Here is a 56,639-nt window from a genome sequence, read left to right as displayed (position 1 = left end):
CGAACCCACGCCCGGCATCGCCGCCGCACGCAACAGGGCGCTCGAGGAGGCCCGCGGAGCGAACCTCCTCGTGTTCATCGACGACGACGAGCGCCCCACCGAACACTGGCTCCGCTCTCTGCTCGACGTTCAGGAGCGAACGGGGGCCGCCGCCGTGGCGGGGCCCGTGGTCTCGGACTACGAGGTCGAACCCGGCCCCTGGGTCGTGGCCGGCCGGTACTTCGAACGCCGGCGCCTGGCCGACGGGACGCCCATCACCGTGGCCGCCACGAACAACCTCCTGCTCGACCTGGCCTTCACCGATTCGCTCGGTCTGCGCTTCGACACCACCCTCGGGGTGATCGGCGGGGAGGACACCCTGTTCACCCGCCAGATCGTCGCGGGCGGCGGGCGCATGTTCTGGGCGGCGGGGGCCGGAGTCGTCGATGTGGTGCCACGCAACAGGGTGACGAAGAAGTGGGTGGTGCTGCGTGCCTTCTCGAGCGGGAACAGCTGGAGCGTCACGACCCTGATGCTGCTTCAGCGACGCAGCCCGAAGAGGCTCGCGGCTCAGGTCGAACTGACGCTGAGGGGTGCCCTGCGGGCCGCCGCGGGTACCGGCCAGATCGTGGCCGGCATCCTGCTCGGCTCGCTCGCGCACCGAGCCCGGGGAACGCGCACCCTGGCCCGGGGAGCAGGGATGATCGGCGGCGCCTGGGGCTATTCCTACGAGGAGTACCGCCGGGCCTGACCGGGGGTCGGCGCGGGAACCACCTGAGCGGGCCATCCGTCAGCCCCCCGCGTGTTCGAGTTGGCGACGGGTGACGGCCTGGCTGGCGGCCAGGTACGCGGAGTAGTGCCGGAGACCCGCGTCACGCCAGTCGCGAGCACCGAGCCGGGGTGGTTCGACAGGGCGGTGGTTCTCGACCTGGCGAAGCGTCTCGGCCAGAACCGTTGCCGTGAGTTCCCCGGTGTACTGGTGGACCCAGCCGAAGCCGACCTCCGCGGCGAGGCGTTGGTTCACCGGGTTGGCCGGCAGGAGCACCGGCCGGTTCAGCGAGAGAGCGGTCAGGGCCCCGCCGGAGTTGTGCATCTCGGTGTAGGGAAGCACGACGAGACTCGCGCGGCTGACCGTCTGCACCAACTCGGCATCGTCGAGGAACTGGAGCGTGAGACCGATCCGCTCGTCACCGGCAGCGCGTCTGCGGAGGTCGTCGGCGAGTTCCGGCGTCGAGGGCCGGCCGGACACCTGGAGTGTGACGTCGCCCGGCAGCGCCCGGAAGGCGTCGATGAGCGCATCGACGCCCTTGTACCGACGGATCAGGCCGAAGTAGGCTATGCGGCCGGGTTCGGGTTCGGCCACGGGGTAGTGCTCGAACCAGTCCCGGTAGTGGCCGTGCGGGATGAGGGCGTACTCCGGGTCATCCCGCACCGGAGTCTCGGGGTTCAGCCGGATCCACAGTGTCGTCTGGCGTTCGAACTGGCGAAGGAGCGCCCGCTCACGCCGCGAGATGCCGGAGGGCAGTTCGAGGTTGTGCAGCGTACGCACGATGGGCGTTCGCGTCATCCGGAGTCTCAGCAGCAGCAGGGCGGTGAGGCCCTGGCGCGCCAGGGCCTTCAGCGGACTGTGGCCGGAGACCAGGATCTCCGGCCAGTGCACGTGGAACACGTCGTACCGGCCGAACAGCGCCCCCCGCCACGAGAAGTTCCGAACGCTGACTCCTGCGATGGAGTCGATGCTCTGGGCGAGCATCACCAGGTACGGATTCGTGGTCGGGCGGGGGACGGGGAACGACTGCTGCACGATGAAACTGTTCTTCATATGGCGCGCCTCACGGTTTGAAGGCACTCAGCTCCTGCACGGTGACCTGTTGCGGTGCGTTGGTCGCCGTGCCGGAGACGTAGCTCAGCAGGCCGATGCCACCCGGAGCCTGGAGCCCGGCAAAGCTGTCGGTCGCCTGTACGGTCCAGGCCGTCGGTTCGGTCGTGCCGGCCGGCCAGACCTTCGCCTTGATGGTGGTCGGGCTCGTACCGGTCACCTGCAGGCGGAGGCTCAGCTTGGTGCCGGCCACGATGCTGCCGGGCACGACCACCTCACTGGCCAGCGTGGTCGCCGTGGCGGAACCCTGGAGTGCTGTCAGCGAGACGGCAGCCGTGCCATTGTTCTTCAGGCGGATCGCCGCGCGGTACTCGTTGTTCGTCGCGGTCTTGCGACCCACGGCGTACAGGTAGGTACCGCCGCCGGTGGCGATCTTGTCCAGACTGAACTGCACTCTCAGGTCGGTGTCGGCCTGCGAGACGCTGTTCAGGTAGGCACCTGTCTGCGAGCCGGCCGCTCCGAGCCGGAACACCGCACTGCCGTTGTTCACGGCGAGGTCGGATGCTGTACCGAACTTGGTCCAGGCGCCCCCCACATCGGCCGTTCCGAACCCGTTCGCCACAGTGCGGGTGAAGGAGTCGAGCGCGAACGGCATCGCCGGCGGGTTCGTGACCGTCACGGACTGCGTGGCGGTCGACGTTGCACCGGAGTTGTCGGTCACGACCAGCGTCGCAGTGTAGGTGCCCGCCGTGCCGTAGCCGTGCGACACCGTCTTGCCCGAGCCGGTCTGGCCGTCTCCGAAGGTCCAGGCGTACGACGAGATGGTGCCGTCGGAGTCGGTGGATGCCGCACCGCTGAAGTTCGCGGTGAGATTCGAGACCGTGGAGTCGATCGCGGCGACCGGCGGAACGTTGGCGGGCGGCGGAGCCGTGACCATCACGGAACCGGTGGAGACGCCCGTCGCGCCCTTGTTGTCGGTGACCGTGAGCTTCACCGAGTACGTGCCCGCCGAGGCGTACACGTGCGTCGGGGTCGGGCCGGTTGCGGTCTGGCCGTCTCCGAAGCTCCACGCATACGATGCAATGGTGCCGTCACTGTCTGCCGAGCCGGAGGCGTCGAAGGCAACACTCAGGTCCGTCGGCGTTGCGGCGAACGAGGCGGTCGGCGGAACGTTCGGCGGCGGGGCAGCGACAGCGGTCACCGTGGTCTGCGAGACCCCGGTCGCGCCGTCGTTGTCGGTCACCGTGAGCTTCACCGTGTACGTTCCGGCGGCGGCGTAGGTGTGCACGGGCGGGTTCGCACCCGTGGCCGTGGATCCGTCGCCGAACGCCCAGGCGTACGAGGTGAGTGTTCCGTCGGTGTCAGCCGATCCCGTTCCGTCGACCGTGAGGGCGAGGTTCGTGACCGAGCTGGTGAACGACGCCGTCGGGGCCACGTTCACCCGTGGGGCTGTCACCGTCACGGCGTTGGTGAAGACACCGGTCGCACCCTTGTTGTCGGTGACCGTGAGGGACACCGTGTAGGTGCCGGCCGCAGCGTAGGTGTGCGAGGTTGTCGCACCGGTTGCACTCTGGCTGTCGCCGAAGTCCCAGGCGTAGGAGGCGACCGTTCCGTCGGGATCGGCCGATCCGGTCCCGTCGAAGGTGGCGGCAAGGTCTGCCGTCGCCTGGCTGAACGATGCCGTCGGTGCCTGGTTCACGGCGCCGGTGGTGCCGAGCGAGTAGTGCTGGGCGACCGTCGCCGCGCTGAGCGCGTTGTCGTACACCGCGGCCTCGTCGATCCGGCCGTTCAGGAACGCACTCGAGGAGCCCCAGGTGTTGTCACCACCGATCCGCCAGTAGCCGTCGTAGGGCTGTGCCTGCGTCTGCGGGTTGGTTCCGATCAGCTGGCCGTCGACGTAGAGCTTCAGGCCGTCGCTCGACTGCGAGGCCGTCACCAGGTGCCAGATGCCGTCGTTGTAGGAACCCGGTGTTGTGATGGTGTTCAACTGGCCCGTGTAGGTGCCGAACACCAGCTGCCCGTTGTCCTGCAGGTAGACGTGCCTGTCGTAGCTGCCGGAGGTTCCTGTCTGGTTGCTGCCGAAGCCGATGATCTTGCCGCCCACGGTCGTGGTGGTGTTGAACCACGCCTCGATCGAGTAGGTCTGCGGGTTGGCGATGCGCGCCGAGGTGGCCACCATTCCGCTCTGGCCGTCGAACGAGAACGCCTTGTCGGGGTTGCCTGCAAGGGCTCCCGCCGCGCCGGTCGTCACGCCGCCCGAGATCACGCCGGGGTCAAGACCCTGGCTGGCATCGGCCGCAACCGTGCCACTCGCGTCGTTCAGACGCCAGTACACACTCGGTGCGTCGTTGTAGACGCGGTTGCCGTAGTTGTCAGCCGGGGGCTGGGGAAGCCGCGAGGTGCGACCGGAGGCCACGAAGTGCGCGTCGACCTGCTGCTTGTTCAGCACCTGGTTGTAGACCGCCACATCGTCGATGTCGCCGGCGAAGAAGTTCGAGCCGCTCCAGGAGGAGTCGCCGCCGATCCGCCAGAAGCCGTCGTACGGCTGCGCCGACGTGGTGTCGCTGCGTGTTCCGACGCGAACGCCGTCTACGAACAGCTGCATCCCCGTGGAGCTCAGCGTGCCGACCACCTGGTGCCACTGGCCGTCGTTCAACGCTCCGGCCGACTGCAGCACCTGGGTGTTGCCGTTGTAGACGCCGAAGTTGATCCTGCCGTCGGTGGTCATGTAGATGTGGCGGTCGTAACTCGACGACGTTCCCGTGCTTGAGTTACCGAAGCCGACGATCTTGCCGCCTGCGGTCGTGGTCGTCTTGAACCACGTCTCGAGCGAGAACGTCTGCGGTCCAGCGACGGGCGTCTGGGTCGACGAGAAGCCGGTGCCGTCACCTGAGAAGGTCGACGCCGTGTTCGAGTCGCCTCCGATCGCGCCGGCTGCCCCGCGGGTCACGCCCGGGCCGGCGACCTGGTCGTTGAATCCGACCCAGTCGTAGACACTCGTACCACTGGCCTCGCCGAGCCTCCAGAAGCTCGCCGGAGTGTCGTTCTGCACCGCCGAGGTGTAGGGGCTCGGGCTCGCGGCCGTCACAGTGACGCTCACGCTGTCGCCGATCACGGTGTTGCCGAGCGGATCCGTCGCCCTCACGCGGTAGCTGTAGGAGGCGCCCGGTGTCAGACCGGTGTCGACGAAGCCGAGGTTCGGCATCTTCCAGACCGAGGATGCCGCCGTCGTCGTGTAGACCGGAGTGTTCAGGTTGCCGTTGCGGTAGACCGCGTAGGTCAGGTTCTCATTGTCACGGTCGGCGTTCGCTGTGAAACTGACGCGTGCGGTGCCTGCGGCGAGGGAGACGACAGAGGGCTTGAACGCGGAACCGGAGTTCAGCGGTCCCTGGGTGTTCGGGGCGATGGAACGCACCGCGAACCGGGTGAGGCCCTGCTGGCGCTTGCCGTTCACCTGGGTGAACTCGCCGCCGTAGACCACGTACTGGCTGTTCGCCGCGACGCTCCACGGTCCCTGGCTCTGCCCGGTGAAGGTGCCGGTGTTGAAGTCGGGGTACCAGTTCAGCAGGGTGGGCGCGGGGTTGCCCGCGAAGTTGTAGTAGCCGAGCGGGTCGCTCGTGATGGTCTGCGTGGCCGACTTGCTGAACGCGAGCGCGCGGTGGAAGACCCACGGCTGCGGCGTCTGCTGGAACCCGGCGATGTTTCCGCAGTAATGCGGGTGCCCGGCGATGTAGAGCGCTGTGCCCGTGGAGGCTGCCGAGTAGGTGTCACCGTGGCAGTCCTCCATCCAGACCATGTTGCCCGTGGCCCAGTCGGCCCGGAACGATCCCTCGAGGTTTCCGCCCTGGCCGAACACGTAGCCCGAACCGTAGAAGCTGTCGCTGTCGGAGGTGAGACTGGTGATGGATGCCTGCGAACCACCGTTCCGAATGACGTTGTTCACCGTGAACGCGCCGATGATCTGGCCCGTGACCGCGTCTGTGGACGCGAGGCCGTAACCGGGGTTCGTGGATCCGCCGAGGGAGGTGAAGCTGCCGCCGACGACGACCTTCGTGCGGTCGGGGGAGATGGTGAGAGCCGTGACGTCGCCGCCGGCGGCATTCGGGTCCCACGCCAGGTTGGTGCCGTTCGAGGCCGTCACGGCACCGACCTTGTTGCGCACATCCTTGCCGATGCTCGAGAACGTTCCACCGAGGTAGACAGCGGTCGGGGTGGCCACGATCGCGCTGACGGTGGAGTTCGTGCCGGGAGCCCAGGACGTGACCACAGCACCAGTCGACGGATCCAGGGCCGTCACGCGGTAGCGGTTCACTCCGTTGACGGTGGTGAAGGCACCTCCGACGTACAGGCGTGTGCCGTCAGGCGAACCGGTGACGGCCTTTACCTGCCCATTCAGCACGGGCGCGAACCCGGTGTTCAGCACGCCGGTCGTCAGGTTGTACGACAGCAGGTAGGTGCGGGAGACGGTGTTCACCCCCGCTGCAGCCCCGGCCGGCTGCGCCGTGGTGAAGTTGCCCCCCACGAAGACGGTGTTGCCGATGATGGTCTGCGACCACACCACCCCGTTGATCTGGGGGGTGGGTAGAGCATCCGCCGACACCGTGGGCGGCGAAGTCGCCGCTGTCGGGTCGGTGGGGGCAGTGTCCGCCTGCGCGGACTGCGCGGCGGTCAGGGAAGTCAGTGCAACGGCAACGACGGTCGCTAGGACGACCATCGACCGGCGCAGGGGCGCCAACGGCATAGGAGTGCCTCATTCGATAGTGCGCGAAAATTCGGTTTCGCGGATGATTCGAATGTAGGGCAGGCGGGAACCTTTAATCTCCCCCCAGAACGGGACTATCTCGGGGCAGCGCCCTCGAACACCGCGACGGGGCTTCCGGCCCGGTAGCCGAGGGTGATCCGTACCGCGTCGCGCTCCTCGGCGGGTACGACGAAGACGTAGCTGCCGGTGACCGCCTGGCCCGCGCCAACCTCGGCGGGGAGCGGGACGCTCGCGCTCACCAGCTCGTTCGAGGGTGTCTGGTTCGCGCCGTACGTCAGGTCGACGACGGCGGTCTGGAGCGACACAGCAGCCGTGCCCGAGTTCGTGGCCGTCACCGTGAACTTCAGCGACGGTCCGCCGATCTCGCCCACACCGTTCGCCACGCCGTCGACCGAGGTGATCTCCGAGATGCTCACCGTGAGTCCGTCGGCGACTGCAGCGGGGGAGTCGAGGGGAACGGGAGCCTGTTCGACGGGTTGCGCCGGGTCTTGGGGGTCGGTGGTGGGGCCCGCCACTGAGGGAGCACCTGCGCCGTCCACGGGCAGCGGTGTGCCGCCCGCATCCACGCCCTGGGAGTTGGCGTCGGGCGCGCTGCCCGACGACGACGCGGACGAACCGAGGCTCGCCACCACCACGGCGATGACGATCACGACAGCCACGACGATGGCGATCACGATCCCGATGACCAGCGACCGGCTCGGCTTCTGCCTCGTCGGTTCCGGTGAGGCCGACGTGCCGGGTGTGGGGGATGAGTCAGCGGGCACGGGAGCCTCTCGGGGGACGGGTATCGGGGATGGCGACCGGCACCGGCGCCCGGGGCGGGGCAACGGACACCGCCCGGCGGAGGGCAGTTCGCCGGGCGTCCCCCGTGGGGCGGGCTGTGAGGGGGATGGCGAGCATCCCGAGCATCAGCACGAACAAGGGCTCCGCGCTGTAGAACGGGCTGAATCCCACACCCCACAGGCTCGTGGCCGTCGCGAACACGATCACACCCGTGGCGGTGCGGTCCGCGATCCTGATGGCAATGCCCCACACGGCGACGATCACGACCACCACGAGGAACAGCAGCCCGGGCAGGCCGAAGTGCGCGAAGAAGTCACCCGCGATGGAGTGCAGTTCGTAGTGCCCGCCGAAGAGGTACACCTCGACATAGCCGTTGTCGGGCGCATAGTTGATGGCGGCCATGCCGGTCTTGGCCGCGGTGATGTCGGTGACACTCGGCACGGTGCCCGAACCGAACCCCCACCACTGGTGCCGGAACAGCGCCCAGGTGGCTGCCAGCTCCGGGCGACCGCCGAGGATCAGCGACCCCGACGTCTCGACCTGTTGCAGGGTTCGTGCCTGGGTGGATGCACCCAGGTAGCCGTCGAGGATCAGCGCCTGCCCGAGGTTGTAGACCACCGCTGTGAGTCCGCCGAGCCCGAGCACCATCCGCACCGCCGAGAGCGACCTGTTCTTGCCCTTCGGAATGACTTGGAAGGCGACGATGATCGCGGCGAGCAGCAGGATCGCGAAGGCAGACCGCGAATCGTTCAGGCCCGACGCCACCGTCAGGGCTCCGAGAACGAGCAGCTGCAGCCAGCGCCTCCCCGACTTGTGGGCCAGAGACAGGGCGATGATCGCCACGGGCACGGCGAATCCGAACTTCCAGGGATTCGAGGGATACAGCGGGCTGCCCGGGTTGACGGCCAGCAGGAGCCCGACGCCGAACCAGAGCGTGACGCTCGATTCGGGGAGCACGCGCCTGGCCCAGAGCACCACGCCGATGGCGAGCAGGGCTCCGACGAGGAGCACGGTCGTGCTGGTCAACAGCGATCCGTCTGTGCTGTGGTCGCCGGCGTTGAAGAAGGTCAGCCAGATCCCCGACAGAGCGGCCAGCACACCGGTGCCGAACAGAGCCCACCCCCACCGGTAGCGGCGCACCACGGGCAACCAGACCGGCAGGAGCACGAGCGCGGCGACGTGACCGACTTCGATGCCCTGAGGCAGGGAGATACGGGCCCCGATCAGCACCAGAGCGCCGATCGCGAGGAACCTCACCCAACGCCTGGGGTCGCGCGAAGACGCCGCTGGAGGCACCGGATGCCCGGTTGCACCTTCAGCGCGCAGGGCACTCTCGAGACGCAACGGCATGCGAACACCCTAAACCGCAAGCGGCGGTAATAGCGCAACCGGGCCGCCCCCAAAGCAGGTGTACCCCGAACGGGTGATAGGGTTCTGGCTCAGCCGAGCCCCCCTCTGTCGACACTCGAACCTCCTGGGAGTGCCATATGCCTCAGCCCCACCGTCTCGAGCCCCTCCGTCTCGTCGCCCCGGATCCCGGCCGTCGGCCGCGCGTCCTCTTCCTCTTCTCGCTTCTCTCCGCCCTTCTCCTGACCGTGGGGCTGCTGGCCGGTTCCCCCGTCAGCGCACAGGCGGCGACATCCGCCGCGGGCGCCGCACCCCTCGGTTCCCTGAGCTACCCCGTGCCCTCGGGTGCCCTGTTCGTCTCGGTCTCCTCCGGCCAGGATTCGAACGCCGGAACGAGTTCCGCGCCGCTGAAGACCGTGGCTGCCGCCATCGGCCGGGCGAAGAGCGGGGGGACGATCGTGCTCCGGGCGGGGGTCTACCACGAGGCGGTGGTCATCCCGACGAACAAACCCCTCACCATCCAGCCCTACCTGCAAGACGTCGTGTGGTTCGACGGGTCGTCGGCACTGTCGGGATTCGCCGCCTCGGGCACGACCTGGACGGTGTCGAACTGGACCTTCGCCCCGACGAGTGTGATGAACGGCGTGGCAGACAACCCCGGGTTCGTGGATCCGGCCCACCCGATGGCGGCCCGCCCCGACCAGGTCTTCTACGACGGCGTCGCGATGAGGCAGGTCGGCTCGGCGTCCCAGGTCACCGCCGGTACGTTCTCCGTCGACAGATCGGCCAGAACGCTGACCATCGGCAGCAGTCCCTCCGGCCACAAGGTGACCGGGAGCACGCTCGGGCAGGCGATCTACGTCATGGCCCCCGGGAGCGTGCTGCAGGGATTCGGTGTTCGCCGGTACGCCACGGACTACGCCAACCGGAGCGCGCTGCGGCTGGCCAACATCAACATCTCCGCGCGCCAGCTGATCGTCGAGGACAGCGCGATGATCGGCATCAACGTCGAGAACAACAACGTCGTTCTCGATCACGTCACCGTCACCCGGAGCGGTCTGCTCGGTATCGGTGCGAACGCCTCGTACGGTCTGGTCATCAAGAACTCGTCGGTCACAGGCAACAACTCCGAGCAGTTCAAACCGGCCCCCGTCTCCGGTGGAATCAAGATCACCCGCACCCGGGGCATCACGATCACCGGTAACAACACCAGCGACAACTTCGGTTCCGGCATCTGGCTCGATGAATCCTGTTACAACGCCACGGTGACGAACAACGTCTCGTCGGGCAACCAGTACACGGGCATCCAGATGGAGATCTCGAGCAACGCGATCATCGCGAACAACGACGTCTCGAACCAGCAGTTCGGCATGCAGCTCTTCGATGCGAGCAACGTGAAGATCTACAACAACACCATCGGCAACAATTCGAAATTCGGCATCCGGATCTACCAGGACCAGCGGCGACAGGCCACCGCGTCGTTCGCCGGGCACGACCCCCGCCAGGCGATCCCCGACCCGACAGTGCCCTGGATCACGAAGAACATCACCATCGCGAACAATGTCTTCGGGGCCGGCGGGTTCTTCCAGATCTGGGCGCTCGACGGAGTCACCCACATCCCCGCGGACTCGATGGCGATCACGGTGGCGGGCAACCTCTTCAACCACCGCACGACGATGGCGCAGTCGACGCTGCTGGCGTGGGGTGGGAGCGACAATTCGACGATCAAGCGCTACGACACGGCAGCCAGCATGCTGGCGAAGAGTTCGGCCTTCAAGAATTCGGAGACGACGTCGAGCAAATCGCTGTCGCAGATGTCGGCTGACATCGCCGCAGCCGGTGCCGGAGCCGTCGCTCTGCCGACGGACGTCGCCTCTGCCGTCGGTACGTCTGCGGGAACAAAGAGGGTGGGCCGCTTCTGAGAATGCCCACGAACGGGGGCTTCGCACGCCCCCTTTCGTGGGCCTAGGCTCGGAAGGATCAGTTGCGGCGTGACGCTTTCCTAGGGCGGCACGGCGGAATCGCCTCGAGCTTCGCCCCTTTGGCGCGTTGTCGACTAACCCGAAGTAGTCACTCAATGACCCGACGAATCGGCTATGCAGCCGGCGCCTACGACTTGTTCCACGTAGGCCACCTCAACCTCCTCAAGCATGCCAAGGACCGTTGCGACTATCTGATCGCCGGCGTCGTCTCCGACGAGATGCTCGAGCTCAACAAGGGCATCAGGCCGGTCGTTCCGCTGGCCGAGCGCTTGGAGATCGTGAACCACATCGACTACGTCGACGAGGCGCGCGCCGAGGTGCGGAGCAACAAGCTCGACACGTGGCGGGATGTCGGCTTCGACATCTTCTTCAAGGGAGACGACTGGCGCGGCACCGACAAGGGGGGGCGTCTGGAAAGGGAGTTCGCCCTGGTCGGAGTCGAAGTCGTGTACTTCCCGTACACAATGCACACCTCCAGCACGCGGCTCCGCCAGGCACTCGACGTGCTCTCCGGGCTGCCCGAATCCTGGGTCGTGCCCGAGATCAAAACGGCCGAGTCGAAGTGACGGGCCTCATCCTCACGGGATCCTGACTCCGAACCCGCCGCCGGAGCACTCCGGCCCGTCGATCAGACCGCGGCTGCCGAAGCGGGCGAATCCACCCCAGCCTCACGGCGCTGCTGCAGCGTGATCGGAGCGGGCGCCTCGGTCAGTGGATCGACGCCACCACCCGACTTCGGGAACGCGATCACCTCGCGGATCGACGACGCGCCCGACAGCAGGGCGCAGATGCGGTCCCAGCCGAACGCCATCCCTCCGTGCGGCGGAGCCCCGAACTCGAAGGCGTCGAGCAGGAACCCGAACTTCGCCTCCGCATCCTCCGTGCTCAGGCCCATCACGGCGAAGACCCGCTCCTGGATGTCGCGGCGGTGGATGCGGATCGAGCCGCCGCCGATCTCGTTGCCGTTGCAGACCAGGTCGTAGGCGTAGGCGAGCGCCTCGCCCGGATCGGTGTCGAAGGTGTCGATCGACTCCGGCTTCGGTGAGGTGAAGGCGTGGTGCACGGCAGTCCATGCGCCGGCGCCGACCGCGACGTCGCCCGCCGCGACAGCGTCACCCGCGGGCTCGAAGAGCGGAGCATCCACCACCCAGAGGAACGACCAGGCCGACTCGTCGATGAGCCCGGCGCGGTGGCCGATCTCGAGTCGGGTCGCGCCGAGGAGGCTCTGGCCGGCCTTCCGTGTGCCGGCAGCGAAGAAGATGCAGTCGCCGGGCTGTGCGCCGACCATGGCCGCCAGGCCCGAACGCTCCGTCTCCGACAGGTTCTTGACGACCGGGCCGCCGAGCTCCCCGTCTTCGCCGACCAGCACATAGGCGAGCCCCTTGTGGCCGCGCTGCTTGGCGAACTCCTGCCAGTCATCGAGCGTGCGGCGCGACTGGGCGGCGCCACCCGGCATGACGACGGCGCCCACGTAGGGGGCCTGGAACACGCGGAAGGCGGTGCCTTCGAAGTAGTCGGTGAGCTCGGTGAGCGGTGTGTCGAAGCGGAGATCCGGCTTGTCGGAACCGTATCGGTCCATCGCCTCGCGATAGGTGATCCGAGGGAAGGGTGCGGATGTCTCGTGCCCGACCAGTGCCCAGATACGGTGTGCGAGCTCCTCGGCCAGTTCGATCACGTCGTCCTGGTCGACGAAGCTCATCTCGAGGTCGAGCTGGGTGAACTCCGGCTGCCGGTCGGCCCGGAAGTCCTCGTCGCGGTAGCAGCGTGCGATCTGGAAGTACTTCTCCATACCGGCCACCATCAACAGCTGTTTGAACAACTGGGGGCTCTGTGGCAGGGCGTACCAGCTGCCCGGTCGGAGCCTGGCCGGCACCAGGAAGTCACGCGCGCCCTCCGGCGTCGAGCGGGTGAGAGTCGGCGTCTCGATCTCGACGAAGCCGCGGTCGCCGAGCACGGTGCGGGCAACGCGGTTGACGTCGGAACGCAGGCGGAGGGCCGCTGCTGGCGCGGGGCGGCGGAGGTCGAGGTACCGGTACTTCAGACGGGTCTCCTCGCCGACGCTCACCCGGTCGTCGATCGGGAAGGGCAGCGGGGCCGAGGTGTTGAGGATCTCGATGCCGGCCACAGAGACCTCGACCTCACCTGTCGGCAGCTCCGGATTGGTGTTGCCCGAGGGGCGGACCTGCACCTGGCCGTCGATGCGGATGCAGTACTCATCGCGGAGATCGTGCGCGCCGGATGCCTCCAGGACCTCATCGCGCACGACGACCTGCACGATGCCGGAAGCGTCACGCAGGTCGAGGAAGGCGACACCGCCGTGATCCCGGCGCCTGGCCACCCAGCCGGCGAGGGCTACGGTCTGGCCGGCATGTTCGGCGCGCAGGGTGCCGGCTTCGTGGGTGCGGATCACAGGGAACGTCCTTCGGGTCGAGAGAATCTGGTGCCCTCCCATCGTAGAGCCGGGCGCCGACCGCAGGTTTCGGGCTGCGTCGCCCGGCCCCCTCCGCCTCGGCCGTAGCCCGGCAGACGTCCCAGATCGGTCTCGGCTCGCGGATCCATGCCGCGTTCGCCCACGCTGGCACAGGAGACGAATTCATCGCCCCGCGCCTCCCCGACGAGACGCGTCAGGGAGTATTTGAGGAATGATCATCCTCGGCACCAATGTGGTCTCGGAATTGATGAGAAGAGACGCCGAACCGGCGGTGATCTCCTGGGTCGACCAGCATTCCTTCGCAGAACTCTGCATCCGCTGGCTCACCTTTTGGAGGAGGAATTCGCCGGCCACATCCTCCGGTTCGATGAGTCTGCAGCCGTGGCGTTCGCCGCCCTGGCCGCGAGGCGGGTGCGGGTGGGACGGCGGGTAGGCAGGGGCGGGCGGGAGGAGGCGCCGGAAAGGAGGGCGGCACGCGCGCCGGGGGGTGGCTAGAGTCAGCAGGGGAAGGGTTCAACGATGACCGAAGGCACATCCGGCGAACCGTGGCAGCTGACGACGGCGCCCGGCTCCTCCAGCTACACGATGCACATCGAGGGCAATGAGCTCATCTGCCAGGACGGATCCACCCAGTTGACGTACCGGGCCAGGGCCATCACGGACCTGCACGCATGGCTTCTCGAGCAGGGCGACTGGGTACCACTCGGCGCGGCCGACGAATCGAAGGACGCCGCCGCGGGCAGTATCGAGGCATGGGGCCGGTCGGACACCAACCCGGTGGGCGGCTGGTACGGCCTCCGCAAGGGCTACCGGGGGCGGTTCGGCATGTATCTCCCGCCGCTGCTCGAGAAGCTCGGGCTCGTCGAGCTGACTCACACGCCGAGGAACAACACCGCCCGCGCCCTCTGACCCTCCGTTGCCCGAGCCGTCAGGCAGGCGGCCGGAAGGCCGACTTCGGGGCGCCCGGCCCGAGCCCCTGCGTCTCGAACTCGTCGAGCACGGCGCCGGAGGTGTCGAAGTGCCAGCCGAGCACCCGCCAGCCCTGGATGCTGCCGGTGATCTCGATGCCCTCCACCCGAGCGCTGCTCGGAACGTCGAGCGGGCCCTCGAAGAACCAGTACTCGGCCGCGGCGAGTTCTTCGGGAGTCTCGATGATGTGGCGGTCCGTCGTGGTGTAGACGAAGGAGTCCGCGGGGTGGTCGTCGAACACAGCGAGCTTGCCGCCGGCGAGGAGCGCCCGGAAGGGGGCGAGTTCGTCGGCCTCCGCCTCCGTGGACGAAGAGATACGCGCCTCGGCCGCGGGGAAGAGAGCGGCGATGCGCTTACGGAGATCACCCAGCTCGATCGTTTCACCGGCCAGCAGCACCCGGTGCGAATCGTCGACCCCGGAGACCGCCGCCGCCAGCTCGTCGCAGCCTGCCCGCTCGCGCCCGACCGCCTCAGCCGCGAGCATCTGGCCGAAGTCGTAGGGCGGGGGAGCGGCGAGCTCCACCTCCCAGGTCTGCAGCAGCCGCTCGGCTCGGTCGACAAAGGCCCCGAGCCGCGCCTCGGTCTCGTCGTCGAGCACCATCGCGCCCTGCGCGCTGGCACCCTCCGCGCTGGCACCCTCCGCGCCGACTCCGGCAGCACGTCGCCCCGGCTCGACACGGCACGCGTAGGCGTCGTCGATGCTCGCCGTCGCCGAGGCGGTCACGGCGTCGCCGTAACACTCGACAGCGGCGTCGCCGTAACACTCGCCGGCGCTGTCTCCGGCGCCGTCTCCGGCGCTGGCTCCTTCTCCGACGACGATCGCCACGCCGAAGCCGACGTCGGGTTCGACCCGGCCGGGGGCCACGATCCGGCCATTCCTCACCTCGAAGCCGATCTCACCGGCCACTGCGGAGCGCGACCCGGCGGAGCCCGACACGAGCATCACCCGGTACCGGCCGTCGTGCTGGTCAAGCAGGTGCCAGTCGCCGCCCCAGCCTGACGCCGAGAGGTTGTTCCAGCCCCGCACGCCGTCGAAGGTGATCGCGATCGTCTGGCCCATGATCTGGCCGTCATTTGCCGTGGCGGTGTCGGCCGTCTCGACGGATCCTGTGCCCAGACGCACCCCGTCGAGGAGGCAGTGCGCCTCGAGCCGCCACACCTCGACGTCGCCGGCCACGAACATCCGCACACCGAGCCGTGGCGCGTCGGGTTCGTCGGCCGTGTCGAGGGCGACGAGCCCGAGACCCGGCGCCCGGGCGTTGTCGACCGCGTAGCGGTGCTCCCCGGGCAGCGCCAGCACGGTCAGCCGCCCGTCGTGCAACAGTTCGTCGGCCCCGTCGAACACCGAGACGAGCCGCAGGGTGAACTCCACCGTGCCCGCCTCGTCGAGGTCGCCGCCCTCCTGCCAGCGCTCCAGCTCAACGGTGGTGTGCTCTCGATCATCCAGAACCGGAGCGGGCACGCGGTGCTCGAACCAGGGCGAACCGTCTGGCCGGGCGACGGTCCACACCAGTTCGCGGCCGGGGGAGGACGGCCCGAGCAGGGTGAGGCTCAGCTTCGGGTGCCACCCCGCCGGGTGGTAACTCCCGAAGGAACCCGCCACGGCGCGGAGGGAGTGTTTGATCACGGACGTCATTGAGAAATCATCACGTATCGACGCTCCGGTCGCAACGGTGAACCTCAGGCTGAACGTCACCACGGCGCACCCGCATTAGAGTTGCGAGGTGAGAATCGTGCTGCTGGGTGGCCTGCGGGTCGACCATGAGGGTCGGGCCGTCACGGTGTCCGGAACCATGCAGCTCGCGGTGCTCTTCCGGCTGGCCGTGGATGCCGGAGTCTCCGTCAGCTACCGGGCCATCGCTGAAGACGTGTGGGGGCTCGATACTCCCGAGAACTCGAAGGCGGCCCTGCAGTCCATCGTGTCGAGGCTTCGCGCGCAGCTTCCGGACGGGGCGATCGAGTCGACCGCGGGCGGGTACCGACTGAGCGTTCTGCGCCACGACGTCGACGCGCTGGCCTTCACCGACCTGGTCGACGAGGCGTCGGCCGCAGCACAGTCGGCAGGCACGGGCACGGGCACCGGCTCGGCTGCGGGCACCGCCGCGGGCACGCACGAAGAACCAGCCACCCTCGCCCTCCGCGCCCTCGCCCTCTGGTCGGGCGAGCCGTGGATCCCGTCGCCGAACTTCGACTGGTTCGTACGCGACCTCGCCCGCGACCACAGCCGGGCCGTCGAGCTGCGTGGAACCCGCCGGAGCGGAGGCGCGCGCACCCCGGAGCGCCGGGATGCCGCCCTGCCCGCCCAACTCACGAGCCTGGTCGGACGCGAGCGCGAACTCGCCATGATCGCCGAACAGCTGCAGGGCAACCGCCTGGTGACCATCATCGGAACCGGTGGCGCCGGCAAGACCCGACTCGCCCTCGAGACCGCCACTCGCCGCGAGAACGCCCTGCTCGTCGAACTCGCCCCGGTCGGTCCGAGCGAGGTGACCGCTGCCGTTCTGACCGCCACCGGCCGGGAGCTCCGCACGGCCGAGACGACCGGCGAATCGAGTCGCACGCGCATCCTGGAGTCCCTGTCCGGGCGGGACGTGCTGCTGGTGCTCGACAACTGCGAGCACGTGATCGACACGGCGGCGGCGCTGTCGCAGGATCTGCTGTCGGCCCTCCCGCGCCTTCGCATCCTCGCCACCAGCCGGGAACCGCTCGGAGTCCCGGGGGAGGCCTTCGTGGCGCTCGGCTCCCTGTCGCACCCGGCCGACGGGGAGATCGGATCGTCGACCACCGCTGATCTCGCCTCCTTCGCCGCCGTGCAACTGTTCGGCCAACGCGCGCTCTCCGCCCGGGGGCGGATGCTCGAGGGCGACGAAGTGGTTCTCGCCGCGAGGATCTGCTCGCGCCTGGATGGGCTTCCGCTGGCGATCGAGCTGGCCGCCGCAAAGCTCCGCACAATGGAGCCGGGCGAGATCCTGACCGGGCTCGACGACCGGTTCACCCTGCTCACGGGCGGCTACCGCACGGGCATCCCGCGCCACCAGACCCTCAAGGCGATGATCGATTGGAGCTGGAGCCTGCTCGGCGACGACGAGCGGCGGGCGCTGCTCGGGTTGTCGGTGTACCCGGCGGGGGTGGGTGTCGGCGAGGCCCGATCCCTCGCCGCCGCCCTCGGGCTCCCGGATGTCTCGGCCTTCGATTCGCTGGTTGACCGTTCGCTCCTGCAGCGCTCGCGCGGACGCTACCGGGAGCTCGAGACCATCCGCGAATACGGCATCGAACGGGCGATGGCCGACGGGAGCGTGGCCGGAGCGCGTTCCGCCCAGGCCCACTACATGATGCACCGCGCCGGGGAGTTCGACCGGATGCTCCGGGGCCCTGGCATCCTGGAGGCCGTCTCGTGGTTCGACGACGAGGAGGACAACCTGGCCAGCGCCCTCCGCCACGCCGTCGCCCTGCCTCTGCCCGACGTTCTGGTGCGCCTGACGATTGTGAGCCTCTGGTACTGGGTGCTGCGCGACCGGAACGAAGAGGCCGCGACGTGGCTCCGCACGGCGTCGGAGGCGGCCGCGACGGTGGAGGGGGACGAGGCCAGGATCCTCTCGCTCATGTCTCCCTTGCTGCAGAACTTCACCGGCAACGAGAACGACGACTTCGACACGGCCCGGATGATCGGTCGCCTGCACGAACTGCTCGAGCCCCTGCGGGCTGTCGAACTGGGGGCCGGCAGCCACGAACTGATGCAGTTGATCGGGCCGAGCCTCCTGGCGTTCGCGGAAGTGGCCGAAGACCCCGATTGGATCGCCGCCGTTCGGCTGCCACGGGGCGAGGATCTCGGTCTCGACACCTGGCCGACCGCGATGCTGCACGTCATGCGTGCCGGGGCCGCCCAGAACCGGGGTGCTGTCGACGAGCTCGGTGTCGAATCGGAGACCGCCCTGCGCCTGCTCGCGGAGGTCGGTGACCGCTGGGGGAGCGCCCTGGCCGAACGGATGCGCGCCGAATGGCTGACGCTGAAGGGCCGGCTCGCGGAGGCGCTCGAACTCGCAGACTCCTCCGCCGCGACGATGCGGACCATCGCCTCGGCTACCGACTTCGCGCGCGAGCAGGGGCTGAGCATCCAGTTGCTCTGGCGGCTCGGTCGTGTCGACGAGGCCCGTGCGCGGGTGGACCGGAGTGTCGCCGAGACCGACGCGGGCGGGGACCCCCGGGCCATTCTGCAGGCGCAGCTGAACGCCCTGGTGCTCGATGTGTCGCTCCGTGACGCCTCGTCGGCGGGCATCCGGGTCACGAAGATCGACGAACTGGTCGCACACTCTCGGCTGCCCCGGCAGATCTCCGCCATTCTCGAGACGGCCAAGGCGGCGCTGGCGCGGGAGCTCGGAGATTTCGAGGCAGCCGAGCGGCATCTCCGCTCGGCTGCGGAGAGCTCGCTCTCCAGCCGGGACCAGCCCATCATCGGCAGCGTCGCCATCGGTGCCGGCATGCTCGCCCTGGCCCGGGGCGACGTGGCGACAGCCGTGCGGGCGGCGGATTTCGCAACCTCTGTGATCGGCGCCTTCGACGCGACGCACCCCGACCTGATCGCGATCGGGGAGGCGGCGGAGCACGCCGGAATCGGGCGCCCGCGCACCGGAGTGCCCGAACGCCCGAACGCGGTCGATTTGCTGGGAAGCCTGCTGGGGCCCGCCTAGATCTTTCTGCGGTACGCCCACGTCGCGGGCGGGAAGAACACTCCGACGAGCACGACGCAGGAAGCGATCACCCAGAGGATCTGGCCCGTCGTCGTGTCGCCGGCCACACTGGTCGAGCCGGTGAGCAGGCCCCGCATCGACTCGATCACATGTGTCACGGGGTTGATCGCGACCCAGCCCTGCAGCCAGGTCGGCAGGGTGGAGGCCGGTACGAACGTCGACGAGCCGAAGGTCAGCGGGAAGACGATCAGGAACGACAGACCCTGCACAGCGCCCGCGCTCCGGGCGAGCATCCCGATCAGCACAGAGACCCAACACAGGCTCACGGCGAACGTGATGATCAGCAGGATCGCGATCGCCACGTGCCACCAGGGCGTCTGGAACTGGAAACCGATGATGGCCCCGAACACGAGGGTGACGGTGATGGCGATCGAGTGGCGCACGATGTCGCCGAGCACCGCGCCGAAGAGGGGAGCGGAGCGGGCGATCGGCAGGGAGCGGAAGCGGTCGAAGATGCCCTTCTGGATGTCGGTGTTGAGGTTCACGCCGATGGTGAGAGAGGTGAACATGATGGTCTGCACGATGATGCCGGGCAGGGCGAATTCGACGTAGGCACCCGTGGAGCCGGCGATCGCTCCACCGAAGATGAAGACGAACACGACGGTGAGGATGATCGGCTGGAGGGTGACGTCGATGAACTGTTCGGGGTTCCGCGTCATCTTGACGACGGAACGTCTGGCGAGAATGAGGGAGTCGCGGAGCATCAGGCGGCCGCTCCTTTCGTGGTCGTGGCGTCGGCTGCGGTTCTGTTCTGTCCGGTGAGCGAGTAGAAGACCTCATCGAGGCTCGGCAGGCGGAGCGACAGCTCCGACACGGAGATGTTCTCGGCCGAGAGGGCCGCGACCACCTGCGTCAGCGCCGACTCGTCGGTCACCGGCACCGACAGCAGATCCGGTGCCGGTTGTTCGGGCTCGCGGGTGCCGAAACGGATCATCAGTTCCCGCACCCGGGGGAGGGAGGCGACATCCGTCGGCCGCACCTCCAGCGTCTGGCCGCCGACCTGGCGCTTCAGGCCCTGGGGGGTGTCGTGCGCGATGATCGAGCCGTGGTCGATGACGGTGATCTCGTTCGCGAGCGCGTCGGCCTCCTCGAGGTACTGTGTCGTCAGCAGGATGGTCGTGCCCTGTTTCACGAGCGCGCGGATCATGTCCCAGACGTCGTCGCGCTTCGCCGGATCCAGCCCCGTCGTCGGTTCGTCGAGGAAGACGACGGCGGGCCGCCCGATGAGGGACGCCGACAGGTCGAGCCGGCGCCGCATGCCGCCCGAGTAGGTCTTCGCGAGGCGCCCGGCGGCATCGGTCAGGTCGAACTCTGCGAGGAGTTCGGATGCCCGGATCTTCGCCTGCCGGGTCGTCAGGTCGAGCAGCTGGCCGACCATCACGAGGTTCTGCATACCCGTGAGGTCTTCGTCCACGCTGGCGAACTGGCCGGTCAGGCCGATCTTCCGTCGCACGGCCGTGGCCTGGTGCACGACGTCGAGGCCCGAGACGGTGGCGGTGCCGCCGTCCGGCTTCAGCAGCGTCGCCAGGATGCGCACCGCCGTCGTCTTGCCGGCACCGTTCGGGCCAAGCACTCCGAGAACGCGGCCCTCCTCGACGGTCAGGTCGATCCCATCGAGGGCTTTCGTCTTGCCGAAACGTTTGACGAGGCCGCGGGCCTCGATTGCTGCTGTCATTCCTGATCTCCTCTGCGCCAGGCGCGTCGTGCTGCGCGTCTGGAACGAGTGTGCGGCCCGGTCTCTGCCGCGCCGCTGTCAGTGTCTGTCAGTCGCTGTCAGTGCGTGTCGCTGTCAGTGCGTGTCGCTGTCAGCGACTGTCGCTGTCAGTGCCTGTCGCTGTCGCTGTCAGTTTCGGTCAGCTGCTGTCAGAGGCCGGAGTTAGCATGAGGGCAGAACGGATGAGGTCACGGATGATGCGTAGGGATCGGCCGCCGGGTGCTCGTGCGGGTCGCCGCCGGGCGCACTCGGCCCTCGTGGTCGTCGCCGCGCTGGTCCTGGCCCCTCTGCTGTCGGGTGCTGCCCCTGCCACTGCTGCCCCTGCTGCTGCAAGAGCCACCGCTGCCGTCACGACGACCACTGCCAGTCCGTCGGTGCACTCGTTCTTCGTGCCCGTGCCCGAGGCGCCGGGCAGCAGTACGAACATCCAGATCGACACCGACCTGTACACGCCCGCCGTGACACCCGCGCCGGCGGTGCTGCTCGCGCACGGATTCGGGCAGACCAAGACCGACCTCGCACCCGAGGCGAAAGAACTGCAGGACGCGGGCTTCGTCGTTCTCGCCTACACCGCCCGTGGTTTCGGCCAGTCGGGCGGGTCGATCGGGCTGGACTCCCTCGACGGCGAGGTTCCGGATGCCCGCTCCCTCGTCGACGTGCTGGCCGGTGAACCGGCGGTCGAGAAGGTGGGCGACGATCCTGTGGTCGGAGCCGTCGGCGGCTCGTACGGGGGAGCACTGGCGCTGATGCTCGGGGCGACCGACCCGCGGATCGACACCGTCGTCGCGGCCATCACCTGGAACGACCTCGCCCAAGCACTCGTTCCGCTGTCGGCTGGGCGAGGCGCCGGATCCGCTCTCCGGGTCTTCAAGTCGGGCTGGGCCACACGGCTCTTCGGTGCGGGCATCACCACCACCGACCCGTGCGGGCGGTTCACCCCCGCCTTCTGCACGCTGTACGAGAACCTCGTCACCGGCGGGCAGCCGAGTGCCGCCGACCTGGCGCTGCTGGAGCGATCCTCGCCGGCGACCGTCCTGTCGGGGATGCATGCACCGACCCTCCTGTTGCAGGGCTTACAGGACAACCTCTTCGGGCTCGACCAGTCCGATGCGAACGCCCGGCAGCTGGCGGCGGCCGGCGCACCGGCGCAGGTGCAGTGGTTCAACGGTGGCCACGACGGCGGCGGCATCGGCGGCACCGACACGGTCATCCGGTCATGGCTCACCGACCATCTGAAAGCCGCAGAGCCCGTCGCCCCGACGTTCAGCTACGCTGTTCCGCCGAATGCGACCGCGTTCGGCACAACCGTCACGTCGGCCGCCTACCCGGGGCTCGAAGGGTCGGGTCAAGCGCAGCAGGTTGCCCTGGATGGTGCCGAGAAGACCATCGTGAACCCGCCCGGAGGCCAGCCGGCCTCTGTGACAGGACTCCCGGGTCTTGACACCAGCAGCGTGGCGGGCCGCACGGCGGTCGGCCTGCTCGGCGCCGCCAACTCCCCGGCGGAGCAGGCGCGGTTCGTCTCCGCGCCGTTCACCGATCCGCTGGTGCTGGCGGGGGCCGCCAGTGTGCGGGTGCGGGTCACGCCGGCGCCCGGTGCGACCTCGGCGGGCGAGGAGACGTCGGGCTCGGCGTCCGGCTCCGGCTCGGGCTCGGGGGAGGCGCTGCTGTTCGCACAGCTCTCCGTGGGCACCGGGGACGCGGTGCGCGTGCTCCCCGGCGGTGTCGCGCCGATCCGGGTGGCGCTCCCGGAGGGCGGTGCCGACGTGACGGTGAACCTGCCGGCCACAACGTGGAGCTTCACGCCGGGCGACCAGCTCACGCTCACCCTCCGCAGCACCGACTCGCAGTTCCAGGGCCAGGCGAGCCCGGCCGCCTATGTGGTGTCCCTCGACGGGCCGATCAGCCTGCCGACCGTCACGGCCGCAGCCGTCGACCAGAGCGAGGGCCAGCCCGCGACCGGCGTACTGGTCGGGATCGCCGCGACCCTGCTGGCGGCACTGGCGCTGGTCATCGGGGCACTCGTTCGAGGTCGGAGAGGCGCGGGTGGCACCTCGCCCGCTGCGGAGCCAGCCCTCATCGAACAGCCTCCGCTCAGCATCCACGGCCTGACCAAGCGTTTCCGTTCCGGCTTCCTCGCCGTCGACGACGTGTCGTTCACCGTCGAGCGCGGCCAGGTGCTGGGACTCCTCGGCGAGAACGGAGCCGGCAAGACGACGACCCTCCGCATGGTCGCCGGCCTCATCCGCCCCGATGCCGGCACAGCGACGTCGTTCGGCGCAGAGATCGGCCCCGGTTCCCCGGTGCTCGCGCGGGTCGGCTGTTTCATCGAGGGCCCCGGTTTTCTGCCGCACCTGTCGGGTCGGCGCAACCTCGAACTGTACTGGGCCGCGACCGGCCGGCCACGGGCCGAGGCGCAGTTCGACGCGGCCCTCGCCGTTGCCGACCTCGGCGGCGCCCTCGCCAAGCCGGTGCGCAGCTACAGCCAGGGCATGCGCCAGCGCCTCGCGATCGCGCAGGCCATGCTCGGGATGCCCGACCTCCTCATTCTCGACGAGCCGACCAATGGGCTGGATCCGCCGCAAATCACCGCCCTCCGCGGGGTTCTGCGGCGCTATGCGGAAGGCGGCCGAACGGTGATCGTGTCCTCGCACCTGCTCGGTGAGGTCGAACTCACCTGCTCCCACGTGGTCGTGATGTCGCACGGGCGGGTCGTCGCGACCGGGCCCGTGGGCGAGATCGCCGGAGACGCCAGCGAGCTCGTCATCGGCGTCACCGCGGTGGATGCCGCCCTCACCGCCCTCCGTGCTCTCGGCGTCGATCGCGCTGACGAGCATCCACCGGCCGCCATCCGCGTGGTGCCCGGCCCGCACCCCGTCGAAGAGGTCGTCGCCGCGCTCGTCGCCGCCGGGGTCGGCGTCACCGACCTGCAGCGCGGTCGTCACCTCGAAGAGGCCTTCTTCTCGCTCATCGGTTCGACGGAGCCGTCGGCATGAGCGCCGCCCAGCTGCCCGGCCGCACGGGCACCATGCCGTTCCGGGTCGAGCTTGCCCGCCAGCTCAGCCAGTGGCGGGTGCGCATCGTGCTGCTCATCCTCGTGCTGATACCGGTGATCGTCAGACTGGCGCTGCTCATCGGGGGAGCGCCGACCTCCAGCAGCGGCAGCAGCTCCCAGACCACCACCCTCGTCGCGCTCGCCCAGGCGAGCGGCGGCACCTTCGCGGCCTTCGTGCTGCAGTTGACCCAGGGGTTTCTCATCACCCTGATCGCGGCGCTGCTGTACGGCGACATGATCGCAGGGGAGGCCTCCCGCTCCACCCTGAAGTACCTGCTCACCATCCCGGTTCCGCGGCTGCGGCTGCTCGCGGTGAAGGTGGGGGTCGCGTCGGCGCTCCTGCTCGCGGGTCTCCTCGCGCTGACCGTCGTCGCGCTCGTCGTCGGCCTCGTCTCGTTCGGGCCGGGCGGAATCCAGGTGCCGGGCGGGCCCCGACTCGCGCTCGGCGACTCGATCGGGCGCCTCGGTCTCGCCACCGCGACCGGCGCCGCCGGACTCCTCTGGGCAGCGGGCCTCGGCACCCTCCTCACAGTGGTGTCGAACAGTCCGCTGGCCGCTGCCGGGGGAGTCGTGCTGGTGTCGATCCTGTCGCGGCTGCTGGACTCCATTCCGACCCTCGGGGATCTGCGGATCATCCTGCCGACGCACTATTCGACCGCGTTCAGCCAGTTCCTGACCGCGCCCACGGATCTCGCCCCCGTAGCCGACTCCGTTCTGTCGGGCCTGGTCTGGGCGGTGGTGCTCGGCACCTGGGCGGCCTGGTGGTTCAGCCGCAAGGACGTCTCGGGCTGACCGCCCGTTCGGGGGGCATACGCGAACGACCCGGGCTCCTAGATTGGGGGCACCACCTTTCATCGCCCCATGGACACAGTTGTGCCCTCGGCCCTGTTCGGCCAGACGAGGAGCAGGCGATGCACCCACCCGTTGCAGGTACCGGATCTGCGCGGAGTCGTGCCGGGCGCTCCGTTGTCTGGCGCACCCTCGCCGGGCTCGCCGAACGGATGATCCGCCGGCCCTGGCCCGCGCTCATCCTCTGGGCGGCACTCTGGGCGGGTGCGCATGTGCTCGAGCACGGCTGGTCGTGGCACTTCCTCCGCGCCGGCGCTCGCGCCCTCGTCAGCGGTCATCCGCTGAGCCTCTACGCCCTCCATCCCGAGTTGCAGATGGGGCCGCTCGCCTTCGTCGCAGCGGCACCGTTCAGCCTGCTGCTCCCGGAGCAGCCGGGAGAGATCCTCGCCCTGATCGCGATGACGGGCATCGGGCTGCTCGCCCTCCGGGAGATCCGTACGCTCACCGGGGCCAGCAGGCATGCGCCGGAACGCAACCGTCGGTGGTTCCTCGCGAGCCTGGTGATCCTGCCGGTGTGGGCGGAGGTGGCGGTGCACTGGGGCCATCTCGACGATGCGCTGGCCCTGTTGGCGGCACTGATCGGACTGCGCCTTCTGCGCACCGGGCACCCGATTGCGGCTGCCGTGCTGTTCGCCCTGGCCGTGGATTGCAAGCCGTGGGCCGTTCCCCTCGCTGCGCTCCTCCTGCTCGCTCCGCGCCGACGGTGGCTGCCCGTCGCCCTGGTCTGGGGCGTCGTCGTCGCCGCGGCCTGGGCACCGTTCATCCTGGGCGACCCGCAGACCCTCACGGCGCTCCGCTTCGCGATCCCCATCGACCCCGCGTCGACCCTCCGCCTGTTCGGCACTCCGGGCGACAGTACGCCGGGCTGGGATCGTTACGTGCAGCTCGGCGGGGCGTTCGCTCTGGCTGCGGTCGCCGTCTGGAAGAAGCGGTGGGCCGGGGCCTTCTTGATCGTGTTCGCCGTTCGGATGCTGCTGGATCCGGCCACGAAGAACTACTACGACGTCGGACTGGTCATCGGCGCCGGGATCTTCGACATCTCCCTGGCGCTCACCGTAGTGCCCTGGCTGAGCATCGCCGCTGTTCTGCTGGTCTACCTTCCGTCGTACGCCCTGATGGGGCTCACGACGGAACGGAGCATCCTCCGAACGGTCGTGCTCGGCCTTCTCGTCGTCGCCGTCTTCGTGCTGCCACTGACTCGCTGGTACCGGCTGCCCTCCTCCGCCGATGCGGCGGAACCGGCAGAGGTACGGAGAGCGGCGCGGTGAGTCCGGCCCCCGAGCGACCGTAGGCTGGGGAGGCGTCGGGGCGGCAGAGCGTTCCGACCGGGAAATGGGGGAGACATGCCACTGTCCACACCGGAGGAGGACCCGCACCGCGACGGGCGCGCGCGTCGCCCCCTGTGGAGTCGACGCCCGTGGAGAGTGCTGCTCATCGCTGCGCTGGCCGTCGTCATCGTCGGCTCCGTCGTCGCCACCATCTCGGCGGCCGGCGTCATCGCTCCCCTCGTGGCCGCCCACGGAGTGTTCGCCCCGATCGCCACTCCTCCGGCAGCACTGCCCACCTCCGGGTCGCCTTCGGCAGATCCGGGGCCGGGGCCCGCCGCACTCACCCCCGACCAGCTCGCCGCGACCGCGTCGTGCAACACGGTCGGCGCGGTCATCTCGGGCCTCGACCAGAGCGGATTCGAGACGGTGCTGAACGACCCGACCACCGACATCCAGAAGTCGAAGGAGACGGTGTCGAACGCGTCGTCTGCATTAAACGCCAGCCTCGACGCCTTGGCCAGTGGAAGCATCAGCATGGAGGTCTCGAGCATCATGGAGGCTCTGGATGCGGAGACCACCGCTCTGAACCGTTACACCGCCGACCCGAGCATCGGCACCGACAACATCTTCGAGGGCCAGTACCAGATCCAGTTCGCTCTCGTGGAACTCGCGGATTCCTGCGCCACCATCGTCGACGACGGCAGCACGGGACCCCAGACGACCGCCCAGGCGTGCGCGATCCTCGACAAGGCCACGGCCCGGGCCGACCTCCTCAACAAGCTGCGGCAGGCCGACGGCAACGTCGCCAAGACGCTCGGCGCCATCAACACGTATGCGACCGATCTCGAGCAGGGTCTGAACCAGGCGACGAACCCGACTGTCGTCGCCGCGGCGAAAGCCGCTGACGCCGACCTCCGGGACGCGGTGACGAAACTGAAGGCCTACACGAGCGACCCGAGCGCCGGCAACCAGGTCGTCGTCGACGCCGCCCGGAGCGCGGAGCAGAGCGCACGCGCCCTCGTCACGGTGTGCACGCCGTGACCGGATGCACACTGTCACGGTGTGCACGCCGTGACCGGGAACACACAGTGATCGGGAACACACCCTGACGGGCAACGCCGGCTAGACGCCAGACCAGTCGTCGTGCGGAGTGTGGCCAAGGTTCCGGCTGATGCGACCGCAGACCTCTGCCGTCGTGCCTTCGCCGAAGATGCGCCGGAGGAGCCCCTGCCGGTCGTAGACGGCCGCGAGCGGCGCCGTCTGGCGCGCGTAGTGGGCCAACCGGGTGGCGATCACCTCCGGCGTGTCGTCCGGGCGGCCCTCGATCACCGCACGCGCGCCGAGCCTCTCCCTGATCTGGGATTCGCCGACGCTCAGCAGCAGCACGGCCTCCACGACCAGGCCGCGCACCGCCAGCGAGGCGTCTAGCGCATGCGCCTGGGCCACGGTGCGCGGATAGCCGTCGAGAATGAAGCCGTCACGGGCGTCGGGTTCTGCGAGGCGGTCGGCGACCACCCTGTCGACCGTCTCGTCGGGCACGTATGTGCCCGACTCGATCAGTGCCGCCACCTGGAGCCCGAGCGGCGTCTGTTCTTCGACGTTCCGGCGGAGGACGTCCCCGGTGGAGATGGCCGGCACCCCCAGTCGTGCGGCGAGGAGGCGCGCCTGCGTGCCCTTGCCGACGCCCGGCGGCCCCATCAGGAGGATGCGCCGGGGCGTGCCGGGGAACGCCAGGGCCTCTGCCGGCCGCGGCGCAACGGTGTTGTCAGTCATCGTGCATTCCTGTCGGTATCCCGGCGGCGATCGTCGTCATCACGGAGGTGTCCGCAAGGGTGGTGACGTCACCGACCGGCCGGTTCTCTGCGACGTCCCTGAGCAGGCGGCGCATGATCTTTCCCGAGCGGGTCTTGGGCAGTTCGGCCACGATCATGATCTGGCGCGGCTGGGCGATTTTGCCGATCTGGTCGGCCACGTGCATCCGCAGCTCGTGCACGACGTGGGGTCCGCCGTCACCGGCTTCGCTCCGCAGGATCACGAAGGCCACGACGGCCTGGCCGGTCATGGCATCCGAGGCCCCGACGACGGCCGCCTCAGCCACTTTCGGGTTTGACACGAGCGCCGATTCGATCTCGGTGGTCGACAGGCGGTGACCGGAGACGTTCATCACGTCGTCGACCCGGCCGAGCAGCCAGATGTCCCCATCGTCGTCGCGTTTTGCGCCGTCGCCAGCGAAGTACTTCCCGGGGAACTGCGACCAGTAGGTGTCGACGTAGCGTTCGTCGTCGCCCCAGATCGTTCGGAGCATCGAGGGCCAGGGCTCGGTGATCACCAGGTAGCCGCCCGTTCCGTTCGGCACCGAGGCACCGTCGTCGTCGACGACATCCGCCACGATCCCGGGCAGAGCCCTCATCGCCGCACCCGGTTTGCCGTGGGTGACGCCCGGCAGCGGGCTGATCATGATCGAGCCTGTCTCGGTCTGCCACCACGTGTCGACGACCGGCACCCTGTTGTGGCCGACATGTTCGCGGTACCACATGTACGCCTCGGGGTTGATGGGTTCGCCGACCGATCCGATCAGGCGGAGACTCTCGAGCGAGTAGCCCTCGAGCGTCTCGTGCCCCCACTTCATGAAGGTGCGGATCGCGGTCGGGGCGCAGTACAGCGTCGTCACGCGGTACTTGTCGACGATCTCCCACCAGCGGCCCTGGTGCGGGGAGTCGGGTGTGCCTTCGTAGAGCACCGACGTGGTGGCGTTCGAGAGCGGCCCGTAGACGATGTAGCTGTGGCCGGTCACCCAGCCGATGTCCGCGGCGGTCCAGGAGACATCCGTCTCGGGCTTCAGGTCGAAGACCTCCCACTGGGTGTACGAGCACCCGGTGAGGTAGCCGCCCGAGGTGTGCAGGATCCCCTTCGGGTTGCCGGTCGTGCCCGAGGTGTACATGACGTAGAGCGGATGCTCGGAGTCGAACGCCTGGGCGACGTGCTCGGGGCTCGCCACGTCGACACTCTCGTGCCACCAGACGTCCCGGCCGGGCGACCAGCCGACCGCGTTCCCCGCCCGGTTGACGACCAGCACCGCCCGCACGTCGGGGCAGCTCTCGAGCGCCGCGTCGACGGTCGGCTTCATCGGCGACACCGACCCCTTGCGGTAGCCGCCGTCGGCCGTGATCACCACGGTGGCGTCGCAGTCGAGGATGCGGGTCTTGAGGGCATCCGCGCTGAATCCGCCGAACACCACCGTGTGCACGGCACCGATGCGAGCGCAGGCGAGCATGGCGATGACCGTCTCCGGAATCATCGGCATGTAGATCGCCACCCTGTCGCCGGGTCTCACGCCGAGCCCCGTCAGCACGTTCGCGGCCTGGCAGACCGCGGAGGTGAGCTGGCGGTAGGTGATGCTGCGGCTGTCGCCCGGTTCGCCCTCGAAGTAGTAGGCGACCCGCTCCCCGAGCCCGGCGGCGACGTGCCGGTCGAGGCAGTTCACGGCGACGTTGAGCTTCCCGCCGACGAACCACTTCGCGAACGGTGCGCCCGTCCAGTCCAGGGCCTCGGTGAACGGCTCCGCCCAGGTCAGGCGTTCGGCCTGCGTAGCCCAGAACGCGACCGTGTCAGCGGAGGCTTCTGCATAGACCCCCTCACCGACGTTGGCCGCGCGGGCGAACGCCTCAGAGGGCGCGAACCGGCGATCCTCCCGGGAGAGGTTCTCGAATGCTGCCGGATGCTGCACTGGAGTGACGATGGTCGACACCGTGTCGCCGCCCTACTTGCTCGGCCACACGGGGAGCACAGTGCGCTTCCAGGTGGCGTTGATGACGACCGAGAACGCGCCGTACCAGGCGAGCGCGGCGGTGACCAGGCCGAGCCAGCCCCCGAGGTGGGTGAAGACCGTCTGCCCGCTGAACTCCCCGACGGTGAGCGCGGCGAAGGTCAGCGTCAGAACCACGAACACGGCCAGGAGCACACCGTTCGTCTTGACGGCGGCCACCGTCATGAAGGCGCTGAAGATCGTCCAGGCCAGCAGGAAGGCGCCGACACCGACAGCGCCCGATGCCTTCGCGACGTCGGGGTTCGTCTCGAGCCACCAGAAGGCCAGCCAGAACGCGCCGTACGAGACGAAGGCGGTGGCGCCGAAGGTGTTCCCCTTGGCGAACTCCCAGACCCCGGCCGCGACCTGAGCGATACCGCCATAGAAGAGGGCGATGCCGAGAACCGCTGCACCGGCGGCGGGCATCAGTCCGGAGTTGGCGAGACTCAGCAGGAAGGTGGTGAGGGCGAAGGCGCCGAGGCCGAGCGCCGCCGGGTCGGCGATCGCCGGGCGGCCGGCTGGAGCCGGCTGCAGGGCGGGCAGGGGGGTGGGGGAGAGGACAGGTTTCTCAGCGGTGATGGTCATGATGTGACACTCCTTCGTGTTGGGTTCTGCTGTGCTGGGTTCTGCTGTGCTGGGTTCTGCTGTGCTGGGTTCTGCTGGATCGAATCGACGATGATGGCGATGGCTTCGGTGTTCTCGATGGTCGGCGGCACCACGTACGTCTCGCCGTTGACGATCTGACGCATGGTCTTCCGGAGGATCTTGCCCGAGCGCGTCTTGGGCAGGGCGGTGACGACGGTCACGTCTTTGAACGCGGCGACGGCTCCGATCTGGCCGCGCACCATCGCGACGAGCTCCATGGCGAGAACGGCGTCGTCGATGGAGAAGCCGCTCTTCAGCACGACGAAGCCCGCCGGTTTCTGCCCCTTGATGGGATCGTGCACACCGATCACGGCGCATTCCGCGACCGCCGGATGCTCGGCCAGCACCTGCTCCATCGACCCCGTCGAGAGGCGGTGCCCCGCGACGTTGATGATGTCGTCGGTCCGGCCCATCACGTAGAGGTAGCCCTCACGGTCGACGTAGCCGGAATCGCCGGTGAGGTAGTGGCCTGGGAACGTGCTGAGGTAGCCGTCGATGTAGCGCTGGTCGCCCTGCCAGAGCGTGGTGAGGGTGCCGGGCGGCAGCGGCAGCCGGATCACGATGTGACCCTCCTTCAGCATCCCGACTTCGACGCCGGCATCATCCACGATCTCGACGCTGTACCCGGGGAGGGGGAACGACGGCGAACCGGCACGCAGGGGGAGTCGCTCGATGCCGTGCGGGCTCGCGCAGATCGCCCAGCCGGTCTCGGTCTGCCACCAGTGGTCGATGACCGGTTTGGACAGCAGCGCGGTCGCCCAGGTCCAGGTGTCGGGGTCGAGCCGCTCCCCGGCGAGGAAGAGTGCATCCAGGCACGTCAGGTCGTAGTCCTTCGCCAGCTGGGCGTGCGGGTCGGCCTTGCGGATGGCGCGGAGTGCGGTCGGCGAGGTGAACAGCGTCTTGACGCCGTAGTCGGAGACCACGCGCCAGAACGCGCCAGCATCCGGGGTTCCCACCGGCTTGCCCTCGTAGAGCACCGTTGTGGCACCGGCCAGCAGGGGGCCGTAGACGATGTAGGAATGACCGACCACCCAGCCGACATCGCTGGCCGTCCACATCACCTCACCCGGATGCACGTCGTAGACGTTCTTCATCGACCAGGTCATCGCGACGGCGTGGCCGCCGTTGTCCCGCACGACGCCCTTCGGCGAACCCGTGGTCCCCGACGTGTAGAGGATGTAGAGCGGGTCTGTGGCGGCGACGGAGACCGGCGCGTGGGGCTCTGCCCCGAGCATCCGCTCGTGCCAGTCGATCCAGACGGCTCCGGGTGTGGAGTAGTCTCGGGCGGCGCCGGGCACCTCGGGTCGATCCTTGACGATCACGGTCTGCACGGTGTGTGCGCTCAGCGCGAGGGCCTCGACGATGGTGGGCAGGTACTCGACCACCCGGCTCGGCTCGATTCCGCCCGAGGCCGTGATGATGACCTTCGCTCCGGCGTCGTCGAGACGGGCGGCGAGTTCCTTCGCCGCGAACCCACCGAAGACGACGGAGTGCACCGCCCCCAGCCGCGCACATGCCAGCATGGCCACGACGGCCTGCGGGATCATCGGCAGGTAGATGACGACCCGGTCGCCGGCCACGACGCCCGCGTCGGCGAGCATCCCCGCGCAGCGCGCGACCTTGTCGAGCAACTCGCTGTACGAGTAGCGTTTCGACTTCGCCACGACCGGCGAATCGTAGATGAGGGCGGTGGTGTCGCCGCGGCCGGCGAGCACATGGCGATCGAGGGCGTTGTACGAGGTGTTCAGGCGGGCATCCGGGAACCAGCGGTACAGCGGCGCGCCGGAGCTGTCGAGTGCCCGGGTGGGGTAGACGTCCCAGTCGACGGCCTGTGCGGCGTCGAGCCAGAACCCCTCGGGGTCGTCCGCTGCCCGCGCCGAGACCGCCTCGAAAGTCTCCGCCGCAGGCGGATCCAATGGTGAGCCCGTGACATCCATCCCGTACTGGTCGACGACCGTCATGACATCTCTCCCTTGAAATGACCAGCTGATCTCGGTGATCGCCGGGCCCGCAGACCGACGTGTCGGCTGCTACGATGCAGGCTACGAGCACGTCGCTGTGCTCCACTACCGCCCAAAGGAGGTAGCAGCATGAGTATCGGCACGGCCGCTCACGACCTCGAACTCCTGCAGAAGACGCTGAAGTCGCTGACGCTGCGGGCGGAGTTCCCCCTCGCCTTCGGCGGCCTCGTCACGAAGGACGGCGCGCCCCTGACGGCCTTCGTCGGCACGCGCGGCAGCACGTTGAACGGCCTGATCATCGAGCCCACAGAGGGCCTCGGCGGCCGCGCCATCGCGGAGCGGCGCCCCGTGACGGCGACCCAGTACCGGGGTTCGCCGGCGATCACGCACCGTTACGACCGCGAAGTGCTCGCCGAGCAGATCGTCTGCCTGCTCGCCGTTCCCGTGGTGGTGAACGGGTCGGTCCGGGCCGTCGTCTACGGCGCACACCGCACCGCGACGCAGCTCGGCGACCCCGTCATCCGCACCTCGCTGGCCCTGGCGACAGCGCTCGGATTCGAGTACTCCGTGCACGACGAGGTCGAACGGCGCCTCGCCGTTCTCGAGACCGAGGGTGGCCTCGTGCTGCAGACCCGCCTGGCCAGCAGGAGCGCGACGAGCTGCGGGAACTCTACGCCGAACTCCGTTCCCTCTCCAGAACCGTGGACGACCGTGCCCTCTCCACCCGCCTCGATGCGCTCGGGCAGAACCTCGGCGCGCGAACGCGGTCGGAGCCGGTCGTGGGGAGCGATGCATCCGGAACCCGTCCGGAACTCTCCCCGCGCGAACTCGACGTGCTGGCGGGTGTCGCCCTCGGAAAGCGGAACGGTCTCATCGCGGGCCAGCTCGGGCTGCGGGAGAGCACGGTGAAGAGCTACCTCGCGTCGGCCATGCGCAAGCTCGGCGCGGCCAGCCGGTACGAGGCCGTGATCGCGGCGCGGCGCCTCTCGCTCATACCCTGAAGCCCGCGGCCCGGATCCCGCGGCCCGGGTCGCGCTTCCCGCGCCTCGCCTCCCGCGCCTCGCTCCTCGATGCAGGTCATCTCCACGGGACCTTCGGCCCTCCGCAGCGAACCGGTCTGCAGCATCGTTGATGCACGCACTCCTCGCTGGAGGCATGGCGTCCGTCATGAGGGAGGGCCTGTTCGAATGTATGTCGCACTCCGCGACCTGAGGTTCGCCCGGGGCCGATTCATCCTGATCGCCTCGGTCGTCGCCCTCATCACCCTGCTCGTCGGGTTTCTCGCAGGCCTCACCGCGGGGCTGGCCAACCAGAACATCTCGGCGGTGCTGGCACTGCCCGCAGATCGCATTGTCTTCTCTCTTCCGGCCGACGGCAGCAGTCTGAGCTATTCGGACTCGACGATCACCGCGGCACAGGCGGCGACCTGGTCGGCGGCTCCCGGTATCAGCTCCGTGCATCCTGTCGGTATCAGCCAGACCCGGCTCCACTCGGGTTCCCGGCAGGTGGCGGTCGCCCTCTTCGGCGCCGACACGTCGTTCGGCTCGGCTGTGCCGAGAGAGACCGGCCACATCACCCTGCCGGCGACGGCTGCGTCGACCCTGCACGCCGCGGTGGGGGACACCGTCACTCTGGCAGGCGCCGGATACGTCGTCGACGCCGTCACAGCAGACACCTGGTACTCCCACACGGCCGTCGCCTGGGTCTCACTGGTCGACTGGCAATCCAGCGCCGGCGCCTCCGGCAACCCCGGTGCCTTCTCCACCGTGCTCGCGGTCGACGGCACAGACGCCGGTTTCTCGTCGGCCGACACAGCGACCGGTACCACCTCCCAGACCCCGTTCGGCTCGTTGACGGCGCTCTCCGCCTTTCGCTCGGAGATCGGATCCCTGCTGCTCATGGTCGCGATGCTGTTCGGGATCTCGGCGCTCGTCGTGGGTGCGTTCTTCACCGTGTGGGGCATGCAACGACAGCCCGACGTCGCCATCCTGAAGGCCCTGGGTGCCTCCAACCGGATGCTCGTCACCGACTCGCTCGGCGAGGCGGCCCTCGTGCTCGTCGTCGGGGTGGGAGTCGGCATCGGCGCCACCGCCGGCTTCGGAGCCGTCGTCGGCAGTGTTCTGCCGTTCATCCTCGCCTGGTACACCACCCTGGTCCCGGCCGTGGCGATGATCGCTCTCGGACTGCTGGGCGCCGCTTTCGCTCTTCGTTCGGTGACGCGAGCCGACCCCCTCACCGCGCTGGGAAGCAACCGATGATCACGCTCGAGAACGTCACGCTGACCTACCCCGACGGGGCCAGCCGGATCGTCGCCGTCGACAGCGTGTCACTCACCATCAGCCGGGGGAGCGTGGTCGGCATCACCGGCCCGTCGGGCTCGGGCAAGTCGAGCCTGCTGGCGGTCATCTCCACGCTCATCCGGCCAGACTCCGGGTCGGTACGCATCGATGACGTCGAAGTGACCGCGCTTTCACCCGCCGAGCGTGCGGCGCTCCGCCGGGATCACCTCGGAATCGTCTTCCAGCAGTCGAACCTGCTGCCTGCGCTGACCTCGCTCGAGCAGCTGCTGGTGATGGAGCGGCTGGGATCCGGACGGCAGAGGTCGGGATCGCGCAGACACGGCCGATCCCATGCGATGGATCTCCTGGCCGCCGTCGGGGTCGAACGGCAGGCGGACAGGATGCCGGCGATGCTCTCCGGAGGAGAGCGCCAACGCGTCAACATCGCCCGCGCGCTCATGAACGACCCGACCGTGCTCGTCATCGACGAACCCACCAGTTCCCTGGACCAGGCGCGCGGAACGAGCATCCTGAACCTCATCACCCGGCTGACGATCGAGCAGAACACGGCGACCGTGTTGGTGACCCACGACGAGCAGCAGCTGCACCGCTTCGACACGTCGTACCTGATGGTGGACGGAGTTGCGACCCGCCAGGGGGCTCCGGGACCTTCGACTCTGGCCGGCGAGGCGGTGACAGCGGACGCTTGAGCCATGGACACCACAGCACCCGGAACAGCATCCGCACCCGCATCCGCATCCGCACCCGCACCAGGACCCGCACGCATCGTCGTCGGTGTCGACGGCTCACCCTCGTCGGTCGAGGCGCTCCGCTACGCCGGCGAACTGGCCGGGAGGCGGGGGCTGGCCCTCCGCGCGCTGATCACCTGGGCCTACCCGATCTCGTACAGCCCGTTCCCCGGAACGTTCTCGCCGCGGGAAGACGCCGAGGGCCGACTCTCGGCTGCCATCCGGGAAGTATTCGGCGACACCCCTCCGGACGGCTACGAGCAGCAGGTCGTCGAGGGATCGGCGGCACGCGTGCTGATCGGCGAGAGCGCGACGGCCGAACTCCTCGTCGTGGGCAGCCGGGGTCTCGGCGGCTTCGCCGGCCTTCTGCTCGGGTCGGTCAGCAGCCAGTGCGCGGAGCATGCCCACTGCCCCGTCGCCGTCTTCCACGCACCCCGCGCGGCGACGGGTCACGGCAGCAGAACGGATGCCGAACCGCAGCCTGGCGAACGCGACGTGGTCGTCGTCGGGCACGACGGATCGATGAATGCCGACAGGGCTCTGCAGTGGGCGCTGAGGGCAGCGGAGGATCTCGGCTGCGGGGTCGAGATCGTGCGCACCTGGAGCATCGACCGCATTCCCCGCCAATTCAGCGAGGAATTCGGCTCCGTTCCCTCCTTCGACGAGGTCACGGCGCGAGTGCAGCGCGATCTCGTCGCAGAGACCGCAGTCTTCCTCACCAGTCATCCCGCCGTCGTGGTCACCCACCGGGCGGCACTCTCACAGCCCGCATCGGAACTGCTCGCCCGGTCGGCTCACGCACGGCTCCTCGTTCTGGGCTCCCGCGGCCACGGCGGCTTCGCCGGGCTCCTCCTCGGCTCGGTGAGCACCGAGTGCGCGGCCCACGCCACCTGCCCGGTGGTCGTCATTCCGCCGGAATCGAACGCTCCGGCAGACGACTGATCGTTCTCGGGGCGCGGTCATGAGCCGGGGGCGTGCATGATGAGCACGGGGCAGTGCGCGTGCTCGGCGCAGGCGGTGCTCACGGAGCCGAGAAGGAGGCCCGCGAACCCGCCGTGGCCGCGACTGCCGACGATCAGCATCTCCGCGCCCCTGCTCTCGTCGATGAGCACCTGGGCGGGGTAGCCCTCCCGCACCGTCGGGGTGAGCCAGTCGGGCGGGGCGTCGCCGAAGACCGTCTCGGTTGCCGTGTCACGGATCTGTTCGGCGTCGGCTTCGGCCGTCCAGTCGCTGTACCCGAAGGTACCGACGGAGCTCGGAGTGTGCCAGGCGACAACCGTCTGCACGGTTGCGCCGATGCCCTCGGCGACGAGAACGGCCCGGCGGAGCGCATCGAGGGAGGCCTCCGACCCGTCGAGGCCGACGACGACGCGGGTGGTACGGGGGCGTGGGGGCACGATCAGGCGGAGCTGCCGCTCGAACTGGCGGCCCCGGATGTCGGTGGGAGTGATTCGTACGTAGAGGTACTCTGCGGTCGGAACCCAGCGGGGCAGAAGCACGTCCGCCGCGGCGGGAACAGGGGTGTCCGGCCCGAGCATCTCGGCCGCGCCCTTCACCGTCACGCTCCAGGCACCGTTCTCGAGCTGCGCGTCGACCTCGAACACGACCGCGCTGTTCGCGACGAGCTCGCGGAGCTTCGTGCCCCGGGCTGTCCTGAAGACGATCGTGCGCCCATCAGCGACGTAGTTGACGGGGAAGATCTCGGGTTGGTCGTCGACGCTGACGCCGAGGTGGCCGAAGGTCGACCCGTCGAGCAGGTTCCAGCAGTGCTCGACCGAGAGCTCGGTGACCGGGCCCTGCGGTGACCACTGGTCGAAGTCCTCTGTTGTCATGACCATGGTGTTTCTCCTTGGGTGGTTGTTGAAAATTCAGAACTGGAAGACGAGACGTGCCGGCACCGTGCTCGAGAGCACCTCAGCCATCGCCGCATTCACCTGATCCAGCGTGCGGGTCTGGGCGATGACCCGCGTCTTGCCCGCCAGGTGCAGAGCGAACACCTCCGCGACATCCTGCCGGGTCCCGACGATCGACCCGATGATCGAGATGCCCTTCAGCACGGTCTCGAAGATCGGGATACTCATGGTGCCCTCGGCGGGCAGCGCGACGCAGATCAGGCGCCCACCACGCTTCAGCGAGGCGAACGCCTGCTCGAAGACCTTTGGGGACGCGGCAAGCACCACCGCGACATCCGCACCGCCGAGCTCCGCGATCGCCGCCACAGGATCGACCGTCGAAGCGTTCACCGTGAACTCCGCACCGAGCTCCCGGGCAAGATCGAGCTTCTCGTCTTCGATGTCGACACCGATCACCGTGCCGCCCATGATGCGTCCATACTGCACCGCCAGGTGACCGAGACCCCCGATGCCGAAGATCGCGACGGTCTCCGTGGGGATGATGCCGGCAACCTTCAACGCCTTGTAGGTCGTGACACCGGCGCACGTCAGCGGAGCCGCATCCAGAGCGCTGATACCGTCGGGCACCGGGATCACGAAGCGGGCGCTGGCGACGGCATACTCGGCGAAGGCACCGTTCACGGAATAACCGCTGTTCTGCTGCTGCTCACAGAGCGTCTCCCGACCATCGATGCAGTAACGGCACTCACCACACGCGAAACCAAGCCACGGGATCGCGACCCGCTCACCGACAACCCTGCCCGTCACATTCGCGCCGAGCGCCTCGACGATGCCGACACCCTCGTGCCCCGGAATAAACGGCACGGTCGGCTTCACGGGCCAGTCCCCGTGAGCCGCATGGATGTCGGTGTGGCAAAGCCCGCACGTCTCCATACGGATCAGCACCTCACCCACCCCGGGTACCGGAACGACACGGTCCTCGATCTCGAGCGGGGAACCGAACTGGGTGACGACAGCGGCTTTCATAATGGAACCCTTCTGATGACGCGGCTGGGATGTCACCAGCCTCGCGGCACTCGCCCCGCAGGTACCAGTGCCGAAGGTCCCGCGGGCCGTGGGCGCGAGTGTTGCCACGGGACCTTCGGCACTGGTTCGGGTCTGCGCACGGGCGCACTCTCGGGGTATGACGAAGAACATCACCATCGGCGTCCTGGAAGAAACAGCGGCCGGAGAGCGACGAGTCGCCCTTGACCCGGATACAGTCGCACGGCTGAAGAGCGCAGACCGGGACGTTCTGGTCGAGCCCGGTGCGGGGGAGCAGGCGAGCTTTCCGGATGCCGCCTACCGGCAGGCCGGGGCGATCCTCGCGACCCGTGCCGAGATCATCGGGCAATGCGACGTGCTCGCGGTGCTTCACGCGCCCGATGCGACCACCGTCGCCCAGCTGCACGCCGGCCAGCTGCTGCTCGGTCTGCTCGACCCCCTGAACGACCCCGGGCTGGTCTCGGCGCTTGCTGCTGCACGTGTCACGGCGGCTGCATTCGAATTATTGCCCCGCACGCTGAGCCGTGCGCAGTCGATGGATGCGCTCAGTTCCCAGGCGAGCGCCGCCGGCTACAAGGCGTCCCTTCTGGCCGCCGATCACTTCGGCAGGTACCTGCCGATGATGATCACCGCCTCGGGCACGGCACGGCCCGCGAGTGTCATCGTCATCGGCACGGGAGTGGCCGGGCTGCAGGCTATCGGAACTGCCAGACGACTCGGCGCTGTCGTGACCGGGTACGACGTCAGACCCGCTTCCCGCGGTGAGGTGGAATCGCTGGGCGCACGCTTCCTGACCTCGAGCATCGCCGAAGGCACTGCCGCCGGCGGTTACGCGAGGGCACTCACTGCAGACGAGAGCAGTGCACAGCAGGCCGAATTGGCAGGGGAACTCGTGGCGTTCGACATCATCATCACCACGGCGAAAGTACCCGGTCGAACTCCACCATTGCTGGTATCGGCCGAGACCCTGGCAGCTCTCAAGCCGGGTTCCGTGTGCATCGACCTGGCCGCGAGCAGTCTCGGCGGCAACGTGCACGGGTCGGTCGATCGACAAACGGTAACAACCGCCGGCGGCGTGAGCGTGATCGGTGCCGGCGATCTGGCTGCCGATCTGCCGACCTCCGCATCGGCGATGTACGCCCGCAACATCCAGGCCCTGCTCGACTCCTTCGTGACCGACAACCAGGTCAAGGTCGACCTCAGCACCGACATCCATGCCGCCGTGCTGATCTGTCACAACGGCAGCATCATCAACCCACGGCTCCAAGCCCATGAACCGCAGGAGAGCGTGAACGCATGACCGAGACACTGTTCAGCAACCTGGCCATCTTCGTGCTCAGCCTGCTCGTCGGCTTCGAGGTGATCAGCAAGATCCCCTCGACCCTCCACACGCCGATGATGTCAGGCGCAAACGCCATCCACGGTGTCGTGATCGCCGGGGCAATCGCCATCGGCGCGGCCGCGAACACTCCGGCCGGGTACATTCTCACGTTCGTCGCTGCGCTGTTCGCCTCAGCCAACGTCTTCGGCGGGTACGTCGTCACCGACCGGATGCTCCGGATGTTCACCCCCGCCACACGATCGTCGAAACCGGCCTCCGCAGAGCCGGCGACCACCCCCGGGACGTTGTCATGACGCCGTTCGCATTCCTCACCGGACTCTTCTTTCTCGCCGCTGCTGTGCTCTTCGTTATCGGGCTGCACCAGATGCGAACCCCTCGAACCGCACGGCGCGGAAACCTCCTCTCTGCCGGTGGCATGGTCACGGCCGTCGGCGGAACTCTGCTGTACGCCATCGTCAGCTCGAACTCGAACCCATTCGGCTGGGTCGCCCTGGTGGCGGGTGTCGTTATCGGCGGCACGTTCGGTGTCATACGCTCGCGGTCGGTGAAGATGACTGACATCCCTCAACTTGTCAGCCTCTTCAACGCGGTGGGCGGCGGGGCCGCAGCAGCGGTGGCATTCGCCGACTTCCTCAGCCGGGACCTGACGGGCGGTCTCACTCCCTCTGTCAGCGTTCCGGTCGTGCTCGACATCGTCATCGGGTCGGTGAGTCTCTCCGGCTCCCTCATCGCGGCCGGAAAACTGCAGGGCCTCATCCCCGGCCAGCCGATTCAATTCCCCGGCGCCCGGATCGTGAACGTCATTGTGGTGGTCATCGTTGTCAGCGCCGGTGCGCTGACAGTCCTTCAGCCCACGTCGTGGCCGCTCCTTCTCGTCGTGCTCGTCGCGGCTCTCCTGTTCGGCATTCTCATGGTTCTGCCGATCGGTGGGGCGGATGCTCCCGTTGTCGTCTCGCTCCTGAACGCGTTGACCGGGCTCGCTGTCGCGATGGCCGGCTTCGTGATCGACAACCAGGCGATGATCATCGCCGGCGCCCTGGTCGGTGCGGCGGGCACGATCCTCACCCTGCAGATGGCCAAGGCCATGAACCGGTCGGTACTCACGATCATGCTCGGAGGCTTCGGAACCGGCGACAGCACTGCTGCTACCACTGGCGCATCCGCTACCTCGAACGTTCGAGAGGTGACGGCAGACGACGTCGGGCTGCAGCTGGCCTACGCCCGCCACGTGATCATCGTGCCGGGCTACGGGCTCGCAGCATCCCAAGCCCAGCACGAGGTGGCCGAGCTCGCGAAACTGCTCACCGACCATGGCATCGACGTGAAGTACGCCATCCACCCGGTCGCCGGCCGGATGCCCGGGCACATGAATGTGCTGCTGGCCGAGGCCAACGTGCCCTACAGCCAGATGCTGCAACTCGACGAGGCCAACCCCGCCTTCGATACCTGCGACGTCGCGCTCGTCGTCGGCGCGAACGATGTCACCAACCCGGCAGCCCGCCGCACCGGAAACGCCGTCTCCGGCATGCCCATCCTCGACGTCGATCACGCCAAGTCCGTAGTCGTCATCAAACGCTCGATGAGCCCCGGCTACGCCGGCATCCCGAACGAACTGTTCTCCCTCCCGCAGACCGGGATGCTCTTCGACGACGCCAAAAAGGCGCTCGGCGACATCACCGTTGCTGTGAAGCAGTACGTCACCACCTGACGTGAACCCCAGAGAAAGAAGAGAGCCATGACATTACTCGAAGAAGTCGGAATCGGCCGAGCAGTGCTGACGCCCGGCAGGGTCGGCACCGTGTACACCCGGCCCGGCACCGCCGGGAGCCTCGTTCCGCTGAAGAGCCGGTACGAGAACTTCATCGGCGGCGACTGGGTCAAACCGATCAACGGCGAGTACGCCGAGGACCTCGCGCCTGCGACCGGGCTGCCGATCGCGGAATACGCCCACTCGGGCATCGCCGATGTCGACCTCGCCGTCTGGTCGGCCCAGCGTGCCTTCAGCACCTGGTCGGTGACAACGACAGCCGAACGCGCCGCCGTTCTGAACGCGATCGCCGACCGGCTCGAGCAGCACCTCGAGGACATCGCGGTGATGGAGTCGTGGGAGAACGGCAAACCCGTGCGGGAGACCCTCGGCGCCGACATCCCGCTGGCCATCGACCACTTCCGGTACTTCGCCGCCGCCATCCGCACCCAGGAAGGAACGATCAAGAAGCTCACGAACAACCTCGTCTCGTACCACTTCTACGAGCCGATCGGCGTGGTGGCCCAGATCATCCCCTGGAACTTCCCCATCCTGATGGCGGCCTGGAAACTCGCCCCCGCCCTTGCCGCCGGCAACACCGTGGTCTTGAAGCCCGCGAGCGCCACACCGATCTCGATCCTGTATGTCATGGAACTCATCGAAGACCTGCTGCCACCGGGCACGATCAATGTGGTGAACGGCAGCGGTTCGAAGCTCGGCCAGCACCTCGTCGAACACGAAGGCGTCGGCAAGGTCGCGTTCACCGGGTCGACTGCGACGGGCCGGCAGATCATGCAGTACGCGATCAAGAACATCATCCCCTCGACAATGGAGCTCGGCGGAAAGTCGCCGAACCTGTTCTTCGACGACGTCGCCCGCGAACACGACGACTACTACCGCAAAGCCATCGAGGGTTTCACGATGTTCGCGCTGAACAAGGGCGAGATCTGCTCCTGCCCCTCCCGGGCGCTGCTACAGGAAGACCTCATGACGAACGGGTTCCTCGACGACGCCGTGTCGCGTGTAAAGAGAATCAGGGTCGGAGACCCGCTGGACACCGAAACGGAGATGGGGCCGCAGAACAGCGCGGACCAGCTCGAGAAGATCTCGGGCTACCTCACCCTCGGGCCCGAGGAGGGCTGCAGAGTTCTTGCCGGCGGCGCCAGGGCCGAACTCGGCGGCGACCTGGCCGGCGGCTACTTCATCGAACCGACCGTGTTCCAGGGTTCGAACAGCATGCGCGTCTTCCAGGAGGAGATCTTCGGCCCCGTCGTCACCGTCGCCCCGTTCGCGGACTACGACGACGCCATCCAGATCGCCAACGACACCATCTACGGGCTCGGATCAGGCGTCTGGAGCCGCGACACCGACATCACCTTCAAGGCCAGCCAGGACATCCGTGCCGGCCGGGTCTGGGTGAACACCTACCACCAGTACCCGGCCGGTGCGGGTTTCGGCGGGTACAAGCAGTCGGGGTATGGCCGGGAGACCGACCAGCAGACCCTCCGCAACTATCAAGAGGTGAAGAACGTGCTCGACAACCACGACCCCGAACCGCTCGGCTTCTTCGTCTGACGATGACCAGTCCGGCTCGCCCGACAGGCGGGCCGGACTCACTCGCTGACGGTGATGACGAGCGACCCTGACGCTCTGCCCCTTCGAAGGTCGTCAAGCGCCACGTCGACGGCGCCGAACGGGTACGTGGTGATATGGGGAGAGAGGGCGAGGTTACGCGCGATTCGGAGGAACGCCATTCCGTCTGCGCGAGTGTTGGCGGTCACCGTCCGGAGGTCTCGTTCATAGAAGAGGCTGTTCTCGTAGTTGAGCGTCGGAATTTCAGACAGATGGATGCCCGCGATGACGACGGTGCCTCCACGGGTCGTCGCGGCAAGAGCCTGGCTGACGAGGTCACGGTTTGCTTCACCGCGGGTCACCGCATACACCTGAATTCCGTTCGCGACAGCCATCTGTGCCGTGAGGTGGGCGCTCGAACCGAAGCCGTAGATTCCCAGTGTGCCACCCCCAGCCCGTGAATTCCGCTGTCGGGCACAGGTTCTCCCGGCCGGTGCGACACCAGGCACAGACACCGCACGTGTTGCGCAGCCACGCAGCTCCCACGATGTCGCCGGCGCGTAACGACTGCACGGCTGAGCCAATCGCGGTCACCCGTCCGACGACCTGATGACCGGCAGACCCCGCACGCAAGCACAGCGACGAGCACTTCGGTGGGCGCTGGATCAGGTATAGCCCGCTCTTCCAACGTGATGATGTGCTTCCGTGCGTCTGTTGCCCATACTTTCATCGTTGCCATGATGCTTCCGTCGTCAGACGCGGATCGGAGGCACGCCTCAGGCCTTGATGTCGAGTACTACTTCGTTGTGACGCAGGAACCACGGCAGGAATGGGGGATCGAATTGCGCGAATCGGGGCTCACCGACCGCTGTCAGGCCCTCCGTTTTGAGCGCTGACCGCAATCTTCTGAGGTGCTGGTCGTAGTTGGCTGTGCTCCAGCGACCGCTGAAACGCAGAGCTGCGGCAACGCACGGGGCGACAGCCCGAAGGTGCACGTTCGGATTCGTCGGGTGCGGGGCCGTCTCAGGCGTGAAACCCTCCGGTAAAACGAAAGCGAGCCGCATCCCGGTCGCACCCGGCCCCGCATTCGCTGCTTGGTGCACGATTGGTGCTGTCATCGCGATCCGTGTCGGCAGGCCAGATGACAGCACCGGCGCCGTCATGGCCAGCGTCTGCCGCGATTGGTTCGCGCCCCTCAGATAGCTGAAGAGTTGGCCGAAAGCGCGATTGCCGGCCGTTTCGAAAGTGCCTGCTGTCTCGACTTCGACGAGCACGTGCCCGGGATATCGGCGCACCTCGAAGGCGCCGTGGTCTCGCACGATCGTGTAGGGCTGCTGGTCGGTCATCGTGTCAGCTGAATTCCGCTGCCCCAGCCGAACGCACGTCGTGCATGATCAGCACCGGGCAGTGCGCACGGAGCGCGCATGCGGCGCTCACGGAACCCAAGGGCAGATCGGCCAGGCCGCCGTTGCCGTGATGGCCGACGATGAGCATCTGCGAGCCCACACTTTGGGCTACCAGTACATGCGCGGGAACGCCCTCAATCACGGACTGCGTGAACCATTCCGGGGTCGTGTTGCCGAAGACGGCGGTAACGACATGCTCCATCGAGCTGGCTGCGTCTGTTTCTGGTGCTCCTTCGTAGTCGGCGAGACCGCCGAACGAAACCGGGGGACGCCAGACGATCACGCCGTGGACGGGCGCATTCAGGGAACCCGCGAGGCGGACGGCACGCCGAAGAGCATCGATGCTCTGATCGGACCCGTCGATTGCGACGAGAATTCGTGCCCCAATCCGGACGCTCATAGCCGCCGTCTGTCCGGCTGGCGAGACGGCACGCACGGATTCGGGGGCTTCCGCATTCTGGAGTGTCTTTGTCATGTGTTGAGTCTTCGCCCTGCGTGCTGCTGGAGGTAGGGCACAAAGTCACCCGTGCGTGCCGCCTCGCCGAAGGAGCGACCAGGACGGGACCAACGGCCCTGTCAGCCTCGTCGCGGGAATTGTCATCATGGTCGTTGTCGGCAGAGCGTCGCCAGAAACGCAGGGGTCAGTCATGGATCGTGTCTCAGGAAAAGTCGCCCTCATTAGCGGAGGCGCCCGCGGCATGGGTGCCGCGCACGCACGACTGCTCGTCAGCGAAGGCGCTTCCGTTGTGATCGGCGATCTCCTCGACGATGAAGGCCAGGCACTCGCTTCGGAGCTCGGCCAGCACGCGGAGTACGTTCACCTCGATGTCACCGACCCAGCGGAGTGGGCTGCTGCAGTGACAACGACCCTCACCCGATTCGGGCGGATCGATGTTCTCGTGAACAACGCCGGCATCGCCAACGGAGCCCCGATCACCGACTTTCCCCTCACGCAGTGGCAGAAGACGATCGACATCAACCTGACGGGAGCGTTCCTCGGCATCCAGGCCGTGATCCCCAGCCTCGTAGAGCAGAAGAGCGGTTCGATCATCAACATCTCCTCCGTCGAGGGACTTCGTGGCAGCCCGGGGTTGCACGCCTACGTCGCCACGAAATTCGCTCTCCGTGGCCTCACCAAGTCCGTGGCCGTCGAGGTCGGCGCTTCCGGCGTTCGGGTGAACTCCATCCACCCCGGTTTCATCACCACACCGATGACGGCCGGGATAGCTGCCTCGCAACTGCAGATCCCACTCGGTCGGGCCGCCGACCCGGTCGAGGTGTCCCACCTGGTGCTCTTCCTCGCCAGCGACGAGTCGGGCTATTCGACCGGCTCCGAGTTCGTCATCGACGGTGGTCTCACTGCCGGTATCCCGCACGCCTGACCGGGCATTGCACATTCCAATTCTTATCTGAACGTGACACTGAGGGACATTTTCATGGCAACTGCAACGAACCTCCGACCAATGCGTGAGACCCGGCTCCGTAAACAAACCAGCCTGCCCCGACCGGTCACACCCTTCCCTGCCCTCTTCCCGCAGGTGGAGGACGCAGAAGCAATGTGGCGACAGACTTCAGCCAGTCACCTCAAGGCGACGTTTCGGCGGATTGCCTCGCTGCTCCTGACGAATCTGCATGGCGATACGGCCGCAGCCGAGTTCGAGAGCTTCGCGCACACCTCCACCGAACTCGGGGAGAGCAGCACCGCAGTCATCCTCGGCCAGCTGGTGATCAGCACCCCTCGCCCAGTCGGCACCGCCCTGATCGTCAGCGCACCGTCCTGCGACCCCCGAACGGTGGTCGAGAACGTGGCGGCTGCGTTGGCCGCCCGCAACTGCGTCGAGCTCGCCCTGTTCGAGCAGCCCGAGCCCGCTCTGGCCGCGATGATCGAGGCCCTGCGTCAGGCGCTGCCTACCGGCGTTTTCAGGGTGCTGAGCGAGCAGACAGGGTGGGGCGGCCGCGGACCCGAGACGGCAATCGTCATCCTCACCCCAGATCATTCTTTCCTGAATGACCAGCCCTGGGTCAGATCAGACGCTACAAGCAACAGGAGAGCCCTGATCTCGTTCTACAGTCGATTCGAAAACGTCCCGGTACTTCTCTGAGGGTCTGCTCTCGGCGAACCATTCACAGGCGACGCTCGCCCCTCTCGAAGCTCCCGGGACCGGGTCTCGAGGTCGAAGACCGCCGCCTGGGTCCGCCGTTGCAGCCCGCCCTCGCTGAGCAGGCCGGAGACAGAGTTCTTCACCGTCTTCTCGGCAGAACCCGCCAGGCCGCCACAGCCCGGATCGAATCGACCAGACCACTTCCACGGATATCTCTCATATACATATCCGGCGGCTCCGGCGATGACATTATCGTCGTCGAATGCCGTCAGCAGCGGAGTTCCGGATGCTCCGACCGCAGGTCACGGCAGAGGTCGACGCCGTTCCCATCCGGCAATTGCACATGGTTCGACCAGGAACGGACTCGACGGTGAACGAACCTGTGACCGAAGCCCGCCTGCGACGCTCTGCCAGCTCAAGCTCGCCCGGTACGAACGGGAGCAGCGCCGAGGTGATCTCCGCCGACGCAGCTGACCAGCGCTGGCGACGCCGCGACGACCGCGACCCGCACCGGGACACCCAGGAAGCTGCCCATCGGCGGGTGCCCGGCCGGGAAACCGGAAGTACGAGCGTCGTCTGAGAGCCGCTTCAGCCGGATGGGCCGCGGGTCATCGATCAGTGCGCCGGGCCCGTGACCCTCCGGGAGGTGGCCTCTCGTCTGGATGTCTCCTGGTGTCATGCCGACGTTGATGAACTGTTCCAGGCCGCCATCGGGGAAAGCACCCCCAAGGCGCCGTACTGGAGACAGCGACCCCGGTGGTGCGAGTGTACTGCGCCTCCGTTGTCTCTGCGGGGGAAGATCAGGACCAAAGACTCTCCAAATGGTGATCGTCAGCGTTCAAGCTGGAAGGGAGCAAGCGCACCATCAGGCGTGTCGTGAAAGAAAAGTGATCATGAACGGCAACATCATCGTCGGCATCAGCGAATCAGGGCCCAGCCGAGCCGCGACGTCGTGGGCGCTTGATCACGGTGGCGCAGACCGCGGCGAAGTGGTGCTCACCCATGTAATGACGATCGCCGATTCCGAGAACAGGAAGACCACAGCGGTTGCATCAGCACGTCTCGCTGAACATGCTGCTGTCGCACGCCTCGCCTCACCCCACGTGACGGTTTCGACCGAGCTGCGGGTCGGTGACGCGCTCAACGAACTGATCGAGTGCACATCAGGTGCCTCCACAATTGTGATGGGAACGCACAAAACAGGATTCGTACGGGGGCGGGTCTTCGTCTCCAGATTCATCCAGCTCGCCGCATCAGCCCACTGCGCTGTCGTTTTCGTACCCTCCAGGTCAGGGCGAAATGCGCACGCCGGCATCGTCGTCGGTGTGACAACGTCTGAACTCGACCGGGCAGCTCTTGTCTTCGCGGCCCGCGAAGCAGTCTCCATGGGCAGCAAAATGACGATCGTGCACTGTTGGACCCTGCCCGATATAGCTGACGAAATGTTCTCCGCACACGCGAAAAGGTCGATGCTCGAATCGTTGCGGTCCGACAAGATCCTCTCGGCGGCGGAAACCATCGTGCGCACAACGGAGCCAGCCCTCACCACCAGGATGCGGAGCATCCGCCGACCGACGGCGGAGGGCCTCATTGAAGCATCCACCTCCGCGCTTCTCCTGGTACTGGGGCAGAGCCGGGAAGACGGGGCATCAAGCCGCGTACTCGGACACACCGTGCACGATGTACTCCTGAACCTCACTGCACCAACTGCCATCGTCACAACCAACCCATAAGCCGGAACACACAAGAGCCGCCTGACGGACCTCCGTGTCCGCCGTCCCACCTGAGGAGCCACATGATGGATACCGTCTCACCACCCGCGCCCGTCGAAGCGGCCGTCCCTGCCGCGAGACCGAACGCCGTGGGGCGCCGCACGGTACTCTGCATAAGCGAGCGAGGAGCCGGAGCTACCGCCACCGCGTGGGCTGTCGAATATGCGCGCCGGCACGACCGCACGTTGACCCTGGCGCACGTCATCGACCCACAGACAAACGACGACGCTCATCCCGCCACGCAGGCCGAGGTTGATGCGGCCACCGAACTGCTTGAAACGACCGCGGAACACGTTCGGTATCAGGTCAAGACGCTCAGCGTCACCGTGCACGTCTCCAACGGTGATGTGCACGACGAGATCCTCCGTCTCAGCGGCCCTCAGACGGTTCTCGTCTTCGGCGCCCCGGCAGCGTCCGAACTGTCGCATGCACGAAATTCGCTCGGCATCACCCTTGCCAGCACCGCCTACGGGCCGGTCGCCGTGATTCCAGCACCGGACGAACAGGTCCGGCACGGGGTCATGGCTGCCGTCGACGGCTCGGAAACTGCCACGCGGGCCGCACTGTTCGCGGCGTCCGAGGCATCACTTCTCGGCCTTGACCTACGAGTCGTCTCCGTGTGGAGTGAACCTCCCATCTGGCAGGAAACGTTCATCGACTCGCGTACGCACAACGAACTGGTACTTCGGAACGGAGCTGTGCTGAACGCAGCGACCGACGGCATACGTCTCGCGTATCCCTCGCTGACGGTGACCGGTGTGCTCCGCCACGCAGACACGGTACAGGCGCTTCTGGCCGAAGCGCGATCCGCGTCGCTTCTCGTCATCGGCAGCCGCCAAGAGCACGGCATCCGCCGACTCCTGCTCGGTTCGACAAGCCACGGTGTTCTCGCCAGCCTGCCGGCACCGACCATCGTCATCGGGCCACCAAGCGCAACCTAGCTCTGTGCTTGGAGTTCAGCCGAGGAGACTGTCGACGTCTCGCCGCATGGTCTGCGGGTATTCGGTCGTGCTGGTGCCGAGTCTCACCATCATCTGGATCGTCTGCCCGTCGGGTGCGTACTCCGCCCGGATCGCGTCGTACGGTGCCGACATCGACGGGTACTCCTGAAGCACCTGGCTGAGGGGCTGCATCACCAGCCCCAGCGTGCGAGCCCGGAGCGAGAAATCGCCGTACAGGATGCCCGCCGAAACCTGCTCGGTGCGAGTATTGCCAGCCGTGCTGATGAGGGCGTAGTTCGGTGTGTGTGCCACGGCCGCCGCTGTCGAGTCGATCGACCGCTTGGCGCCAGTCGCATCATCGTTCAGTGCAGGGTCGATCGTGATCATGCCCTGGAGCAGGTATTTCATGAAACCGCTGGTTCCCTGCCCTTCGACGGCGAAACCCGATCGCGCCTCGTTCTTGGCTGATTCGGTGGCGTAGAACAACCTGTCGAACTCTGTAGTCGCCGCCTCGTACTGCGTCTCGATGAGGGTTCCTTCGGTACCGAACGCTGCGAACGCCGCAAGATCTTTTGGCTGGTCGAAGATCTTCAGGGTCGCCCCTGAGCCGGTGGCGAGCCGGGTGAGTGCTGCTGACTGATCCTTTGTGACGGGGGCTGGGGTGTACGGGCTTCGGTTGGTGTCTGACAGGAAGAGCGAACCGTAGTCAGTCGACTCGGTCGACAGGGATTTCGTCAGGGTGATCTTCGCAACGGGGACGGCGCGCATGCTTCCGGCGAGATCTGTCTCGTCGTACGCCCCCTGCGGAAACAGGATGAAGTCACTGCTGTATCCCAGATGAAGGGCCGAGACGCGCAGGTACGACAGGAAGGTGCCCTGTGAGAGCATCGTCTGGCGATCCTCCGGGTCGACGGCGGGTGTCAGCCGGGAGGGGTCGGCGTACAGGTAGAGCACGGCGGGGTCCGCCGGGTCGAGTCGGATGGTCCACGGCTGCATGTTGTGGCTGCTCGGCGCCAGCAGTGCCTGCGCTGCGACGTGCATCCGAGGGTCAGGGAAGTGCCCTGCGTACTCCTTGTTCCAGGGCTGGAGGTAGTTCGCTGGCACGAAGAGACCGCCGACCGCCAGAACGACAACGAGTGCGACACCCAAACCGCCGACCAGTGACGCCACACTGATGAGCACGATCTTCCTGCCACGCTGTCGTCGTATCCTCATGCACACCACTGTGTCGGACGCGCGGAGAACCGGCAGAGTCGAAGGTCCCACCGAACAGACAGGAGGGGATGCCCGCCCTCACCTTTGGTCCCATCGAGTCTGGCGTCATCACAGCGCTGACATCGGAGAGGATGATGAGACGATCGGCTGTGAGGTTCATCGCGAGGAGCGCGGCGACACTGTCCTTGTCGATGACGGCGCTCACCCTGATGAGCTGGCCGCGAGTTCTGACGACGGGTACACCGCCGCCGCCGGCCCCGATCACGGTCACCCCGGCGCTGAGCAGGTTGCTGATGACGCCGTGTTCGATGATGTCGACGGGGGCGGGGGAGGGCACGTTGCAGCCACAGCCCGATCGGGCCCTGGGATTCAGCGACCATGTCCCCGCAGCGGCGAGTCGTCCGAACACCACCGCAAGTGCCAACGCACCGACTGTCACCAGCACGAATGCGACCAAACTGATGGGCCCGAACATGGCCAGTGCTGCGGGGATCCCGAACACGCCCATACCGATCACGGAGCCGATCACGAGCGCCGAAGCGGTTGGCAGGCCCAGACGGCCCGGAGGCTTTAGTCCCGCCGATGGCGGCGGACGTCGGTTCGGGTGGGGGGACTTTCGGCCCTGCCGGTCGGGTGGGTTCCTGCGTCTACTTGATGTGTCTCCCCACCCCATCACGATTGAAAGGTGTCTTCATGCCCAACTCGTCCGCAAGCTGCGGCGCCAACCGGGTTGAACCGCAGGCGTACCTGTCTCGTGATCTTCCGGCCAACATCGATCTGTGCCCGACCGAACCGATCGACATCGCCGAGCTGCTCCGGATGATGGCCGACCGCACATAGCGGCGAAAGGGGCGTCGAACGGATGCCCGTAGCTAAGCCTGTCTTCGACCGGATCAAGGAACAGTTGCGTCAACGGGCTCCGATGTGAAAACCAGACCGTTCGCGCTGTTGGCCGAGTCCATCAGGACTCTTATCCAGGTGCGGTTGACGGAATGGGTTTGGGTGCCGTGAAACCGGTAAAGAAGGGTACTCGCCGTGCTGACCCAGATGGAGCTTCGGCCACTGCCGACTCCAGGGGAATCCATCCAGGAGACGAGGAAGCCCTCACCGTGACGTAGTTTCGAGGTGATGACGATCTGCAAATGAAGGAGGCTGCGGTCATCGAAAGAGATAGCGGAGTTTCCCCCGCCATATGTCAGGGCACCCATCGAGCCACCTCCTTCGGCCTCAGCCGGGCACTAGCGCTTTCCTGAAGAGGGTTCTCGTCCATCCTCCTGATTGGCTGACGCTCCTCCCAGGGGCAAAGGTCCCGAAGCGAGTGATCTTCAGGTCGCAGATTCTTCTCCGCCCGTCAGCTTGTTACACCACGCCGCTGGTGCCGAGGAGGGTTCCGATGATGAAGGTCGCAGCCAGGGCGAGCGCGCCACCGACGACCACCCTCATCGTCGCGCGCGCAACAGGGCTGCCGCCGAGCCGTGCACCGACGACGCCCGTGATCGCAAGGGCGATGGTGATAACTGTGAATGTGACGGGAACGCGGATGGTTTCGGGCGGGAGGAGGATCGCGAGGACAGGAAGTATTCCGCCGATGAGGAAGGCGAGGGCTGAGGCCCCGGCGGCGTGCCAAGGGCTGGCGATGTCGTTCTCGTCGATGTTCAATTCCATAGCGAGGTGCGCCCGCAACGCGTCACGGTCGGTGAGTTCAGTCGCGACTTGGAGAGCAGTTTCGGCGGTGAGTCCTCGGGCCTGGTAGAGGCCGGCTAGCTCGATGAGTTCACCTGCGGGGTCTGTCTGAAGTTCGAGGCGTTCTTTCTCGATGAGGGCACGTTGGCTATCTCGCTGGCTGCTGACGGAGACGTATTCGCCAAGCGCCATGGAGATCGCGCCCCCGATGAGAGCAGCAGAGCCCGCGGCGAGGATGGCGGAGGTCGGGGACCCGGTTCCGGCGACGCCGACCACGATGGCTGCGACGGACACGATGCCATCGTTGGCGCCGAGCACACCGGCACGCAGCCAATTCAGGCGACCGGCGAGACTGCTGGCATGGGGCTCGTCGGGTTGTCCGGCGAAGGCCGAATCGACGGTTGAGGAGGTCATGCGAACACCATAGGCACCATGCCGTCTCCGTTTCCAGCGTGGAAAGCCTTGCCTAAATGAGAGGAGGAACGAGGCTCGCTCGGCTTCGTGTCAGCGGTTCTGGTGTCGATGGCTGGTGTCAGTCACCGGGCTTCTCGAGTTCCCCCGTGATGTACTGGGCTCGCCCGAATCCGAAGGACCAGTCGGCGGGGGAGTTCTCGACGAAGCCGACGATCAGGTCTTCTCCGTTGACGCCGACGGCTCCGAGGTTGGCTGCAAGGGCCTGGAAGAAGGCCTGCTTGTCCTCGGTGCTGCGGCCGGCCTGGGTGAAGATCTGGATGATCACAACCTGGGCCGTCCGTTCGATACCGAGACCGACATCGAGAGCGATCATCCGGTTGGCGGGGTGTTCGGTGATGATCTGGAACCGATCCCGTTCAGGCAAGGCGTAGACGTCGACCAAAGTCTTCTGGATGTTGTCGGCGATGGCAGTGATCTGGCCATTGGAGCGACCTTCGACGAGGTCGATGCGGATGAGAGGCATGGATGATTCCCTGTTCGATCGGGGCGGAGCCGGAGGGCTCCGCGTGGTCAGTCATCTTGAGCGCAGACACGGCCCCGGTGTCAACCCGGCTGCCTGCGCCGGTGTGCACTCGCAGTCTGTGCAGATTCGAATATTCCGGTCCCCTCCAGCGACAGACTTCGTTGTGACGGCAATGCGTCCGAGAGCTCCCGGCCCCGAACCAGAAGCCAGGAGCACGATGACTACCTCCACTTCACCTGCACCGATGCCCAGGGATTGATGGATTGCGCATCATCGAGGCTGTGTACGGGCTGGGAGAGTGCGGGAAGGGTAGGCTGCCCGATCTATCTTTCCCCGGATCGTGTGCTTAGCGTGGCCACACACGGCACCTGCCGTTGCTGTCCGATCGGAGAAGACCATGACTGATCCACAAACACCGCCCACCACCACGACGGACTCGGGGATTTCCGCCTCAAGCGACGAATTCTCCCTCACCGTCGGGCCGGCCGGGCCGATTGCGCTCCACGACGCGTATGTGGTGCAGAAGATGCAGCAGTTCAACCGGGAACGCACACCCGAGCGGGTCGTGCACGCCAAGGGCACCGGCGCCCACGGCTACTTCGAGGTCACCGACGACGTGTCGTGGTTCACGAAGGCCGCGTTCCTCGGCGAGGTCGGCAAGCGCACAGAGATGTTCGCCCGGTTCTCCACCGTCGCCGGCGAGCAGGGCTACGCCGACACCGTGCGTGACCCGCGCGGATTCGCCCTGAAGTTCTACACGGAGGAGGGCAACTTCGACATGGTGGGCAACAACACCCCCGTGTTCTTCGTGCGTGACCCGTCGAAGTTCCAGGACTTCATCCACTCCCAGAAGCGCCTGCCCGACACCGGGCTCCGCGACAACAACATGCAGTGGGACTTCTGGACCCTGTCGCCCGAGAGCGCACACCAGGTCACCATCCTGATGTCCGACCGGGGCACGCCGAAGTCGCTCCGCACCATGAACGGATACAGCAGCCACACCTACTCGACGATCAACGCGGCCGGTGAGAAGTTCTGGGTGAAGTGGCACTTCAAGTCAGAGCAGGGAACCGAGAACTTCGCGGATGCTGACGCGAAGGCCATGACGGCGAAAGACCCCGACTACCACCGCCGCGACCTCCGTGCGGCGATCGATCGTGGCGAGAATCCGTCGTGGCGCCTCGAGATGCAGGTGATGCCGTTCGCGGACGCGGCCGCATACCGGTTCAACCCGTTCGACCTCACGAAGGTGTGGCCGCACGAGGACTACCCGCCCGTGCAGGTGGGCCGCATGGTGCTCGACCGGAACCCGGAGAACTTCTTCGCCGAAGTCGAACAGTCCAGCTTCTCGCCGGCCAACCTGGTACCGGGAGTCGGTCTGAGCCCCGACCGGATGCTCATGGGCCGGGTGTTCTCGTACCACGACACCCACCTGCACCGCATCGGTACGAACTACCAGCAGCTCCCCATCAACGCACCGAAGGCCGAGGTGCACACCTACAACAAAGACGGCGCCATGGCCTACCGGCACTCGGGGGCTCAGCCCGTGTACGCTCCGAACTCGTTCGGCGGCCCCGTCGCCGACCCCGAGCGCGGTGCTGACCTGACGTGGTGGGCGGAGTCGGGTGAGCTCGGCCGGTACGCGTACGAGAAGCACGCCGAAGACGACGACTTCGGCCAGGCCGGATCGCTCTACCGCGACGTGATGGACGACACCGACCGGGAGCATCTCGCTGCCAACATCGTCGGCCACGCCAGCGACGGAGTGACCCCGGAGATGCAGCAGCGGGTCATCGAGTACTGGACCCTGGTGGATGCCGGACTCGGCCAGAAGGTCGCCGATGGGCTCCGGGCTGCAACACCGACAGTGTGAGGCGTACGTGGTGCCGGGGGAGAAGAGCCGGCACCACGCGTCCGTCCGGCGCGCCATCCTCTCGGATGACGCGGAAGATCATCCCCTCGGGCGTCGGCGGTGCCCGTTCCCGAACGTAAGGTTGCCGTCACTATGATGAATCGCCTCGACATGCCTCTCGGCCGGGCCCAGCCATCCCTCCTCCGCTTCGTCGTCGCGACAGTCGTCGCTGTCGGAGGATCGCTTCTGGCCTGCGCAGGCCTTGCCCAACTCGGAGTGGTGCTCTTTCCCGCCACGAAGGGTTACGAACACTACGGATTTGCAGACTACGGAAAGCTGACGATCATCGGCGTCGTGCTGGCTTCCGTGGCCTGGCCGCTCGTCACCCTGTTGAGCACCCACGCACGGTGGCTGTACTTCTGGCTTGCCGTGATCGTGACCGTCGTGGGTTTCGCTCCGGATGTCTGGATCCTGTGGAAGGGCCAGCCTGCTGGAGCCGTCTTCATCCTGATGCTGATGCATATTGCCCTCGCGCTCATCACATTTCCTGCGCTGGTGTTCATCGCGCCCCAGCGGCGCGCATCGGTGAGGTTTCTGAAAGTCGGCTGAAGTCTTTCCGAACGACTAAGAAACTTCGAAGAAAGGTTCGACAGCGTAGAAGAAGACGGTCACAGACTATGACTTCAGAAGGAGTGCATTAATGAACACACGGAGCGCCGGCAAACGTGCCGCAGCAGCCGTCACCACCGTCATCGGCCTGGGTGGCCTGATCACGACAGGGCTGGCGGGTGTCGCCCTGCTCAACCAGACTCAGGCATCGAAAGCTTCTGCCGACACGACGACATCGTCGACCACGACGCAGCCGACGACGACACAGCAGCAGCCGCAGCAGCAGCAGCAGACGCAGCAGACCGCACCGCAGCAACAGCAAACCGCGCCGACCCAGCAGACCGCACCCGTGCAGCCCAGCCAGCCACAGTCGAAGTCCCACGCCACCTCGTCGGGTTCCTGATGCCGACTGCTGCACGGACCTGGCGCGCCTGGAGCACCGAGGTCACGGTCGTCACGACGGATCGGAGTCACAGACGAGGCCGCCCGCCTGGTCGCCGGGTTCATCGAGGAGGTCGACGAGGCGTGCAGCCGGTTCCGCGAGGATTCCGAGCTCAGCCTCCTGCTGGGCACCCTGTCCGGTGGCCGGCGTGTCAGCCCGCTGCTCGCCGAGCTTGTCGGCGAGAGCCTGACCGCGGCGCGTCTGACGGGTGGTGACGTCGACCCCACGCTCGGCAACGACCTCATCGGCCTTGGCTACGACCGGGACTTTCCTCTGCTCACCGCTCCCGTCAAGGACGGCGACGACGGGGTGCCGTTGCCCGCGACATCCGTTGCGACGCGTGTACCCGGTTGGAAGCGGATCGCCCTCGCAGACGACGTCCTGACCGTGCCCGACGAACTCCGGCTGGACCTCGGCGCCACGGCGAAGGCGCTGACCGCCGACCGTGCCGCGAAGCGGGTGGCCGACGTCTTGGGTACAGGCGTTCTCGTCAGCCTCGGCGGCGACATCGCCACAGCCGGCATCGCTCCGGAGGGTGGCTGGCAGGTACTTGTCGAAGATCTGCCCGGCGACCCTTCCCAACAGGTCACCCTCTCGGCAGGCTCGGGGCTCGCGACATCCAGCACGCAGAAGCGACGCTGGATGCGCGGGGGCAAGCCGATGCACCACATCCTCGACCCGCGCTTCGGAACGCCGGTCGGGGCCATCTGGAAGACCGTCACGGTGGCCGCAGACAGCTGCAGCCGGGCGAATGCCCTCAGCACCGCGGCGATGGTTCGCGGGCTGGCGGCGGTTGAGTGGCTCGCCGGCGACGGTGTCGCGGCGCGGCTCGTCGACCGGTTCGATCGGATCACCGTCACCCCGGCCTGGCCCACGCCAGAGACCGTCACCGTCGGTGCCGGTCTCGGTGCCGGTCTCGGTGCCGGTCTCGCCGGAACGACGGGGGAGGCCGCACGTGGATGAGGCGCTCTGGGCCTTCG

The 56,639-nt window shown here is 67.4% G+C and carries 51 protein-coding genes and 1 pseudogene (2 of these 52 running past the window's edge); 29 read left to right on the top strand and 23 right to left on the bottom strand.

Features of this window, described 5'->3' with window-relative positions:
- Positions 1 to 730 carry the 3' portion of a glycosyltransferase family 2 protein gene (locus B7R21_RS09220; RefSeq protein WP_253259726.1) on the top strand. Its footprint begins 251 nt before the window's first position, so the window shows 730 of its 981 coding nt (coding positions 252-981); its start codon lies off the left edge, out of view; the stop codon is at positions 728 to 730.
- Positions 731 to 769: 39 nt separating this feature from the next.
- Here the strand turns inward: B7R21_RS09220 and B7R21_RS09215 are convergent, their stop codons facing one another.
- The 4 genes from B7R21_RS09215 to B7R21_RS09200 all read right to left on the bottom strand — a co-directional run bounded on the left by B7R21_RS09215 (position 770) and on the right by B7R21_RS09200 (position 8,693).
- Positions 770 to 1,801, bottom strand: coding sequence for a glycosyl transferase (locus B7R21_RS09215; protein WP_116282953.1), 1,032 nt, complete (start codon positions 1,799 to 1,801; stop codon positions 770 to 772).
- 10 nt (positions 1,802 to 1,811) lie between these two features.
- Positions 1,812 to 6,539, bottom strand: coding sequence for a LamG domain-containing protein (locus B7R21_RS09210; RefSeq protein ID WP_116282952.1), 4,728 nt, complete (start codon positions 6,537 to 6,539; stop codon positions 1,812 to 1,814).
- A gap of 95 nt (positions 6,540 to 6,634) precedes the next feature.
- On the bottom strand, positions 6,635 to 7,324 hold the full coding sequence (locus B7R21_RS09205; RefSeq protein ID WP_116282951.1) for a hypothetical protein: 690 nt from the start codon (positions 7,322 to 7,324) through the stop codon (positions 6,635 to 6,637).
- Complete coding sequence (locus B7R21_RS09200) at positions 7,314 to 8,693, bottom strand: hypothetical protein (RefSeq protein ID WP_147305858.1); 1,380 nt, start codon at positions 8,691 to 8,693, stop codon at positions 7,314 to 7,316. Before B7R21_RS09200 ends, B7R21_RS09205 begins: the two co-directional genes overlap by 11 nt.
- Positions 8,694 to 8,830: 137 nt before the next feature.
- Between B7R21_RS09200 and B7R21_RS09195 the strand changes: the two genes are divergently transcribed.
- Together B7R21_RS09195 and B7R21_RS09190 are read left to right on the top strand one after the other, a co-directional pair.
- Positions 8,831 to 10,612, top strand: coding sequence for a right-handed parallel beta-helix repeat-containing protein (locus B7R21_RS09195; protein WP_116282949.1), 1,782 nt, complete (start codon positions 8,831 to 8,833; stop codon positions 10,610 to 10,612).
- 155 nt (positions 10,613 to 10,767) lie between these two features.
- Positions 10,768 to 11,238 (top strand): adenylyltransferase/cytidyltransferase family protein, encoded by a 471-nt coding sequence (locus B7R21_RS09190; RefSeq protein WP_116282948.1) that lies wholly within the window; start codon positions 10,768 to 10,770, stop codon positions 11,236 to 11,238.
- Between the two features lie 62 nt (positions 11,239 to 11,300).
- Here the strand turns inward: B7R21_RS09190 and aspS are convergent, their stop codons facing one another.
- Positions 11,301 to 13,082, bottom strand: coding sequence for an aspartate--tRNA ligase (aspS, locus tag B7R21_RS09185; RefSeq protein WP_116282947.1), 1,782 nt, complete (start codon positions 13,080 to 13,082; stop codon positions 11,301 to 11,303).
- Positions 13,083 to 13,622: 540 nt separating this feature from the next.
- Between aspS and B7R21_RS09180 the strand changes: the two genes are divergently transcribed.
- Entirely contained in the window at positions 13,623 to 14,012 is a 390-nt protein-coding gene (locus B7R21_RS09180) for a DUF6855 family protein (protein WP_116282946.1), read from the top strand.
- Between the two features lie 19 nt (positions 14,013 to 14,031).
- On the opposite strand, the gene B7R21_RS09175 is transcribed toward B7R21_RS09180, so the two are convergent.
- Positions 14,032 to 15,708 (bottom strand): hypothetical protein, encoded by a 1,677-nt coding sequence (locus tag B7R21_RS09175; RefSeq protein ID WP_147305857.1) that lies wholly within the window; start codon positions 15,706 to 15,708, stop codon positions 14,032 to 14,034.
- Positions 15,709 to 15,796: 88 nt separating this feature from the next.
- Between B7R21_RS09175 and B7R21_RS09170 the strand changes: the two genes are divergently transcribed.
- Entirely contained in the window at positions 15,797 to 18,760 is a 2,964-nt protein-coding gene (locus B7R21_RS09170) for an AfsR/SARP family transcriptional regulator (protein WP_116282944.1), read from the top strand.
- On the opposite strand, the gene B7R21_RS09165 is transcribed toward B7R21_RS09170, so the two are convergent.
- Both B7R21_RS09165 and B7R21_RS09160 read right to left on the bottom strand, forming a co-directional pair.
- Positions 18,757 to 19,524 (bottom strand): ABC transporter permease, encoded by a 768-nt coding sequence (locus tag B7R21_RS09165; protein ID WP_116282943.1) that lies wholly within the window; start codon positions 19,522 to 19,524, stop codon positions 18,757 to 18,759. The genes B7R21_RS09170 and B7R21_RS09165 overlap by 4 nt on opposite strands.
- The gene (locus B7R21_RS09160) at positions 19,524 to 20,495 is read right to left on the bottom strand and encodes an ATP-binding cassette domain-containing protein (protein WP_116282942.1); all 972 of its coding nucleotides are present in this window, start codon (positions 20,493 to 20,495) and stop codon (positions 19,524 to 19,526) included. Before B7R21_RS09160 ends, B7R21_RS09165 begins: the two co-directional genes overlap by 1 nt.
- 233 nt (positions 20,496 to 20,728) lie before the next feature.
- On the opposite strand from B7R21_RS09160, the gene B7R21_RS09155 reads away from it, so the two are divergent.
- The 4 genes from B7R21_RS09155 to B7R21_RS09140 all read left to right on the top strand — a co-directional run bounded on the left by B7R21_RS09155 (position 20,729) and on the right by B7R21_RS09140 (position 26,744).
- Complete coding sequence (locus B7R21_RS09155; RefSeq protein ID WP_172592114.1) at positions 20,729 to 23,527, top strand: alpha/beta fold hydrolase; 2,799 nt, start codon at positions 20,729 to 20,731, stop codon at positions 23,525 to 23,527.
- Positions 23,524 to 24,378 (top strand): ABC transporter permease subunit, encoded by an 855-nt coding sequence (locus B7R21_RS09150; RefSeq protein WP_116282940.1) that lies wholly within the window; start codon positions 23,524 to 23,526, stop codon positions 24,376 to 24,378. The genes B7R21_RS09155 and B7R21_RS09150 overlap by 4 nt, the downstream gene beginning before the upstream one ends.
- Positions 24,379 to 24,497: 119 nt before the next feature.
- Entirely contained in the window at positions 24,498 to 25,703 is a 1,206-nt protein-coding gene (locus tag B7R21_RS09145; RefSeq protein WP_147305856.1) for a hypothetical protein, read from the top strand.
- Positions 25,704 to 25,778: 75 nt separating this feature from the next.
- Entirely contained in the window at positions 25,779 to 26,744 is a 966-nt protein-coding gene (locus tag B7R21_RS09140; protein WP_147305855.1) for a hypothetical protein, read from the top strand.
- Between the two features lie 81 nt (positions 26,745 to 26,825).
- On the opposite strand, the gene B7R21_RS09135 is transcribed toward B7R21_RS09140, so the two are convergent.
- The 4 genes from B7R21_RS09135 to B7R21_RS09120 are packed head-to-tail and all read right to left on the bottom strand — an operon-like array spanning position 26,826 to position 32,090.
- Positions 26,826 to 27,476 carry an adenylate kinase gene (locus B7R21_RS09135; protein ID WP_116282937.1) on the bottom strand — a complete coding sequence of 217 codons (651 nt, stop codon included), beginning with the start codon at positions 27,474 to 27,476 and terminating at the stop codon, positions 26,826 to 26,828.
- Positions 27,469 to 29,451, bottom strand: a complete 1,983-nt coding sequence (acs, locus tag B7R21_RS09130; protein ID WP_216364188.1) for an acetate--CoA ligase — start codon at positions 29,449 to 29,451, stop codon at positions 27,469 to 27,471. Before acs ends, B7R21_RS09135 begins: the two co-directional genes overlap by 8 nt.
- A 12-nt stretch (positions 29,452 to 29,463) precedes the next feature.
- Positions 29,464 to 30,093 (bottom strand): acetate uptake transporter, encoded by a 630-nt coding sequence (locus B7R21_RS09125; protein ID WP_116282936.1) that lies wholly within the window; start codon positions 30,091 to 30,093, stop codon positions 29,464 to 29,466.
- On the bottom strand, positions 30,090 to 32,090 hold the full coding sequence (locus B7R21_RS09120; protein ID WP_116283015.1) for an AMP-binding protein: 2,001 nt from the start codon (positions 32,088 to 32,090) through the stop codon (positions 30,090 to 30,092). Before B7R21_RS09120 ends, B7R21_RS09125 begins: the two co-directional genes overlap by 4 nt.
- Before the next feature lie 153 nt (positions 32,091 to 32,243).
- Here B7R21_RS09120 and B7R21_RS20075 point away from each other — a divergent pair, with 153 nt between their 5' ends.
- The 5 genes from B7R21_RS20075 to B7R21_RS09095 all read left to right on the top strand — a co-directional run bounded on the left by B7R21_RS20075 (position 32,244) and on the right by B7R21_RS09095 (position 36,084).
- Positions 32,244 to 33,023: a GAF domain-containing protein gene (locus B7R21_RS20075; RefSeq protein ID WP_172592113.1), complete on the top strand. Its 780-nt coding sequence runs from the start codon at positions 32,244 to 32,246 to the stop codon at positions 33,021 to 33,023.
- Positions 32,948 to 33,115 (top strand): response regulator transcription factor, encoded by a 168-nt coding sequence (locus tag B7R21_RS20070; RefSeq protein WP_172592112.1) that lies wholly within the window; start codon positions 32,948 to 32,950, stop codon positions 33,113 to 33,115. The genes B7R21_RS20075 and B7R21_RS20070 overlap by 76 nt, the downstream gene beginning before the upstream one ends.
- A gap of 186 nt (positions 33,116 to 33,301) precedes the next feature.
- Positions 33,302 to 34,372: an FtsX-like permease family protein gene (locus tag B7R21_RS09105; RefSeq protein WP_116282933.1), complete on the top strand. Its 1,071-nt coding sequence runs from the start codon at positions 33,302 to 33,304 to the stop codon at positions 34,370 to 34,372.
- On the top strand, positions 34,369 to 35,103 hold the full coding sequence (locus tag B7R21_RS09100; RefSeq protein ID WP_116282932.1) for an ABC transporter ATP-binding protein: 735 nt from the start codon (positions 34,369 to 34,371) through the stop codon (positions 35,101 to 35,103). The genes B7R21_RS09105 and B7R21_RS09100 overlap by 4 nt, the downstream gene beginning before the upstream one ends.
- Positions 35,104 to 35,106: 3 nt before the next feature.
- Positions 35,107 to 36,084, top strand: coding sequence for a universal stress protein (locus tag B7R21_RS09095; protein WP_116282931.1), 978 nt, complete (start codon positions 35,107 to 35,109; stop codon positions 36,082 to 36,084).
- 17 nt (positions 36,085 to 36,101) lie between these two features.
- Here the strand turns inward: B7R21_RS09095 and B7R21_RS20955 are convergent, their stop codons facing one another.
- Positions 36,102 to 36,980 carry a pyridoxamine 5'-phosphate oxidase family protein gene (locus B7R21_RS20955; RefSeq protein ID WP_116282930.1) on the bottom strand — a complete coding sequence of 293 codons (879 nt, stop codon included), beginning with the start codon at positions 36,978 to 36,980 and terminating at the stop codon, positions 36,102 to 36,104.
- Positions 36,981 to 37,010: 30 nt separating this feature from the next.
- Positions 37,011 to 38,021 carry a zinc-dependent alcohol dehydrogenase gene (locus tag B7R21_RS09085; RefSeq protein ID WP_116282929.1) on the bottom strand — a complete coding sequence of 337 codons (1,011 nt, stop codon included), beginning with the start codon at positions 38,019 to 38,021 and terminating at the stop codon, positions 37,011 to 37,013.
- A 157-nt stretch (positions 38,022 to 38,178) separates the two neighbouring features.
- On the opposite strand from B7R21_RS09085, the gene B7R21_RS09080 reads away from it, so the two are divergent.
- The 4 genes from B7R21_RS09080 to B7R21_RS09065 are packed head-to-tail and all read left to right on the top strand — an operon-like array spanning position 38,179 to position 42,703.
- Positions 38,179 to 39,339 carry an NAD(P) transhydrogenase subunit alpha gene (locus B7R21_RS09080; RefSeq protein ID WP_116282928.1) on the top strand — a complete coding sequence of 387 codons (1,161 nt, stop codon included), beginning with the start codon at positions 38,179 to 38,181 and terminating at the stop codon, positions 39,337 to 39,339.
- Positions 39,336 to 39,674: an NAD(P) transhydrogenase subunit alpha gene (locus B7R21_RS09075; RefSeq protein WP_116282927.1), complete on the top strand. Its 339-nt coding sequence runs from the start codon at positions 39,336 to 39,338 to the stop codon at positions 39,672 to 39,674. Before B7R21_RS09080 ends, B7R21_RS09075 begins: the two co-directional genes overlap by 4 nt.
- Positions 39,671 to 41,089: an NAD(P)(+) transhydrogenase (Re/Si-specific) subunit beta gene (locus B7R21_RS09070; protein WP_116282926.1), complete on the top strand. Its 1,419-nt coding sequence runs from the start codon at positions 39,671 to 39,673 to the stop codon at positions 41,087 to 41,089. Before B7R21_RS09075 ends, B7R21_RS09070 begins: the two co-directional genes overlap by 4 nt.
- Before the next feature lie 27 nt (positions 41,090 to 41,116).
- Positions 41,117 to 42,703, top strand: coding sequence for an aldehyde dehydrogenase family protein (locus B7R21_RS09065; protein WP_116282925.1), 1,587 nt, complete (start codon positions 41,117 to 41,119; stop codon positions 42,701 to 42,703).
- Between the two features lie 38 nt (positions 42,704 to 42,741).
- On the opposite strand, the gene B7R21_RS20690 is transcribed toward B7R21_RS09065, so the two are convergent.
- The 4 genes from B7R21_RS20690 to B7R21_RS09050 form a co-directional block, all read right to left on the bottom strand.
- Positions 42,742 to 43,062, bottom strand: a complete 321-nt coding sequence (locus B7R21_RS20690; RefSeq protein ID WP_253259724.1) for a hypothetical protein — start codon at positions 43,060 to 43,062, stop codon at positions 42,742 to 42,744.
- A complete protein-coding gene (locus B7R21_RS20685; protein ID WP_253259733.1) occupies positions 43,049 to 43,273 on the bottom strand; it encodes an alcohol dehydrogenase catalytic domain-containing protein in 225 nt (74 codons plus the stop codon). Before B7R21_RS20685 ends, B7R21_RS20690 begins: the two co-directional genes overlap by 14 nt.
- A 203-nt stretch (positions 43,274 to 43,476) precedes the next feature.
- Entirely contained in the window at positions 43,477 to 44,046 is a 570-nt protein-coding gene (locus B7R21_RS09055; RefSeq protein ID WP_116282924.1) for an SOUL family heme-binding protein, read from the bottom strand.
- 4 nt (positions 44,047 to 44,050) lie between these two features.
- Entirely contained in the window at positions 44,051 to 44,581 is a 531-nt protein-coding gene (locus tag B7R21_RS09050) for a universal stress protein (protein WP_116282923.1), read from the bottom strand.
- A 172-nt stretch (positions 44,582 to 44,753) separates the two neighbouring features.
- Between B7R21_RS09050 and B7R21_RS09045 the strand changes: the two genes are divergently transcribed.
- The 5 genes from B7R21_RS09045 (at position 44,754) to B7R21_RS09020 (ending at position 48,921) form a co-directional block, all read left to right on the top strand.
- Positions 44,754 to 45,488: a glucose 1-dehydrogenase gene (locus B7R21_RS09045; protein ID WP_116282922.1), complete on the top strand. Its 735-nt coding sequence runs from the start codon at positions 44,754 to 44,756 to the stop codon at positions 45,486 to 45,488.
- 54 nt (positions 45,489 to 45,542) lie between these two features.
- A complete protein-coding gene (locus tag B7R21_RS09040; protein WP_147305854.1) occupies positions 45,543 to 46,208 on the top strand; it encodes a hypothetical protein in 666 nt (221 codons plus the stop codon).
- Positions 46,209 to 46,470: 262 nt separating this feature from the next.
- Positions 46,471 to 46,788 (top strand): hypothetical protein, encoded by a 318-nt coding sequence (locus tag B7R21_RS20885; protein ID WP_147305853.1) that lies wholly within the window; start codon positions 46,471 to 46,473, stop codon positions 46,786 to 46,788.
- A gap of 241 nt (positions 46,789 to 47,029) precedes the next feature.
- Complete coding sequence (locus tag B7R21_RS09025; protein ID WP_172592111.1) at positions 47,030 to 47,941, top strand: universal stress protein; 912 nt, start codon at positions 47,030 to 47,032, stop codon at positions 47,939 to 47,941.
- 65 nt (positions 47,942 to 48,006) lie between these two features.
- Positions 48,007 to 48,921: a universal stress protein gene (locus B7R21_RS09020; RefSeq protein ID WP_172592110.1), complete on the top strand. Its 915-nt coding sequence runs from the start codon at positions 48,007 to 48,009 to the stop codon at positions 48,919 to 48,921.
- Between the two features lie 15 nt (positions 48,922 to 48,936).
- On the opposite strand, the gene B7R21_RS20670 is transcribed toward B7R21_RS09020, so the two are convergent.
- Positions 48,937 to 50,136, bottom strand: a complete 1,200-nt coding sequence (locus B7R21_RS20670; protein ID WP_253259735.1) for an Acg family FMN-binding oxidoreductase — start codon at positions 50,134 to 50,136, stop codon at positions 48,937 to 48,939.
- Between the two features lie 109 nt (positions 50,137 to 50,245).
- A pseudogene (locus B7R21_RS20665) lies at positions 50,246 to 50,611 on the bottom strand (amino acid kinase family protein); the annotation flags it as partial.
- Between the two features lie 218 nt (positions 50,612 to 50,829).
- Between B7R21_RS20665 and B7R21_RS20060 the strand changes: the two are divergent.
- Positions 50,830 to 50,976, top strand: a complete 147-nt coding sequence (locus tag B7R21_RS20060; protein ID WP_172592108.1) for a hypothetical protein — start codon at positions 50,830 to 50,832, stop codon at positions 50,974 to 50,976.
- Positions 50,977 to 51,029: 53 nt separating this feature from the next.
- On the opposite strand, the gene B7R21_RS21120 is transcribed toward B7R21_RS20060, so the two are convergent.
- From B7R21_RS21120 to B7R21_RS08995, 3 genes are all read right to left on the bottom strand, one after another.
- A complete protein-coding gene (locus B7R21_RS21120; RefSeq protein WP_116282916.1) occupies positions 51,030 to 51,344 on the bottom strand; it encodes a DUF7882 family protein in 315 nt (104 codons plus the stop codon).
- Between the two features lie 151 nt (positions 51,345 to 51,495).
- Positions 51,496 to 52,233: a VIT1/CCC1 transporter family protein gene (locus B7R21_RS09000; protein ID WP_116282915.1), complete on the bottom strand. Its 738-nt coding sequence runs from the start codon at positions 52,231 to 52,233 to the stop codon at positions 51,496 to 51,498.
- A 118-nt stretch (positions 52,234 to 52,351) separates the two neighbouring features.
- The gene (locus tag B7R21_RS08995) at positions 52,352 to 52,756 is read right to left on the bottom strand and encodes a tautomerase family protein (protein WP_116282914.1); all 405 of its coding nucleotides are present in this window, start codon (positions 52,754 to 52,756) and stop codon (positions 52,352 to 52,354) included.
- A 397-nt stretch (positions 52,757 to 53,153) separates the two neighbouring features.
- On the opposite strand from B7R21_RS08995, the gene B7R21_RS08990 reads away from it, so the two are divergent.
- From B7R21_RS08990 to B7R21_RS08970, 5 genes are all read left to right on the top strand, one after another.
- Positions 53,154 to 54,629, top strand: coding sequence for a catalase (locus B7R21_RS08990; protein ID WP_116282913.1), 1,476 nt, complete (start codon positions 53,154 to 53,156; stop codon positions 54,627 to 54,629).
- Between the two features lie 132 nt (positions 54,630 to 54,761).
- Positions 54,762 to 55,217: a hypothetical protein gene (locus tag B7R21_RS08985; protein ID WP_116282912.1), complete on the top strand. Its 456-nt coding sequence runs from the start codon at positions 54,762 to 54,764 to the stop codon at positions 55,215 to 55,217.
- Positions 55,218 to 55,308: 91 nt separating this feature from the next.
- A complete protein-coding gene (locus B7R21_RS08980; protein ID WP_116282911.1) occupies positions 55,309 to 55,620 on the top strand; it encodes a hypothetical protein in 312 nt (103 codons plus the stop codon).
- A gap of 6 nt (positions 55,621 to 55,626) precedes the next feature.
- Positions 55,627 to 56,622 (top strand): FAD:protein FMN transferase, encoded by a 996-nt coding sequence (locus tag B7R21_RS08975; RefSeq protein ID WP_367379398.1) that lies wholly within the window; start codon positions 55,627 to 55,629, stop codon positions 56,620 to 56,622.
- A protein-coding gene (locus B7R21_RS08970) for a ferric reductase-like transmembrane domain-containing protein (protein ID WP_253259723.1) crosses the window boundary here: on the top strand, positions 56,615 to 56,639 show its 5' end (the start). 533 nt of this gene lie beyond the right edge of the window; 25 of the gene's 558 nt are visible here — the first part of the coding sequence; it begins with the start codon at positions 56,615 to 56,617; its stop codon lies beyond the right edge, outside the window. Before B7R21_RS08975 ends, B7R21_RS08970 begins: the two co-directional genes overlap by 8 nt.

It is taken from the genome of Subtercola boreus, assembly GCF_003399625.1.
In the GTDB taxonomy this organism is placed as follows: Bacteria; Actinomycetota; Actinomycetes; order Actinomycetales; family Microbacteriaceae; genus Subtercola; species Subtercola boreus_C.
This window is presented reverse-complemented; position numbering and strand designations above follow the sequence as displayed.

Coding starts and splice junctions, on each gene's coding strand:
- B7R21_RS09215 (WP_116282953.1), bottom strand. CDS start 1,801: ATGAAGAACAGTTTCATCGTGCAGCAGTCGTTCCCCGTCCCCCGCCCG.
- B7R21_RS09210 (WP_116282952.1), bottom strand. CDS start 6,539: ATGCCGTTGGCGCCCCTGCGCCGGTCGATGGTCGTCCTAGCGACCGTC.
- B7R21_RS09200 (WP_147305858.1), bottom strand. CDS start 8,693: ATGCCGTTGCGTCTCGAGAGTGCCCTGCGCGCTGAAGGTGCAACCGGG.
- B7R21_RS09195 (WP_116282949.1), top strand. CDS start 8,831: ATGCCTCAGCCCCACCGTCTCGAGCCCCTCCGTCTCGTCGCCCCGGAT.
- B7R21_RS09190 (WP_116282948.1), top strand. CDS start 10,768: ATGACCCGACGAATCGGCTATGCAGCCGGCGCCTACGACTTGTTCCAC.
- B7R21_RS09180 (WP_116282946.1), top strand. CDS start 13,623: ATGACCGAAGGCACATCCGGCGAACCGTGGCAGCTGACGACGGCGCCC.
- B7R21_RS09175 (WP_147305857.1), bottom strand. CDS start 15,708: ATGACGTCCGTGATCAAACACTCCCTCCGCGCCGTGGCGGGTTCCTTC.
- B7R21_RS09165 (WP_116282943.1), bottom strand. CDS start 19,524: ATGCTCCGCGACTCCCTCATTCTCGCCAGACGTTCCGTCGTCAAGATG.
- B7R21_RS09160 (WP_116282942.1), bottom strand. CDS start 20,495: ATGACAGCAGCAATCGAGGCCCGCGGCCTCGTCAAACGTTTCGGCAAG.
- B7R21_RS09155 (WP_172592114.1), top strand. CDS start 20,729: ATGATGCGTAGGGATCGGCCGCCGGGTGCTCGTGCGGGTCGCCGCCGG.
- B7R21_RS09150 (WP_116282940.1), top strand. CDS start 23,524: ATGAGCGCCGCCCAGCTGCCCGGCCGCACGGGCACCATGCCGTTCCGG.
- B7R21_RS09145 (WP_147305856.1), top strand. CDS start 24,498: ATGCACCCACCCGTTGCAGGTACCGGATCTGCGCGGAGTCGTGCCGGG.
- B7R21_RS09140 (WP_147305855.1), top strand. CDS start 25,779: ATGCCACTGTCCACACCGGAGGAGGACCCGCACCGCGACGGGCGCGCG.
- B7R21_RS09135 (WP_116282937.1), bottom strand. CDS start 27,476: ATGACTGACAACACCGTTGCGCCGCGGCCGGCAGAGGCCCTGGCGTTC.
- B7R21_RS09125 (WP_116282936.1), bottom strand. CDS start 30,093: ATGACCATCACCGCTGAGAAACCTGTCCTCTCCCCCACCCCCCTGCCC.
- B7R21_RS09120 (WP_116283015.1), bottom strand. CDS start 32,090: ATGGATGTCACGGGCTCACCATTGGATCCGCCTGCGGCGGAGACTTTC.
- B7R21_RS20075 (WP_172592113.1), top strand. CDS start 32,244: ATGAGTATCGGCACGGCCGCTCACGACCTCGAACTCCTGCAGAAGACG.
- B7R21_RS09105 (WP_116282933.1), top strand. CDS start 33,302: ATGTATGTCGCACTCCGCGACCTGAGGTTCGCCCGGGGCCGATTCATC.
- B7R21_RS09100 (WP_116282932.1), top strand. CDS start 34,369: ATGATCACGCTCGAGAACGTCACGCTGACCTACCCCGACGGGGCCAGC.
- B7R21_RS09095 (WP_116282931.1), top strand. CDS start 35,107: ATGGACACCACAGCACCCGGAACAGCATCCGCACCCGCATCCGCATCC.
- B7R21_RS20955 (WP_116282930.1), bottom strand. CDS start 36,980: ATGGTCATGACAACAGAGGACTTCGACCAGTGGTCACCGCAGGGCCCG.
- B7R21_RS09085 (WP_116282929.1), bottom strand. CDS start 38,021: ATGAAAGCCGCTGTCGTCACCCAGTTCGGTTCCCCGCTCGAGATCGAG.
- B7R21_RS09080 (WP_116282928.1), top strand. CDS start 38,179: ATGACGAAGAACATCACCATCGGCGTCCTGGAAGAAACAGCGGCCGGA.
- B7R21_RS09075 (WP_116282927.1), top strand. CDS start 39,336: ATGACCGAGACACTGTTCAGCAACCTGGCCATCTTCGTGCTCAGCCTG.
- B7R21_RS09070 (WP_116282926.1), top strand. CDS start 39,671: ATGACGCCGTTCGCATTCCTCACCGGACTCTTCTTTCTCGCCGCTGCT.
- B7R21_RS09065 (WP_116282925.1), top strand. CDS start 41,117: ATGACATTACTCGAAGAAGTCGGAATCGGCCGAGCAGTGCTGACGCCC.
- B7R21_RS09055 (WP_116282924.1), bottom strand. CDS start 44,046: ATGACCGACCAGCAGCCCTACACGATCGTGCGAGACCACGGCGCCTTC.
- B7R21_RS09050 (WP_116282923.1), bottom strand. CDS start 44,581: ATGACAAAGACACTCCAGAATGCGGAAGCCCCCGAATCCGTGCGTGCC.
- B7R21_RS09045 (WP_116282922.1), top strand. CDS start 44,754: ATGGATCGTGTCTCAGGAAAAGTCGCCCTCATTAGCGGAGGCGCCCGC.
- B7R21_RS09040 (WP_147305854.1), top strand. CDS start 45,543: ATGGCAACTGCAACGAACCTCCGACCAATGCGTGAGACCCGGCTCCGT.
- B7R21_RS20885 (WP_147305853.1), top strand. CDS start 46,471: ATGCCGTCAGCAGCGGAGTTCCGGATGCTCCGACCGCAGGTCACGGCA.
- B7R21_RS09025 (WP_172592111.1), top strand. CDS start 47,030: ATGGTGATCGTCAGCGTTCAAGCTGGAAGGGAGCAAGCGCACCATCAG.
- B7R21_RS09020 (WP_172592110.1), top strand. CDS start 48,007: ATGGATACCGTCTCACCACCCGCGCCCGTCGAAGCGGCCGTCCCTGCC.
- B7R21_RS20670 (WP_253259735.1), bottom strand. CDS start 50,136: ATGAGGATACGACGACAGCGTGGCAGGAAGATCGTGCTCATCAGTGTG.
- B7R21_RS20060 (WP_172592108.1), top strand. CDS start 50,830: ATGCCCAACTCGTCCGCAAGCTGCGGCGCCAACCGGGTTGAACCGCAG.
- B7R21_RS21120 (WP_116282916.1), bottom strand. CDS start 51,344: ATGGGTGCCCTGACATATGGCGGGGGAAACTCCGCTATCTCTTTCGAT.
- B7R21_RS09000 (WP_116282915.1), bottom strand. CDS start 52,233: ATGACCTCCTCAACCGTCGATTCGGCCTTCGCCGGACAACCCGACGAG.
- B7R21_RS08995 (WP_116282914.1), bottom strand. CDS start 52,756: ATGCCTCTCATCCGCATCGACCTCGTCGAAGGTCGCTCCAATGGCCAG.
- B7R21_RS08990 (WP_116282913.1), top strand. CDS start 53,154: ATGACTGATCCACAAACACCGCCCACCACCACGACGGACTCGGGGATT.
- B7R21_RS08985 (WP_116282912.1), top strand. CDS start 54,762: ATGATGAATCGCCTCGACATGCCTCTCGGCCGGGCCCAGCCATCCCTC.
- B7R21_RS08980 (WP_116282911.1), top strand. CDS start 55,309: ATGAACACACGGAGCGCCGGCAAACGTGCCGCAGCAGCCGTCACCACC.